At 34.2% G+C, this 57,671-nt stretch carries 54 protein-coding genes (1 of these 54 running past the window's edge); 41 read left to right on the forward strand and 13 right to left on the reverse strand.

What is annotated here, in order from left to right; translation table 11 throughout:
* Positions 1 to 436: 436 nt before the first annotated feature.
* The 11 genes from CD30_RS04355 to CD30_RS04405 all read left to right on the forward strand — a co-directional run bounded on the left by CD30_RS04355 (position 437) and on the right by CD30_RS04405 (position 11,196).
* Complete coding sequence (locus CD30_RS04355; protein WP_052126036.1) at positions 437 to 1,252, forward strand: metallophosphoesterase; 816 nt, start codon at positions 437 to 439, stop codon at positions 1,250 to 1,252.
* A gap of 83 nt (positions 1,253 to 1,335) precedes the next feature.
* Positions 1,336 to 1,935 (forward strand): hypothetical protein, encoded by a 600-nt coding sequence (locus CD30_RS04360; protein WP_036172929.1) that lies wholly within the window; start codon positions 1,336 to 1,338, stop codon positions 1,933 to 1,935.
* Between the two features lie 97 nt (positions 1,936 to 2,032).
* A complete protein-coding gene (locus tag CD30_RS04365) occupies positions 2,033 to 2,773 on the forward strand; it encodes a hypothetical protein (RefSeq protein ID WP_036172932.1) in 741 nt (246 codons plus the stop codon).
* 69 nt (positions 2,774 to 2,842) lie between these two features.
* The gene (locus tag CD30_RS04370; protein WP_036172935.1) at positions 2,843 to 4,276 is read left to right on the forward strand and encodes a hypothetical protein; all 1,434 of its coding nucleotides are present in this window, start codon (positions 2,843 to 2,845) and stop codon (positions 4,274 to 4,276) included.
* A gap of 495 nt (positions 4,277 to 4,771) precedes the next feature.
* On the forward strand, positions 4,772 to 6,370 hold the full coding sequence (locus CD30_RS04375) for a fatty acyl-CoA synthetase (RefSeq protein ID WP_052126037.1): 1,599 nt from the start codon (positions 4,772 to 4,774) through the stop codon (positions 6,368 to 6,370).
* A 527-nt stretch (positions 6,371 to 6,897) separates the two neighbouring features.
* The gene (locus CD30_RS04380) at positions 6,898 to 7,326 is read left to right on the forward strand and encodes a HEAT repeat domain-containing protein (RefSeq protein ID WP_036172938.1); all 429 of its coding nucleotides are present in this window, start codon (positions 6,898 to 6,900) and stop codon (positions 7,324 to 7,326) included.
* A gap of 209 nt (positions 7,327 to 7,535) precedes the next feature.
* The gene (locus CD30_RS04385; RefSeq protein WP_036172941.1) at positions 7,536 to 8,306 is read left to right on the forward strand and encodes a hypothetical protein; all 771 of its coding nucleotides are present in this window, start codon (positions 7,536 to 7,538) and stop codon (positions 8,304 to 8,306) included.
* Positions 8,303 to 8,668 carry a GntR family transcriptional regulator gene (locus CD30_RS04390; RefSeq protein WP_036172944.1) on the forward strand — a complete coding sequence of 122 codons (366 nt, stop codon included), beginning with the start codon at positions 8,303 to 8,305 and terminating at the stop codon, positions 8,666 to 8,668. The genes CD30_RS04385 and CD30_RS04390 overlap by 4 nt, the downstream gene beginning before the upstream one ends.
* Before the next feature lies 1 nt (position 8,669).
* Positions 8,670 to 9,368 carry an ABC transporter ATP-binding protein gene (locus tag CD30_RS04395; protein WP_036172948.1) on the forward strand — a complete coding sequence of 233 codons (699 nt, stop codon included), beginning with the start codon at positions 8,670 to 8,672 and terminating at the stop codon, positions 9,366 to 9,368.
* Positions 9,369 to 10,271: an ABC transporter ATP-binding protein gene (locus CD30_RS04400; RefSeq protein ID WP_036172950.1), complete on the forward strand. Its 903-nt coding sequence runs from the start codon at positions 9,369 to 9,371 to the stop codon at positions 10,269 to 10,271.
* Positions 10,258 to 11,196 (forward strand): ABC transporter permease, encoded by a 939-nt coding sequence (locus CD30_RS04405; protein WP_036172954.1) that lies wholly within the window; start codon positions 10,258 to 10,260, stop codon positions 11,194 to 11,196. The genes CD30_RS04400 and CD30_RS04405 overlap by 14 nt, the downstream gene beginning before the upstream one ends.
* Positions 11,197 to 11,349: 153 nt before the next feature.
* Here the strand turns inward: CD30_RS04405 and CD30_RS04410 are convergent, their stop codons facing one another.
* The 8 genes from CD30_RS04410 to CD30_RS04445 are packed head-to-tail and all read right to left on the reverse strand — an operon-like array spanning position 11,350 to position 18,971.
* Entirely contained in the window at positions 11,350 to 12,093 is a 744-nt protein-coding gene (locus CD30_RS04410; protein WP_052126038.1) for a glycerophosphodiester phosphodiesterase, read from the reverse strand.
* Between the two features lie 13 nt (positions 12,094 to 12,106).
* Positions 12,107 to 13,411, reverse strand: a complete 1,305-nt coding sequence (locus CD30_RS04415; protein WP_036172957.1) for an ABC transporter substrate-binding protein — start codon at positions 13,409 to 13,411, stop codon at positions 12,107 to 12,109.
* A 22-nt stretch (positions 13,412 to 13,433) separates the two neighbouring features.
* The gene (locus CD30_RS04420) at positions 13,434 to 14,261 is read right to left on the reverse strand and encodes a carbohydrate ABC transporter permease (RefSeq protein ID WP_052126039.1); all 828 of its coding nucleotides are present in this window, start codon (positions 14,259 to 14,261) and stop codon (positions 13,434 to 13,436) included.
* Between the two features lie 14 nt (positions 14,262 to 14,275).
* Positions 14,276 to 15,178, reverse strand: coding sequence for a carbohydrate ABC transporter permease (locus CD30_RS04425; protein ID WP_235802004.1), 903 nt, complete (start codon positions 15,176 to 15,178; stop codon positions 14,276 to 14,278).
* The gene (locus tag CD30_RS04430; protein ID WP_052126040.1) at positions 15,166 to 16,230 is read right to left on the reverse strand and encodes an ABC transporter ATP-binding protein; all 1,065 of its coding nucleotides are present in this window, start codon (positions 16,228 to 16,230) and stop codon (positions 15,166 to 15,168) included. The genes CD30_RS04425 and CD30_RS04430 overlap by 13 nt, the downstream gene beginning before the upstream one ends.
* Before the next feature lie 12 nt (positions 16,231 to 16,242).
* On the reverse strand, positions 16,243 to 17,004 hold the full coding sequence (locus CD30_RS04435) for a DeoR/GlpR family DNA-binding transcription regulator (RefSeq protein WP_036172960.1): 762 nt from the start codon (positions 17,002 to 17,004) through the stop codon (positions 16,243 to 16,245).
* Positions 16,985 to 18,190 carry a sn-glycerol-1-phosphate dehydrogenase gene (locus CD30_RS04440; RefSeq protein WP_052126041.1) on the reverse strand — a complete coding sequence of 402 codons (1,206 nt, stop codon included), beginning with the start codon at positions 18,188 to 18,190 and terminating at the stop codon, positions 16,985 to 16,987. The genes CD30_RS04435 and CD30_RS04440 overlap by 20 nt, the downstream gene beginning before the upstream one ends.
* On the reverse strand, positions 18,177 to 18,971 hold the full coding sequence (locus tag CD30_RS04445; protein ID WP_036172962.1) for an HAD-IIA family hydrolase: 795 nt from the start codon (positions 18,969 to 18,971) through the stop codon (positions 18,177 to 18,179). The genes CD30_RS04440 and CD30_RS04445 overlap by 14 nt, the downstream gene beginning before the upstream one ends.
* A 325-nt stretch (positions 18,972 to 19,296) precedes the next feature.
* Here CD30_RS04445 and CD30_RS04450 point away from each other — a divergent pair, with 325 nt between their 5' ends.
* The 10 genes from CD30_RS04450 (at position 19,297) to CD30_RS04495 (ending at position 28,664) form a co-directional block, all read left to right on the forward strand.
* Positions 19,297 to 20,157: a MurR/RpiR family transcriptional regulator gene (locus tag CD30_RS04450; protein ID WP_036172965.1), complete on the forward strand. Its 861-nt coding sequence runs from the start codon at positions 19,297 to 19,299 to the stop codon at positions 20,155 to 20,157.
* Between the two features lie 5 nt (positions 20,158 to 20,162).
* Positions 20,163 to 21,299, forward strand: coding sequence for an amidohydrolase (locus CD30_RS04455; RefSeq protein ID WP_036172968.1), 1,137 nt, complete (start codon positions 20,163 to 20,165; stop codon positions 21,297 to 21,299).
* The gene (locus CD30_RS04460) at positions 21,296 to 22,105 is read left to right on the forward strand and encodes a GCN5 family acetyltransferase (RefSeq protein ID WP_036172971.1); all 810 of its coding nucleotides are present in this window, start codon (positions 21,296 to 21,298) and stop codon (positions 22,103 to 22,105) included. Before CD30_RS04455 ends, CD30_RS04460 begins: the two co-directional genes overlap by 4 nt.
* A 1-nt stretch (position 22,106) precedes the next feature.
* On the forward strand, positions 22,107 to 23,213 hold the full coding sequence (menC, locus tag CD30_RS04465) for an o-succinylbenzoate synthase (RefSeq protein WP_036172974.1): 1,107 nt from the start codon (positions 22,107 to 22,109) through the stop codon (positions 23,211 to 23,213).
* 113 nt (positions 23,214 to 23,326) lie between these two features.
* Positions 23,327 to 24,388, forward strand: coding sequence for a YkvI family membrane protein (locus CD30_RS04470; RefSeq protein ID WP_036172977.1), 1,062 nt, complete (start codon positions 23,327 to 23,329; stop codon positions 24,386 to 24,388).
* 221 nt (positions 24,389 to 24,609) lie between these two features.
* Positions 24,610 to 24,759: a 50S ribosomal protein L33 gene (gene rpmG, locus CD30_RS04475; RefSeq protein ID WP_036172981.1), complete on the forward strand. Its 150-nt coding sequence runs from the start codon at positions 24,610 to 24,612 to the stop codon at positions 24,757 to 24,759.
* 62 nt (positions 24,760 to 24,821) lie between these two features.
* On the forward strand, positions 24,822 to 26,015 hold the full coding sequence (locus CD30_RS04480) for a GTP-binding protein (RefSeq protein WP_036172984.1): 1,194 nt from the start codon (positions 24,822 to 24,824) through the stop codon (positions 26,013 to 26,015).
* Positions 26,016 to 26,048: 33 nt separating this feature from the next.
* Positions 26,049 to 27,200, forward strand: a complete 1,152-nt coding sequence (locus tag CD30_RS04485; RefSeq protein WP_052126046.1) for a metal ABC transporter substrate-binding protein — start codon at positions 26,049 to 26,051, stop codon at positions 27,198 to 27,200.
* A 13-nt stretch (positions 27,201 to 27,213) separates the two neighbouring features.
* Positions 27,214 to 27,858, forward strand: coding sequence for a metal ABC transporter ATP-binding protein (locus tag CD30_RS04490; RefSeq protein WP_036172990.1), 645 nt, complete (start codon positions 27,214 to 27,216; stop codon positions 27,856 to 27,858).
* Positions 27,846 to 28,664, forward strand: a complete 819-nt coding sequence (locus CD30_RS04495) for a metal ABC transporter permease (RefSeq protein ID WP_235802005.1) — start codon at positions 27,846 to 27,848, stop codon at positions 28,662 to 28,664. Before CD30_RS04490 ends, CD30_RS04495 begins: the two co-directional genes overlap by 13 nt.
* A 203-nt stretch (positions 28,665 to 28,867) precedes the next feature.
* Here CD30_RS04495 and CD30_RS04500 read toward each other — a convergent pair whose 3' ends face one another.
* On the reverse strand, positions 28,868 to 29,491 hold the full coding sequence (locus CD30_RS04500) for a LexA family protein (RefSeq protein ID WP_036172994.1): 624 nt from the start codon (positions 29,489 to 29,491) through the stop codon (positions 28,868 to 28,870).
* Positions 29,492 to 29,633: 142 nt separating this feature from the next.
* Between CD30_RS04500 and CD30_RS04505 the strand changes: the two genes are divergently transcribed.
* Both CD30_RS04505 and CD30_RS04510 read left to right on the forward strand, forming a co-directional pair.
* Entirely contained in the window at positions 29,634 to 29,831 is a 198-nt protein-coding gene (locus CD30_RS04505) for a helix-turn-helix transcriptional regulator (protein WP_036172997.1), read from the forward strand.
* A gap of 292 nt (positions 29,832 to 30,123) precedes the next feature.
* Positions 30,124 to 30,717, forward strand: coding sequence for an HD-GYP domain-containing protein (locus CD30_RS04510; RefSeq protein ID WP_036173000.1), 594 nt, complete (start codon positions 30,124 to 30,126; stop codon positions 30,715 to 30,717).
* 101 nt (positions 30,718 to 30,818) lie between these two features.
* On the opposite strand, the gene CD30_RS04515 is transcribed toward CD30_RS04510, so the two are convergent.
* Complete coding sequence (locus CD30_RS04515) at positions 30,819 to 31,430, reverse strand: FadR/GntR family transcriptional regulator (protein ID WP_036173003.1); 612 nt, start codon at positions 31,428 to 31,430, stop codon at positions 30,819 to 30,821.
* Between the two features lie 101 nt (positions 31,431 to 31,531).
* Here CD30_RS04515 and CD30_RS04520 point away from each other — a divergent pair, with 101 nt between their 5' ends.
* From CD30_RS04520 to CD30_RS04545, 6 genes are all read left to right on the forward strand, one after another.
* Positions 31,532 to 32,242: a FadR/GntR family transcriptional regulator gene (locus CD30_RS04520; protein WP_036173007.1), complete on the forward strand. Its 711-nt coding sequence runs from the start codon at positions 31,532 to 31,534 to the stop codon at positions 32,240 to 32,242.
* A 199-nt stretch (positions 32,243 to 32,441) separates the two neighbouring features.
* The gene (locus CD30_RS04525) at positions 32,442 to 33,338 is read left to right on the forward strand and encodes a fumarylacetoacetate hydrolase family protein (protein WP_036173009.1); all 897 of its coding nucleotides are present in this window, start codon (positions 32,442 to 32,444) and stop codon (positions 33,336 to 33,338) included.
* Between the two features lie 824 nt (positions 33,339 to 34,162).
* Entirely contained in the window at positions 34,163 to 35,017 is an 855-nt protein-coding gene (locus CD30_RS04530; protein WP_052126042.1) for a transporter substrate-binding domain-containing protein, read from the forward strand.
* Positions 35,018 to 35,164: 147 nt separating this feature from the next.
* Positions 35,165 to 35,839 (forward strand): amino acid ABC transporter permease, encoded by a 675-nt coding sequence (locus CD30_RS04535; protein ID WP_036173012.1) that lies wholly within the window; start codon positions 35,165 to 35,167, stop codon positions 35,837 to 35,839.
* Positions 35,826 to 36,548: an amino acid ABC transporter ATP-binding protein gene (locus tag CD30_RS04540; protein ID WP_036173015.1), complete on the forward strand. Its 723-nt coding sequence runs from the start codon at positions 35,826 to 35,828 to the stop codon at positions 36,546 to 36,548. The genes CD30_RS04535 and CD30_RS04540 overlap by 14 nt, the downstream gene beginning before the upstream one ends.
* Before the next feature lie 182 nt (positions 36,549 to 36,730).
* The gene (locus tag CD30_RS04545) at positions 36,731 to 38,095 is read left to right on the forward strand and encodes an amino acid permease (protein ID WP_036173019.1); all 1,365 of its coding nucleotides are present in this window, start codon (positions 36,731 to 36,733) and stop codon (positions 38,093 to 38,095) included.
* Positions 38,096 to 38,099: 4 nt separating this feature from the next.
* On the opposite strand, the gene CD30_RS04550 is transcribed toward CD30_RS04545, so the two are convergent.
* Positions 38,100 to 38,726: a LysE family translocator gene (locus CD30_RS04550; RefSeq protein ID WP_036173023.1), complete on the reverse strand. Its 627-nt coding sequence runs from the start codon at positions 38,724 to 38,726 to the stop codon at positions 38,100 to 38,102.
* 118 nt (positions 38,727 to 38,844) lie between these two features.
* Between CD30_RS04550 and CD30_RS04555 the strand changes: the two genes are divergently transcribed.
* Positions 38,845 to 39,189 (forward strand): hypothetical protein, encoded by a 345-nt coding sequence (locus tag CD30_RS04555; RefSeq protein ID WP_036173026.1) that lies wholly within the window; start codon positions 38,845 to 38,847, stop codon positions 39,187 to 39,189.
* Between the two features lie 122 nt (positions 39,190 to 39,311).
* Here the strand turns inward: CD30_RS04555 and CD30_RS04560 are convergent, their stop codons facing one another.
* Positions 39,312 to 40,961, reverse strand: coding sequence for a M20/M25/M40 family metallo-hydrolase (locus CD30_RS04560; RefSeq protein WP_036173029.1), 1,650 nt, complete (start codon positions 40,959 to 40,961; stop codon positions 39,312 to 39,314).
* Positions 40,962 to 41,631: 670 nt separating this feature from the next.
* On the opposite strand from CD30_RS04560, the gene CD30_RS04565 reads away from it, so the two are divergent.
* The 8 genes from CD30_RS04565 to CD30_RS04600 all read left to right on the forward strand — a co-directional run bounded on the left by CD30_RS04565 (position 41,632) and on the right by CD30_RS04600 (position 50,794).
* The gene (locus CD30_RS04565; RefSeq protein ID WP_052126043.1) at positions 41,632 to 42,306 is read left to right on the forward strand and encodes a GntR family transcriptional regulator; all 675 of its coding nucleotides are present in this window, start codon (positions 41,632 to 41,634) and stop codon (positions 42,304 to 42,306) included.
* 166 nt (positions 42,307 to 42,472) lie between these two features.
* Positions 42,473 to 44,062, forward strand: a complete 1,590-nt coding sequence (locus tag CD30_RS04570; protein WP_036173032.1) for an ABC transporter substrate-binding protein — start codon at positions 42,473 to 42,475, stop codon at positions 44,060 to 44,062.
* A gap of 77 nt (positions 44,063 to 44,139) precedes the next feature.
* Positions 44,140 to 45,087, forward strand: a complete 948-nt coding sequence (locus tag CD30_RS04575) for an ABC transporter permease (RefSeq protein ID WP_036173035.1) — start codon at positions 44,140 to 44,142, stop codon at positions 45,085 to 45,087.
* A 25-nt stretch (positions 45,088 to 45,112) separates the two neighbouring features.
* Positions 45,113 to 46,012, forward strand: coding sequence for an ABC transporter permease (locus tag CD30_RS04580; protein ID WP_036173038.1), 900 nt, complete (start codon positions 45,113 to 45,115; stop codon positions 46,010 to 46,012).
* A 70-nt stretch (positions 46,013 to 46,082) separates the two neighbouring features.
* A complete protein-coding gene (locus CD30_RS04585) occupies positions 46,083 to 47,102 on the forward strand; it encodes an ABC transporter ATP-binding protein (protein WP_036173041.1) in 1,020 nt (339 codons plus the stop codon).
* A complete protein-coding gene (locus tag CD30_RS04590; RefSeq protein ID WP_036173045.1) occupies positions 47,080 to 48,063 on the forward strand; it encodes an ABC transporter ATP-binding protein in 984 nt (327 codons plus the stop codon). The genes CD30_RS04585 and CD30_RS04590 overlap by 23 nt, the downstream gene beginning before the upstream one ends.
* 55 nt (positions 48,064 to 48,118) lie before the next feature.
* Positions 48,119 to 49,480: an FAD-binding oxidoreductase gene (locus CD30_RS04595; protein WP_036173048.1), complete on the forward strand. Its 1,362-nt coding sequence runs from the start codon at positions 48,119 to 48,121 to the stop codon at positions 49,478 to 49,480.
* A 138-nt stretch (positions 49,481 to 49,618) separates the two neighbouring features.
* Positions 49,619 to 50,794 (forward strand): aminotransferase A, encoded by a 1,176-nt coding sequence (locus CD30_RS04600; protein ID WP_088350716.1) that lies wholly within the window; start codon positions 49,619 to 49,621, stop codon positions 50,792 to 50,794.
* Positions 50,795 to 50,923: 129 nt separating this feature from the next.
* Here the strand turns inward: CD30_RS04600 and CD30_RS04605 are convergent, their stop codons facing one another.
* Entirely contained in the window at positions 50,924 to 51,559 is a 636-nt protein-coding gene (locus CD30_RS04605) for a 2OG-Fe(II) oxygenase (protein ID WP_036173053.1), read from the reverse strand.
* A 250-nt stretch (positions 51,560 to 51,809) separates the two neighbouring features.
* On the opposite strand from CD30_RS04605, the gene CD30_RS19405 reads away from it, so the two are divergent.
* The 3 genes from CD30_RS19405 to CD30_RS04620 all read left to right on the forward strand — a co-directional run.
* Positions 51,810 to 53,405: an S-layer homology domain-containing protein gene (locus tag CD30_RS19405; RefSeq protein WP_052126044.1), complete on the forward strand. Its 1,596-nt coding sequence runs from the start codon at positions 51,810 to 51,812 to the stop codon at positions 53,403 to 53,405.
* 346 nt (positions 53,406 to 53,751) lie between these two features.
* Positions 53,752 to 56,937, forward strand: coding sequence for an S-layer homology domain-containing protein (locus CD30_RS04615; RefSeq protein ID WP_036173055.1), 3,186 nt, complete (start codon positions 53,752 to 53,754; stop codon positions 56,935 to 56,937).
* 250 nt (positions 56,938 to 57,187) lie between these two features.
* Positions 57,188 to 57,671, forward strand: partial view of a bifunctional diguanylate cyclase/phosphodiesterase gene (locus CD30_RS04620; protein ID WP_084077643.1) — the 5' portion only. 1,694 nt of this gene lie beyond the right edge of the window; only the first 484 of its 2,178 coding nucleotides appear in the window; it begins with the start codon at positions 57,188 to 57,190; its stop codon lies beyond the right edge, outside the window.

The raw sequence follows: 57,671 nt of genomic DNA on the forward strand, positions 1-57,671 counted from the left end.
AAATTCAGATTTATAAAGGGCTTTGAATTATTTTAATGCGACGCTAGTGAAAAATCAATTATATTTAAATCAACATACGCATAATAATACTTAAACTTAGAGGGAATCAGTGGACAATAGGAGAAAATCAATAGTTTTTTAATTGCATCTTAGTGAATCTGTGCCGTTGTACATGTGAAATTTATATCAGGGTTCACTAGTTTTAATGTTAACCATATTATCTTACAGTTTAATTTGGAAACCACTCTATAAATCCCCATAAAACCCTCTGTTAATTCTTCTATCAACAAAAGGCACCATAATCTATAAGAAAAGTATAGACTTTTGAGAAATTACAATTAGAAGACCAAGATTAGTTGGAATTTAACTAATTCTACATATTTTGCTAACATATTGGAAATTGCTATTAACCAAACACTGGAAGAAGGTCGATTAATTGGCAATAATTTACGCTATGAGTGATATACATGGGTACTATACTATCATGGAAAATAACTTCAAACTGCTTGATTTTACTGATAATCGGACAAAGTTAATTTTATGTGGTGATTATATTGATTATGGTCCTGATAGCTGTAGGGTTTTATATAAAATCAAAGAATGGATCAATAATAACCCATCGCAAGTTATGGCAATAAAAGGTAATCACGAAACTATGTTTTTAGATTTTTTATACGCGGAAGATGATGATATATGGAATATTGAATGGCTTGGAGCAGATAAAGATTTTTCTACTGTCAATACATTTATCTCAATATCTAGCAAAGAACAGATTAAACAGCTAAATTTAAAGTTGGGTTATCATGAATTTTTAATTAGTGCTGCTAAAATTATAAAAAAGGATATTTTAACTAATCATATAGAGTTAATTAAGTGGTTAAAGGGATTGCCATTATATTACGAGACTGAAACTCAAATATTTGTCCATGCAGGGATTGATGAGGAAGCAGGAGAGTATTGGAAGTACGGCACGTCAGATGACTATTTTGTAAGTAAATATCCAGCGGTATTGGGTGAATTTTACAAAGATATAATTTCAGGACATATTAGCACAAGTTCCTTAGCAAAAGATAATAATTTCCATGATGTATTTTGGGACGGCAAAAGTCACTTTTATATTGACGGCGAAACAAATATCAGTGGTATTATTCCAGTTTTGAAATATGATTCGAAAACCTGTAAATATTCATCATTTACAAAAGGGATAAATGGTTATGGTGATAGCGAGTATTTGATAAAGCGACTAACCTGAGCCATTTAAAAATAATTCGATGATTGTATTTCTAAAAAATAAGGCAATAAATAATAACTTGCACTAGATTGTAGGAGGCGCATATGAGTCTATTACTAAATTTTGATTTTATTGACAATAATCTTGTAAAAAATACAATTAACTATCTTAATGATGAAGAAAAGAGTTTTTTATTAAAAGAACCAGAACAATGGGATTTTAACGGAACAGGATTTAAAAATAAAACGAAACTTTATGATTACATGAGGGACAGAGGTTACATATATAAAAAAGAACTTATAAAAAATATTAACAGTAATTCTAGAAGAACAAATGAACAAACTGTGCAAAAAATGTACCAATTATTCAAGAAGGATACTCCACTCTTCATTGATACTGAAAGGCTATATAGAATGTTGCTGTTAAGTAGCAATCTCATTTTTACACCCAATGAAAAAATATGTTTTACGGTAATGTTTGAAAATCCATATAAACAATGGTCGGCTGAAGAAATAATAAAAGAAGCAAAAAAAAACAATTTATTAAAACTTCGTGTGGACAAAATCGAAGAAAGTTTAGATAGATATTTGGAGAAACATTGCAATAAAGATTCTCTTGTTACCTATGAAATTACCGAACTTACTAGATTTTATCGGATTCATTTCACTAACTTTATAAACTATATTAGAAAATTCGATAAATAAAAACAAAGATTTTGGTCACATTTTTTGGGATTATTGTTTACCCTATGGCTTAAGTAAAATGAGGATGTAACTCATTAATCCTTAAGGAGGAATTGCTATGAAACCTCATAAACCTATGGGTAAAGAATTTATTTTAAGTAAGAGTGCGAAGGAATTCAGACGTATTCGAAGAATTGACAACAAGGGCAACCCATGTGTTGTAAAAGCGAAAGGCTCGTGGAAAATTAGTATTGATAATAAAATATCGAATATTATTGATAGGATAGTCACGCCGCTTGAAAAGATTATCTATCTATATATTCCGACGAATTATTACAATTACATCCCCGGAACAAAAAAAGATTGCTGGAACTATATGGAGAAGAAAATCCAATCTGTATATTGTAATTTGAATTCCATGGTATTTCTTAATGCCTCTGAGTATGATCGACTGAAAAGAATAATTGAAACTGTCCATGCTTTTGTAAGGGGTTATAGTGGTGTTGATTCGATTATTGATAAACATTGGTTTGAACTGAATCCGAATTTAAACTTTTTCCGTTCCTGTTATTATTTTGGGTTTGTATCAGAAATGAAACAATGGACAGAGGACGACTTTGAAATCATGCAATCTATGAAGTTATTTGATTATTTTCCTGATGGACCAGATGATGTAATAAAACGTGATGATTATATGGAATATCTTCATTGTCATTCGAGGGTAAGAAATTTCAAATGGGATAAATTCGATAATTCGGACTGTAGTCATGAAGATTCAGAATCGATTATGCTAATGCATGAAATAGCATATACATTAAGACTTGTGTTTATCGATGTATTTCATGAACTATGTGATTAGTGCTTGTCGTCATCACACATTGTGAAATACGAATCTATTTGGAAACATTAGTAGTAGGAGTGAACTCATATGTTTAGAAACATTAACGAATTTATTAATGGCGGAAATACATTTGAAATGCTAATTAATTATGATTTCAAAAATGAATCTCCTTGGGAGTCTGTAAGAAATGAAACGGATTTTCTTCAGAAGTTCCATAACTATAAGTATCAAAATAAAAGTAATATTAAATTTGATTGCGATAACTCAAATGGAACTTGTGCATTAACCGATAGCCTTTATCAGATGTTATGGGGATGGAGTTATAAAAATCGCTACTCGGTTCCTGAATTTCTAAAAGAAAAATTTGGATTGCAATGGAATCGTTTTGGTCCAGACACAATGAATTCTTTTGCAACTACTTATAATCAAGCATTGGTGATTTATGGGAATGATGAAAATAAAGTTAAGGGAAATCCTTATTTAAACCAATTTGCAGCTTTGACACATTCCATTGGTAATTTCACCTTACTTCCTTTCAAATTAAATCCCGAGGAAGACGGAAAATCTTTTAATCAATATAGAGGGGCCAATTTTGGAAAGTACTTTGTTTATGATTATTTTGATCTATCACTAAAACTCTTAAAGGAAAGTGTTAGTGATTTAGTTTTCAAAAAATGTATTGATACATTTTTTTTGAACGATTATGTTGATGCAAATTATAACGTTAAACCGCTGTTTAAATCACATGCAGCATTTCTCAGTTCTGAAAGACTATCACTAAATAATCCAAGAAAGTTTTTGCCTCAAAATGAGTCAGAGCTAAATGAATATTTGAACAATGTTATTATTAATATTCAAGCTAGAGCAAGAAGAATTGTTGCGGAACTACAAAAGCAAATATCTTTGCCAACAGGAAACAGTGTAAACATATCGAAAACATTCCCAGATGAATCTGGTGAATTACCTGTATCGACTTCAGATAACAAGGTAATAGCTTCGGTAAATAAAATTTGGCAAAAATTCAAAAAATCAAATTTAGGAAGGCATACTCTAACTTTATTAGGAACTTTTTTATTTGTTTTTTTAATAACTTTTGTAATAACAATTTATTTAACAATCAGTCGAATAACACATGTTACTCTGCCAGAATTATTTCATACTAATGGTGTTTTAGTAGTTTTAATAAGCCTTTTAGAAATAGTTTTACCGCTATCTTTTCAATTAGCTATTTTATTAACTTTAATACTATATTTTTTCATTTGGTGGATACGTAAAAAATTGTGGTTATGCCCAGATTGCAGAAGAATATTCGGCATGAAAAAGTTACAAACTGTTTTAGAAAAAAGCGAGATTATTAATATCAAAGTAGATTTAGAAAATAGAGACTTAAATGGAAAGATTATTGGTACAAGTGAACAATATATTTCAGGCAAACGTCGTCACTATACAATACATCACCAATGTAAATTTTGTGGTTATAAAAAGAATACTTTTTCACAGAAGAATGTACCAAACACTTAAACCATAGTTTTGTAAAGATACTATAATAATTATTCACAAATGATCTATAAATATTATTGTGACAAAAGGCCAAATCATTCGGTCAAAAGGCTATATTAAGATCTTAGCTTAGATGTAATTGAAAGTGTCTAGAGATGGCTATAGAATAAACTATTGGTTTGCTGAGAGTATTATTAGTAGTGAAAATGGGGAATAGTTCCAAATTCAACTATATAGAGAGAATCTGAATTGGGAAAATATAGAAATTTGTAATTTGTGGAGAAAATTCTTTGCGCGAATTTCAATAAAATATAAAGAGTGATTGCCTTTTGAAGGCGGTCACTTTTTAATATTTGATGCAAATGTGATTATTCTGCTCTTAAAATAGAAATCAAAGTAAAGTGCCTAGCACCGAACCATGCTATGAAAATCATGTTTAACCATATTTGTGAATAAAATAAATATAGAAGATTCTAACATGAAAAACACCTATGAATATAAATCGGAGTTGATGTAATGAAGTTGGAAACTAATTTGGAAGTGGATTCCATCGTAAAAAGAGCAAGAAGAAACACACTAGGGGATCTTTTAGAACGGACGAAAGATCGATATCCCACGAAAGTAGCGATTCGATATGGAGAAAAACAATTAACTTACAAAGAATTAGATGAACAGGTGAACAAATCAGCAAATACATTTCATGAAGCTGGGGTAAAAAAAGGTGATATGATTAGTATTTTATCTAAAAATAGTTTAGATTTTATCATTGTAAACTTCGCTCTAGCGCGAATTGGAGCGGTCATGATTCCATTAAATTATATGCTCAAAGTAAAAGATATTGCATATATATTAGATCACGCTAGAGTAACAGGACTAATTACTTCCTTGGAATATGCCCCTGTAATGGATGAAGCTGCAAAAGGTCTCGATATCAAATATCGTTATTTAATGGACGTTGAGAAGAATGATCAGAAAGCGCTTTCTCATTGGAAAGTGTTAGCACAAGAAAGAGAAGCAAAGTCCAGTCGTGCATTAGATATTGATTTAGATGATGATGATTTAGCCCATGTATTGTACACAAGTGGAACGGAATCAAAACCAAAAGGTGTCATGTTAACCCATAAGAGCATCATTAGTGAATATGTCAGTACAGTAGTCGATGCAAAAATGGAAACAGATGATGTGGTCATCCATGCATTACCACTGTATCATAGTGCACAGCTTCACGTCTTTTTAGGTCCAAGTATATATGTAGGCTCTAGTGGAGTAGTATTAAGTGCGGCATCACCAGAAAGCATTCTAAAAACAATCGAAGAAGAGAAAGTAACTTCTCTTTTCTGCCCTCCGACTGTGTGGATCGGATTATTACGTCATCCAGATTTTGATAAACGTGATCTCTCCTCATTAAGAAAAGGATACTATGGTGCTGCCATTATGCCACGTGAAGTAATTAAAGAATTAAGCGAACGACTACCACATATGAAACTTTGGAATTGCTATGGGCAAACGGAAGTTGCACCACTAGTCACTGTATTACAGCCTGAAGATCAGTTAAGTAAATTAGGGTCTGCTGGTAAGCCGATTTTAAATTGTCAAACAAAAATTGTAGATGAAAATGATCAAGAAGTAGGCGCGAATGTAGTAGGTGAAATTGTCCATCGCACACCACATGCAATGAAGGGCTACCTTCATGATTCAGAAAAAACGGCAGAAGCTTTTCGCAATGGCTGGTTCCACAGCGGTGATTTAGGTGTAATGGATGAGGAAGGTTATATTACAATTGTAGACCGAAAGAAAGATATGATTAATACTGGTGGTGTAAATGTTTCGAGTAGGGAGGTAGAAGAAGTAATCTATGAAATGGAAGGCGTATCAGAAGTTGCCGTCATTGGTGTCCCTGATGACTATTGGATTGAAGCCATTACGGCGGTTGTTGTACCAAAGGCTGGTGTGACTATCACAAAATCGGCAGTAATCGATTTTTGTAAAGATAAGCTTTCGAAATTTAAAGTACCGAAGTATATCGCTATTACCAATGAATTACCAAAAAATCCAAGTGGCAAAATTTTAAAACGTGAACTACGAGATTTATATGAAAATATCGCAAATGAATAGAGGAATCAAATGATTTGGACTCTTGGAAATTGCTAATAACAACAACCCCGATTAGGCTTCGCTAATAAGCGCCCTAGTCGGGGTTAAGTTTTTGATAAAGTTTCAAATTGATATAATTCTCTACATGGAAATAATAGAATAAAATCTATATTCGTGGCGCAGATATTCTAGTTAATAATCGTACAATTGCCATCAAATGGTGCATAATGGTAACGGGTAGTATGTTTATATTTTAACATGTACTATGTTAAATGAATTTGATGTAATTAACATAATATAAGCGTATATGTTCATTGTCCATTGTGTATTACTATGATATAAATGATTTTGCGTTTTTTATGTTCAAAAAGAAAACTAAGATTACTCCAATTCTTAATGGTAAAGTTCGCAGAAAATCAGTTAAATGCTATTTTTATTCTTGCATACTTTACCAGCAATTCATCGCTTTTTACACACAGACAACGTATAATAGAGGAAGCAGAAGAAGAATTCATTTTTCCTCTAGTTAAAAAAAGAGGTGCAATTACTTGAAACAGTTTGAAACAGAATTACCTGAGCAGTACGAAGCATTAAAAAAGCAGGCCAATTATACGTCTAGTTGGCGTGAACGTTTAGCCGCAGTGAAAGAGTTATCGGCTTATCAACATGACAAAATTATCGATTTATTACAAAATCGTATGCAGAATGATACGGTTTACAACGTTCGACTAGCAGCCTATGAAGCACTTAGAGCTTTTGGGGAAGATGTAGAGAAGCCATCACCCCCACGTTTTGATATTATAAAAGGAACAGACAAGATTTTCCTACGAGTGAAAAAAAGCTTACCAAAAGACCACACTGTGGCAGATTTTGCAGATAAGCTAAAACGCATGCGCTTAGATGTTTATGATGCCTATGAAGGTGACAAAGGTGAACAATTTATGAACTGGTTAGAGGAACGTTGGGCAAAACTATAGTCATGGTTTAGCAAATGATAAAAGAAGTCATTCTCTTCGAAGGTGAGAGAATGGCTTTTTATTTTATATACTTTAAAGAATATCCCCTAAAAGACCACTCTGTAAAAAAACATGAACAAAGATTACGCTAACTTTTAATATTTGCCTATTGACACTTTTTTTAATTTTAGTGTACTATTTCACTAGTACACTATTACTGGAGGTTCGAAATGAGAAAGTTCGTTGGTTTGATTGGTCAGGAACATCGACATTACGGGTTGTTCAATTATGTAATGGCTGGGCTTGTGGGGTTAGTTGTTTTTTTAGGACCAGTTGTCATTGCACAGGTATTTCCAAATGAGAATTACTACGATGTCAATAATATACGTTTTGGTATGACGATAATTGCGGCAGTGTTTATTGGGATTCTTTCCATTGCTATGTTTACAAGTAGTTTAAACCGTGACATAAAAACAAAAGAGCTATGGCTTCATAATAATCAAACTATATATGCATTAATAGGAGCAAAGATTGTCTATCATGGCATTAGTCTTATCGTTTTAAACATCATTGCTTTTATCGGTTTTTTCTTTGTTGGTGATCTGATTGTAGGAACGATCATGCAATATTTAATATTTGGCATTGCTTGTCTAATTATTGTCACGATGACTTATCTTTTCTTTATAGTCGTGGTCTTATTTTTAACAGGACTGAAAACTCAACTGGCTCGATATATTGGTAAGTTAAGCTACGTCGTAATGTTTATTACTGTCATTTTATTATTAGAGCTGTTGAATCGTTTGCCAAACTTTACATTTTTACAAATTGGCAAAGTGCAATTATCCAGTCTTAACGCTTACTTACCGACATTTGCAGATACCAAAATGGATATATCATTATTTCATGACTTTTATTTAGTAGAAGAAATTGTTGCGAGTTTAGTATTTATTTTGATCTACATACTGTCATGTAAGTGGATTGAAAGGGTGATCACACGATGACAATGGACTTCGTAAAAGATCGACCGATTTACTTACAGCTTGTTGAAACAATATGTGGCGATGTCATAAAAGGAAAGCTCCATCCAGGTGATAAGTTACCCTCTGTACGAGAGTTTGCTCTTGAGTCAGGTGTCAATGTTAATACGGTACAGCGAGTATATAAGGAGTTGGAAATGTTGGAATTAACCGAAACGAAACGGGGACAAGGGACATTTATTACGACTGAAAATGACGTCATTTATAAGATACGTGAGCAAATGAAGGAACAAGTGGCAATGCAGTTTGTTTCCTCCATTGAATCTTTTGGTTTTACAGTAGACGAAATTATCGAAGTACTACAAAAGAAGAAAGGGGATAGCTAGGATGGAGGTACAGCAACTGTCATTCCAATATAAACGGAAAACAATTTTAGAACGGTTAACATTTTCCATTCCAAAAGGACAAATTATTGGACTAATAGGAGAGAATGGTAGTGGGAAATCGACGCTTTTGAAATTGATGGCTGGTATTTTAACTCCAACGTCAGGGCGAATCGAATTAAATGGTGAAAAAGTAACGCGACGTCACACAAATAAAATAGCTTATCTTCCCGATATCGACCTGTTCTATGAAAAGCTAACAGGTGAAGAAGTATTTGCCTTTTACGAAAGCCAGTTTGATGATTTTTCCAACGAAAAGGCAAAAGAGATTGCTTCTTTTTTACAAGTGCCGACAAACGTAAAGCTTGGTAGTTTATCGAAAGGAAATCGAGCACGGATAAAACTGGCTACATTTTTAGCGCGGGAAGTGGAATTATATTTACTGGATGAACCATTTGCTGGTCTTGACCCACTGGCGCGCGAAAGCTTAATGAAAGCCATTATTAAATTTATCGATACAGAACATTGTGCGGTTGTGATGTCAACTCATGAAGTAAACGAAGTAGAGCCAATATTAGATCAAGTCATGTTATTAAAAGACGGCCATCTTTGTGCGATGGATGTCGTAGAAGATATTCGTCATGAGCGCGGTGAGGATACAGTTAATTGGATGAAAAATCTATATGAAAAGCGGGTGCGATAAATGACAACGCCAATTGTGCAAGTCAAAAACTTAAATAAAACGATTAAAGGAAAACACATTATTAAAAGTGTTAATTTAGACTTTTATGCGGGGCAAATTACCGGTTTCTTAGGGCCAAATGGTGCAGGAAAAACAACGACAATCCGTATGATGACAGGATTAATGTATCCAACAAGTGGTGAAGTAATCATTAATGGAAAGTCACTCCAACAAAACTTCGAACAAGCAATAAGCCATGTTGGGGTGATTGTTGAAAACCCGGAAATGTATAAATATATGAGTGGCTATAAAAACTTACAGCACTTCGCTCGTATGCATAACGTTCCAAAATCTCGTATCGATGAAGTAGTGGAGCAAGTTGGATTACAAAATCGCATTCATGAAAAGGTAAAAACTTATTCCTTAGGGATGCGTCAACGACTAGGTCTTGCACAGGCAATGCTTCACCGTCCAAAATTTTTAATTTTAGATGAGCCAACAAATGGACTTGATCCGGCGGGTATTCGTGAGTTTCGCATGTATTTACGTAGGATCGCTGAGGAAGATAATGTGGCTATAGTTGTATCTAGCCATTTATTATCTGAAATTGAACTTATGGTAGATCGCATTGCTGTTATTCAAAATGGTGAAATTATTGATATTCGTGAGCTAAAGGAAGAAACAGTCAGCGAATATTACATCGAAGTTGGTCAAAAGGAACAATTTGCATCCTTTGCAGGGGAGAATGCAAAACCACAAAATGAGGGATTTGTTGTAACTATTACAAAAGAGGACGTACCAAAATTTGTGCGTAGGATGGTAGAAGCGGGTATTGACGTTTATACAATTCAACCTATTACCAAACGTTTAGAAGATCAATTTATCGAGTTGACAGGTGGAGGTGCGATCGATGCAGTACGTTAAAAATGAATGGATTAAAATTTGGGCTCAAAAAAATGCGTGGATCATGTTTGGTATTGTCCTTTTAGGAGTGGCAGCACTTTTAGGGGCAAACAAATACTTTGAAATTGACCAAAGCACACCAGAACTCCGTCAAAAAGCAAATAATGAATGGCTAGCACATTATAAAGGGCTACTAGATAGCCCAGGCATGGTAGAAGAAGATATTCAATATTTCAACGAAGAAATTTTAATGACAGAATATCGAATTGCTCATGACTTACCAGCAGTCGATGCGACTATGTTTCAAGATGTCGTAAATCAGTTGTTAAACTTTATATTAATGCTTGTTGGTATTTTTACAATGGTCATAGCTGCCTCTATTGTTTCCAATGAATTTGGAACAGGAACAATTAAAATGTTATTAACACGTCCGGCAGCACGTTGGAAAATATTATTATCAAAGCTTGTTGCTTCTTGTTTGTACGGCGCTGCGATTTTTGTTTCAAGCATTGCTGTTGGAATTTTGGTTAGCTTTTTCTTATTTAACACAGATCCCGTAGCCTTACTATCGGTTGTAGATGGGCAAGTGGTTGCGCAAACTTTAGAAACAAACTACGCGCAAACAATTCTATTAACCTCAGTATCAATGTTTATGACGATTTTATTTGCCTTCATGCTTGGTACATTATTTAGTTCAAGCACATTAGCGGTAAGTTTATCACTTATTCTTTTATTTATGGGCACAACGATAACAGTATTTTTAGCAAAATATGACTTTGCAAAATTCATTTGGTTTGCTAATGATTTAACACAATTTTTACCTGGCACAGCACCAATCATTCCAGACTTATCGTTAAATTTTGCTATCGTGGTTAATATCGTATATGCAATTATCTTTTTAGCAGTTAGCTTTACGTATTTTACACGCCGCGATGTAACGGCATAAAATTAAAAAATGTCCATTCAGCCTTTTTGAAAGAAGGAGTGAATGGACATTTTTTGTTAGTTCATATTTTTATTTACACTTTTAATCGTATACTCAATTCTACGTTTTTTACGATTTAAGAAACTTAGTTGCAACTCTAAAACGCTTATTGATCTATCGTACTTTTGCAATTTTATTAACTGGTAATACATGAGTCAATTCATTGCAGGTAATTAAGGAAATTTGATGATCGATTGCTAGTTGTACTTGTTCTTCTGTATCTGCGCAATATGCCCATACTTCTAAACCTTTTGAACGATACTTTTGTACGTTTTCTGTATTTATTTCATCCATTCGGAGTGCAACTGCATATAGTTTTTCATAAATAGAGTCATCACAGTTTTTTAATTGTTCTGTTGTAAATCCTTGTGTTTTTACTTGGTAATGATCGATAACATGATGTAACACGTTAGCATCGAAGGATGTGAAAACACATCGTTCCATTAAATCATAATTTTTTAGCATCTCTATTGCTTTATCAGCTACTTCAATTGAGCTAGATGCAGGTTTAATTTCAATGTTTAATAAGATATGTTCATATGGTGTTATAAAGAGACAGAACTCTGCAAATGTAGGGATTTTTAGCCCTTCAAATCGTACATCTAAAAAACTACCTACCTCTAGCTTCTTTAATTGCTCAACAGTAAATTCTGATAGTGGCCTATCAACCTGTGCTGTGCGTTTTAGTAATTCATCATGAAAAATGACAATTTGACCATCTGAACTCAATCGTAAATCTAGCTCTAACATGTGAGCCCCAGCTTGAATGCCTTCATAAAACGCAAGTAAAGTATTTTCTGGATAATGTGCACTATAACCACGATGCGCGGCAACCTTTAGTTCATTTGTATTTATCATCATCATGACTTCCTTAATTTAAATTTAATTCAGCAGCTTCTTTAAATGTTTCCAGTGTTGATTTTATATCTTCCCCGTCATACATAATGGCTTCGATAGCAGCAAAGAATTCGTGCATGACTGTTGGCCATTTCGTTGATTTATTCGTATCTTCTGCATATTGTAATTGTTCGAAAGCTACTTTTCGGTTTGGTTCAGCAGCCCATAATTCTTGGATTTCTGGTGATTCAGCCATTTTTGTAGTGAAAGGTAGATAGCCTGTCTCAATGACGTATTGTTGAGCCCCTCCAGCATCAGAAACGACCCATTCCATGAACTTCCATGCAGCTTCTTTATTTTGAGAACCATCTAACATTGCAAAGTTTCCACCGCCAGTTGGTGTTGAATATTGATCGTTTTGAGGTAAGAATGCTGTTACATATTCGAAGTCAACATTGTCTTGTAAATTTCCAATTGTGCCTGTAGATTGGAACATTAAACCTACTTTACCTTCAATAAACATTTGATTCGCAATACTTCCTGAATCAGTTTGTGGTGGATAATAAAGAGCTCCCGTTGATTGTAAATCTGTTAAATATTCGAATACTTCTTGTCCAATACCGTTATCTACAAAACCAACAGATGTTTTGTCATCAGTGAAGAATTGACCACCTGATTGACCAATCATTGCGATTGGATACCAAGTATCATATGGCATTGTTAAGCCATAACGTTCTATTGTATTGCCATTTTTTACTACTAATTTATTTGTTACTTCTTTTAGCTCAGCCCAATTTGTAGGTACTTCTGAGCCTACTTCTTCTAATAAGGTTTTATTTACATGTAAAATAGGAGTAGAGCGATAGATTGGCAGAGCTAATAATTGATCGTTAAAGTATGAATGGCCCATTAAACCTTCAACAAAATCTTCTTCACTAATAACAGATGAAGATTCTAAAAATCCACTTAAATCCGCTAATACTTCCGACTCAGCAAACATTTCAACATAAGCACGTTCAATTACCGCGACATCTGGAGCAGTATTTGAAGCAATAGCTTGTTGTAACTTTGTTGTTAGTTCATCGTAGCCCCCTTGATATGTAGCGACAACTTCTACTTCAGCCTGACTTGAATTGAAACGATCCACCATTTCTTGAATACGTTCACCATTTTTTCCTGTCATCGTATGCCAGAAATTTACGGTTACAGGTCCGTTATTTGAATTTTCATTGCCATTTGTTTCTTCACTAGCTCCTTCATTATTATTATTATTTGAGCAAGCAGCTAAAATACTGATTAAACTTATTAACATGAATATAGAAACCAACCATTTTTTCATCTCTAAAATCCTCCAAATATGATTATTTAATACCTGAATAAACAAATGCTCGTAGAATATATTTTGCACTGAAGATGTATACGAGTAAGATTGGTACAACGAGTATTACATTACCAGCCATTATAATATGCCAATTAGCAATGCCTTCAACTTCTCTCAGCATACTAATACCGATTGTTAAAGGTCTTACTTCTTCTGTGTTTGTCATGATCAATGGCCAGAAGTAATCATTCCAATGTGATACAAAGCTAAATAACATAATGGTAGCTAACGCTGGTTTCGCCATTGGTACAACAATTTTCCAAATGATCTTCCATTCACTACTGTTATCTAATCTCGCAGCATCTAATAATTCATCTGGAATTTGCATAATATATTGGCGCAACAAGAAAATACCAAAAGCATTTGTCATAAAGGGTAAAATCTGTGGCCATAAAGTGTAGATTAAATCCCAGTCTGCCATCATTAAATAAACAGGAATAAAAGTAACTTGACCTGGAATCATAAAAGCAATTAATACACAGCTAAATAAAAATTTCTTTCCAAAAAAATCATATTTAGCAAATGCATAAGACGCTGGTATCATAATGATTAACTGAATAAGCATTATTGAAAATGTTACAATAACTGAATTTCTAAAATAGGCTCCAAAAGGACCTGAACTCAACGCTTGTAAAAAGTTACCCCATTGTAAAGATTCGGGAATAAGTGTTGGAGGTACTTTTAATGTTTCTTCGAATGTTTGGAAAGACGTTGAAATCATCCATAAAAAGGGCACTAGAAAAATAAATAATAAGACGATTTTTAACACACCATTGATAAATGCTGTCATATAAGAATGCTTTGTCATTTTTAATGTCCTCCTTATTGATAATGGACTTTTTTAGCCAATATTTTGAAATAAATGACTGTTAAAATACCGATAATAATGACTAATAAAATTCCAATCGCAGAGGCATATCCAATATTTGTTGTACGGAAACTATAAATATAATAAACAATTGTATTCGTCGAATTATTAGGTCCACCAGCCGTCATAATACGTACAGTATCAAACACTTTAAATGAACCAATCGTCATCGTAACTAAGATAAAGAATAACTGTGGAGAAATCATTGGAACCGTAATACGTCTTAAAATACTCCATCTTGAGGCATTATCTAAGTGTGCCGCTTCATATAGAGAACCTGGAATTCCTTGAATTGCCGCAACGATAATGAGTGCGTAATAACCAATATTGCCCCACACGGATACGATAATAATTGAAAGCATCGAACTACCTGAACTTTGTAGCCATTGAGAAGTAGGGAGGTTCAATGAATTCAACACAAAATTTAGTAACCCGTGATTAGGTTCCATCAACCACATCCAAACAAGTGAAATCGATACGATTGAAATTACATGTGGAGTGAAAATCCCAGCTTGTACTATAAAGTTCAATTTGGATTGTTTTTTTAGCCAAAATGCAACGAATAGAGAAATAATAATTGTAAAGGATACGACGCCTATCGTGTAAATAAGAGTGTTTTTAAGGACGTCATAAAAATCTTCTCTAGCTAATATTTCAGCGTAATTTTGAAAACCAATAAATTCACTTTTTAATCGATTCATTAAATTAAAATCAAACAAACTAATATAGAAGAGATACACTAACGGATAAAAAACGAATAATCCGATCCCTATCATTGCAGGAGCAATCATTACATATGGTCGTATAAGATTTAAAATATGGCTCATTCTACCTTCTTCCTTGTCTATAGGTTCCATTGCTTTTCTCCTTGTTGTTTCATTAAAATTGATGAAATTTCATCATTTGTTAACGAAATAGCTGCTCCTTGAAGATCGAAAAAGATTAAATCTTCATACTTTACGGTGACATGAACTTCCATTCCAACTTTAAAATTGCGATTCGTACTTTTTACCATAAATGTTTGTTCACTATTTTTTACTTGATAGATTGTTTCTGAACCTAGCATTTCTCGAGTGATAATCACCCCCTTTAAATTCATTCCATTGCTAGTTTTTGTGGCTTCCGATAGTTGCGCAGCTTCTGGACGAAAACCCATTTTATATTGAGCCTCATTTGAAACATGTAATATATTCATAGGCGGAGTCCCCATAAACTGAGCGGTAAATAGATTTTTAGGTTCAAAGTAAATTTCTTCTGGGCTAGCTTCTTGTTGAATTTTTCCATCATTCATAAGAATAATTTGGTCCGCCATTGACATCGCTTCTATTTGATCATGAGTTACATAAACGAAAGTGGTTCCTAACTTTTTATGTAGCTCTATTAACTCTAATCGCATTTGAGCACGCAATTTTGCATCTAAATTGGAGAGGGGCTCGTCCATCAAGAAAACGGCTGGCTGTTTTACCATAGCGCGAGCCAATGCTATTCGTTGTCGTTGTCCACCTGATAAAGTGCTTGGCTTGCGGTCTAAATATGGTTTAAGGCCGACGATGGATGTTATGTTATTAATTAGTTCTTCTCTTTTTTCGCGACTAACTTTATTGTTTTTCAATCCATATTCGATGTTTCCTCGAACAGTCATCGTTGGATAGATTGCATAATTTTGAAATACCATTGCTACATCACGTTTTCCCGGAGAAGTACGTGATACATTCTTTCCATTTATAAATATTTGTCCGCTCGTTTGTAATTCAATACCAGCAATCATACGTAGTAAAGTTGTTTTACCACATCCAGAAGGGCCAACTAAAACAGTGAATTTTCCTTCTTCAATTGTTAAATTTAAGTTATCGATTACTTTTGTACTTCCATAGCTTTTTGAAATATTTTTAAATTGAATTTCCGCCAATTTATAATCCTCCTAAACTGTATATAATTTAATAGCTGCTTCTTGAAATGCCTCAATATATTCGTTTTTTACTTCTTTACCTGTAATAAGTGAAAATTTTTCATCTATTTTTGAAATTAGATGTGCAGAATAGCGGCCTATTTTAGAACTGTCTGCAACGACAAAAACCTCTTTTGCGGCTTGAATAATTTTTTGTTTGGTAGGTACTAAAATGGCTTCCATATGTGTTAACCCGTGAATGGGATGGATAGCTGGTGTACCTAAAAATGCCTTTTTGACTTGCACACTTTCTAAAAAGCTGTTTGTGTAATGCCCATTTAACATGTAACTGTGTAAATACAGCTCGCCCCCTGTAATATAAACCTTAATGCCTGAACAATCTTTTAATTCCGTTGCGATGTTGATATCATTCGTAAATACTTGTACATTTTTTAAATGCTTCATATGTTTTGCGATTTGCAACGATGTTGTACCTGAATCCAAAATGACTGTGTCTCCAGCTTCAATAAATTGTGCAGCTTTTTGGCCGATTCTACTTTTTTCGTCGATATTATGACCTTGTCTCTCGTCAAACGAAGGTTCCACCGAGACCCAATCCTCCAAAATAGCCCCACCATGTGTTCGTTTTAATTTTTCTTCTAGCTCCAATTCAACTAAATCTCGCCGAATTGTTGATTCGTGAACAGAACAAAGTGCAGAAAGCTCCGAAATAGATGCAGATTGGTTTGAAATTAAGTATTCAAGTATCTTTCTTTTACGTTCGACTGGTAACATATTGTTCGACCTCTCTTGAATGATAATCAATTAAAAAACGTAAAAACGTATAACGATTTGGCCGTATACTTGATGCTTTAAAAATGCTTTCATTGAATAGTGATGAAGAAATAGGAAGCTGCTCTAACTCAGTTTTACCTTCTACTTCTTTTAAAAAATGGATGATTTCTTCTACAGTCGGAAGAGTATCTAGCTCTTTCTTTAAATAATCCCAATCTTCATCAGTTAAGAAATTGTGTTGTTTATATACTTTTGGGAACAGTGTTTGATATAAACGAAGTATCTCTATAGTTGCAACACTTACTTTTTCTCCATGTAATAGTTGTTTTTCTTCATTGATTAAATGATGGATTTCCCAAAAATGAGATAGATGATGTTCACTTCCGGAAGCAGAGTGAGACTGTCCATATAGAGCGATACCAATACCAGATTCAATTAGAGCTTCCATTAGTCTACTTATTCCTGAAAGGTACCCTAAGCTTATTTCAGATAAGCTATTAACAGTTTTTGCAAGTGCGTGTTCTGTTAGCAATAATGTAGGTTCATAAAGCTCGCTTTTTCGCCATTTTGTCTCGAATTTCCAATCAAAGATAGAAGTATACTTTCCTAAAATATCGCCTACCCCAGCTGCTATCATCGACTTAGGGGCATTTTTTAAAATATGTAAGTCTGCAAAAATTGCCTTAGGAGCTTTAGCTGTAACTGTAACCTTCATATTTCGCAAAATTAATGGAGCTCCACTGGAATAAAACCCATCAACTGAAGGTGCTGTTGGAAACGAAACAAAAGGCTTTTTTAAAGTAAACGCTACATAACGTGCAACATCATGAATTGTTCCAGATCCAACAGCTAATATGGCATCAACATTTGTTTGTTGTGCAGCTATAAGACTTTGACAGACATTTTGTTCATCCGCTATTACATCTTGATTCTGATTAGGTAGCAAAACAGTATTGGAAAATGTGAGATGTTCATTTTGACATTGTTCAATAATGCTATTCATGAAAACTACCGTATTGTCGTCACCTATTAGTAACACGTTCGTATAGTTCTGATCTAACAAGTATTGCTGCAAAAGGGGATATATATTTTCCTGAATATAAATGTGTTCAATGTTAATATTTGATAATTTAAGCGGTTCTTTTTCTTTATTCATGCTCTTGATGACTTTTTCAATGGTATTCATGCTTTACTCCTTCCAATATGTCCTTAACAACATCAAGGATTGTATTTCCCATAAATAATGGAGTAATATTTGCCTTATGCAAATCTTCCACTGAGGCTACACCGCTTAAAACAAACGCTGTTTTCATCTCATTTATAATGCCTAATTGCATATCTGTAGATAAACCATCTCCAATGACTACACAATCTGTTGCTTCTAGCTGAAGTTGCTGTAATGCGGCATCTCGCATAAAAGGAGAGGGCTTTCCAAAGGAATATTGAACTTTTGCTCCAGTAGTAGCTGTTATTGCAGCTATTAGCCCACCTACATCTATACAAGGTCCATCTTCTCTTGGGAAAATAAGATCATGATTTGTTACGGCAATCCTTGCTCCGTTCAAAACCGCACGAAAGGCATTATTCAAATCCTCATAGGTAAGCTGCTCATGTAATGTAATCAGTAGCCAATCTGCTTGTTCGGGTTTCGATGCTAAATTTACTTGGTGATCAATGAGTTCTTCTTTTAAACCCTCATCTCCTAAAATCCAAATACTCTCTTCCTTTCTTTGCTGAAAAAAGCGAGCCGCAATAGTTGAAGCTAGAATGACATCTTCAATTCGACAGTCAATTCCAATTTGGTTTAATTTTTTAAGACAATCCTTTCTTGAAATATTGCCTCTATTACTTAAAAAAACGAAAGGGAGATTATTCTTTTTTAAAAGTTCAATGGCTTCTCTAGCACCATCTATTATTTGATAGTTTTTATATATCGTTCCATCCAAATCTATAATGAATCCTTTCATTAAATCCTCCTATTTCTTTCATATTCTTTCGTGAGTTTTGAAAGGTTATGATTGATTTTGCTCGTTTTTATAATAACGAACATTTGTTGAGCAATTATTAAGATAAAGAAAGGAAATATTTAGTTTATGTAAAAATGCTAAACCATGAATTTACATTAAATGTGCTTTCTTTTTAACTCCCTCTAAAACTAATAAAAACAAACAAATAAAAAAATTCTGAAAACTCCTTGCATCTCTTTCCTATTCATGTTAGATTACTAGATATAAATTTGAAGCTAAAACTTCAAAATGATGTTAAATAAAGGGGAGGCTTCCTCTGAACCATATGGCAACGATTAAAGATACAATTGAACAACACTATAATTCGTTATCGAAATCGCAGCAAAAGGTGGCGAATATTGTTTTAAATAATCCTACTTATGTTGGGGTTCATTCTGCGGCAGAGGTCGGGAAGCTGGCTGGAACGAGTGAGACGACTGTCATTCGGTTTTGTTATGCCCTTGGTTTAAATGGCTATGCCCAGCTGCAAAAAGAGCTGACGATGTATTTATTTGAGAATAATACGAATAGCACTTTGGGCAATTATGTTTCATCTAAAGAGGAGCTTTTTAAAGAGCAACAGCTCTGTGAAAAGGTGATGGGGCAAACGAGCACTCAAATTATCAGAATTGCGAAACAAATTAGCCCTGATCAGTTTCATGAAACGACAAAAAAAATGCATGAAGCGAAAAGCATCTACCTTGTTGGGGAAGGGGCATCCAGTTTTGCGGCCCAATGGTTTCAGTTTACATTGAATATACTTCGACCCAATGTAAAGCTTGTCCAAACGGAAACAGGTATGCTAATTCGTACCCTTCAAGAATTAGATGAATCCTCCCTTGCAATCGTCATTTCACTACACCGCTATTACAAGGAGCCTATTCAAATAACTGAGGAATTCGGTAAACGTGGTGTTTATACAGTAGCGATAACTGATTCAAATGTCGCACCGATCAATCAATTTGCGAACGAAGCCTTTGTTTTACAGCAAACAGAATTATCGACAATTGATATGATGCCTGCACTTATTGCATTTTTAAATACCTTAGTTGTTGGCATGATGTCCCATGACGTAGAGTATTATAATCAACAACGTGTAAAATATGATGATTTTCAAAATAGCTTTATTGCAAATCGATGGAGTTGATCAATATGGAAGAACAGCAATTGGCTGAACGTATGGAAAAGGTATTTGCACATTTACACGCAAATCCTGAAATCAGCTGGAAAGAAATCAATACTACAGCTTATTTAGCTAAATTTCTAAAAGAGGAAGGCTTAGTGCCACAAACATTTGAAGATATGACTGGACTGTATGTTGATATTGGCCCAGGGACACCTAAAGTAGGATTCCGTACAGATATTGACGCACTTTGGCAAGAGGTAGATGGTGAGTTTAAAGCCAATCATTCCTGTGGACATGATGGCCATATGACAATGGCAATCGGTGTGGCACTTCTATTAAAGGAACAAAAAGATTCATTGCCTGGTGCAATTCGACTAATTTTCCAGCCTGCTGAAGAAAAGGCGGGGGGCGCAAAAGCAATTACTCAAAAAGGTGTTATTGATTCATTGGAATATTTATTTGGCGTTCACGTTCGTCCTCTAGTCGAGCTCTCAGATGGCGCTCACTCTCCAGCACTCTATCACGGTGCTGCGAAGCTCATTACAGGAACGATTTCAGGAGTGGAAGCACATGGTGCACGACCTGAATATGGGGTGAATGCGATAGAAGTTGCTGCTGCGTTAGTGGATGCACTAAAACGTATTTGGATTAGTCCAGCAGATTCTGGTTCAATCAAAATGACCCAGCTTCAAGCGGGAGGTATTTCTGCAAATATCATTCCAGGCACTGCGACCTTTAGTATTGATACTCGTGCACAAACAAATGAAACGATGGCCGCGTTAACAAAAGGCTTTGAAAAGGCAGTTGCTGCCGTTAGTGCATTATACGGTGCCACAATAACTACAAATATAGGTGCTCATATTGTGGCAGCTCAGGTTGATGATGATGCAAAAGCCATTATGAGACAGGCTATTATTGAAACAGTTGGAAAAGAACATTGTGCACCAGAAGTAGTTACACCTGGTGGAGAGGATTTTCATTTCTATTCCTATTCAAGACCACATCTTAAAACGACGATGCTTGGACTTGGTTGTGGTGTAACACCGGGACTTCATCATCCGCAAATGATCTTTAACCAACAACAATTACCTGTTGGGGCACGTATTATAGCAAGGGCACTTTTAATCGCATTACAGCAAGTAGAAAGAAGTGAAGAAGTATGATCGAAATTAGAGAATTAACAACAGTCGAAGAAATGGAGCAAGTACAGCTGCTTGAAACTAAAATTTGGGGGATACATCCTCTGCCCACTCATCAAACCTTAACTGCTGTGAAAAATGGTGGCATTATGGTCGGTGCATATGATGGTGAAAGACTAGTAGGATTTAGCTACGGTTTTGCTGGATTTAAAAACGGCAAAGTGTATCTTTGTTCACATATGCTTGGAATCGACGAAAACTATCGCTCACAGCGAATCGGTGAACAGTTAAAGCATGCTCAAAGGAAAATTGCTATTAAAAAAGGCTTTGACGATATGCATTGGACGTTTGATCCGCTCGAAACTCGTAATGGCTATTTGAATCTGACAAAGCTAAATGGTATTTGCAATACATATATTGAAAATTGCTACGGTAAAATGCAAGACGGCTTCAATAAAGGCTTGCCATCTGACCGATTTGAAGTGCATTGGCATTTAAAAAGTGAATATGTCGAAAATCAAATCGAACCAACAATTGCAAACCCACACCCACTTGGCGAAATTATTTTCGATGAAGCAGGTTTACCAACTTTACAAATTACCGCACTTGAAAATCTAACGGGTGATGTATACTCACTACCAGTTCCATTGGATTTTCAAAGCTTAAAAGCAACGAGTCAGGAGCATGCGATGCATTGGCGATTAGAAACGCGTAAAGTGTTTCAAGCTGTATTTGCTGTAGGGTACGTGGCAGTTCGACTTCAAAAGAATGAGCAATGGAACGATTATATTTTTGTCAAAAAAGATACGTTAGCACTTGGAGGGGTTTAATATGAAAATTACTGAAATTACAATCCGACATTTGAAAATGAAATTAAAGGATCCATTTACAACAAGCTTCGGAACCTTTGAAGATAAGGAATTTTTACTTTTGGAAGCAAAGGATGAGGACGGGACAATCGGCTGGGGGGAATCTGTAGCATTCCATTCTCCTTGGTACAATGAGGAAACGTTAAAAACGAACTGGCACATACTAGAGGATTTTTTAATCCCTCTACTTCTAAATAAAGAGATTTCACATCCGGACGAAGTAAATAAAATTTTTGAGCCAATTCGTAAAAATAACATGGCAAAATCAACGATTGAAGGTGCGGTTTGGGACATTTACGCACAACAAACAAATCAATCGTTAGCATCTGCTCTTGGCGGTAAAAAGGACAAAATTGAAGTAGGCATCAGTATCGGTATTCAAAAAAGCATTGATGAATTAGTTACCATTGTAGATGGCTATGTAAAAGAAGGCTATAAACGAATTAAAGTAAAAATAAAGCCGGGCTGGGATGTGGATGTAATGCGCACATTACGTCAAAAATTCCCGGATGTTGCCATAATGGCAGATGCAAACTCAGCTTATCGACTTGAAGATGCAGAGCTGTTAAAGCAATTAGATGAATTTAACTTAACGATGGTGGAACAACCATTAGCATCAGATGACATTATCGATCATGCGACATTACAAAAACAAATGAAGACACCAATTTGTTTAGATGAAAGTATTCACTCCCTTGAGGATGCACGTAAAGCTGTGGAGCTTGGAGCAACGAAAATTATTAACATAAAAATCGGTCGTGTAGGTGGTTTAACAGAGGCGAAGAAAATTCATGACTACTGTGAGTCACAGGGAATTCCTGTTTGGTGTGGCGGTATGCTTGAGTCAGGAATTGGACGTGCCCATAACGTTGCATTAACAACATTATCGAACTTTATTTTACCAGGGGATACAGCAAGCTCAAGTCGTTATTGGGAGAAAGATATTATCGAGCCAGAGGTTGTAGCAGAAGACGGCTATATTCAAGTGCCACAAACAGTTGGAATTGGCTACAAAGTGAATGTAGATACGGTTGAATCCTATACAGTAGATAAAAAGATTTATAGATAATACTAATACGAAATCCTTGAGCATCGAAGAAAGATGCTTAAGGATAGATCATATTTTATTTTGTCAGAATTTTTAAAACATTTAAAAACTAAACTAACAGCAGGTGAAAATATATGAAAAAAAGTTTGCAAATCGGTGGAGCCTTCGTCGGATTAATTGTCGGTGCTGGCTTTGCATCCGGACAAGAAATTATGCAGTATTTTACGAGTTTCGGTTTAATGGGGCTTATTGGTGGTGTTATTGCAACGATTGCTTTTGCATTTTTAGGGATGACATTAGCGCAGCTTGGCTCAAATCTACAAACAACATCTCATAAAGGGGTAATTTATTATATTGGCGGTCGTTATATAGGCGCTGTATTAGATTTCCTTATTACATTCTTCTTATTTGGGGTAGCGGTAGTTATGTTTGCGGGTGCAGGCTCCACATTTAATCAAATGTTCGGTATTGATCCAATGATAGGTAGCATCATTATGGTGGTATTAACGATTGCAACGCTTTTATTAAACGTAAAAAATATCTTGAATTTAATCGCAGTTATCACACCGTATCTTATGGTCATCATTTTTATTATCTTAATCTATTCTTTATTTACGATGGATATTTCATTTACAGCGGCTAATACACTTGCTGAAAATCAAGCAAGCGCTGCTTCTAACTGGTTTATGGGGGCATTACTTTATGTTTCTTATAATATTGCAGCAGGTGCAGCTTTGTTAATCGTAATGGGCGGTACTGTGAAAGACAGTAAAGTAGCTGGTACTGGTGGTATTTTAGGTGGTATCATGCTTGGGGTATTAATCATTCTTATTAACCTTACAATGTTTGTGAAAATAGATGTTGTTGGAGGGATGGATATGCCGACACTAGAACTAGCAAAACAAATTCATCCCGCTGTAGGTGTGTTAATGGGTATTGCCTTGCTTGGTATGATGTATAATACAGCGGTAGGAATGTTCTATTCATTTACTGTTCGTTTTGTCGCACCAGATCATAAAGTTTTTAAACCGACAGTAGCTTTTGTTGGCGTATTGGGCTTTGTAGCAAGCTTAGTCGGCTTTACAACATTAGTAGGGAAAGTCTACTCAACAATGGGATACCTAGGCTTCGCATTAATCATCACAATAGTAATTGCATGGATTCGCAAAAAGAAGGAACAAGTAGCAGTTTCATAGTTTTAGAGTTTGATAGATTAAGATTTTTTTGGTCAAATTGAAAGCAACAATACAAATATTAATTAAACGGCTTAAATCCTATTAATATAAAGGGTTTAAGCCGTTTATTCATTGTTAGGAAAAAAGAAATTAAAAGAAATTTAATGAAAATTGTTGACATAATTCAATAATAGGAATAATATTTTAAATCGTAATCATTACTATTTAAAGGGAGGATAATTATGCGAGTTCAAGTTACCTTAGCATGTACTGAAACAGGAGATAAAAATTACATTACAACAAAAAACAAACGCAATACACCAGAACGTTTGGAATTGAAAAAATACTCACCACGTCTGAAAAGAGTGACTCTACACAGGGAAACAAAATAATAAGGGTTAAATTTTTTTACGCATTTTTAAAACGTAATCATTACGATTAAGGGGTTGTATAAATGACAAACAAAATTCCAGTTACCGTACTAAGTGGTTACCTTGGAGCAGGGAAAACAACCATATTAAACCATGTCCTAAAAAATGAACAAAATCTACATGTTGCAGTGATTGTAAATGATATGAGTGAAATAAATATCGATGCTTCTCTAGTAGAAAAAGGAAGTGGTATTTCAAGAACTGAAGAAAAATTTGTTGAGCTATCCAATGGCTGCATTTGCTGTACATTGCGTGAGGACTTATTAATTGAAGTAAAGAAGCTCGCCGCTCGAGGAAATATTGACTACATCGTTATTGAATCGACAGGAATTAGTGAGCCAATCCCTGTTGCACAAACTTTTTCTTATATCGATCAGGAGCTAGGAATTGATTTAACAGAATTTTGTTCGCTAGATACGATGGTAACGGTTGTCGATGCAAACCGATTTTGGTCAGATTTCCAATCTGGCGAGAGCCTACTTGATCGTAAAGAAGCTGTGGGAGAATTAGACGATCGAGATGTTGCTGATTTATTAATAGATCAAATTGAATTTTGTGATGTACTAATTTTGAATAAATGTGACTTAGTTGATATTGAACAGCTTGAACAACTTGAAAAAGTGTTACGCACGTTACAACCAGAAGCGAAGTTTATTCGTACTACATATGGCGAAATTAATCCACAGGAAATTTTAAATACTAAGCGATTTGATTTTGAACGTGTATCGCAATCAGCTGGGTGGCTTAAGGAGCTCGAATTAGGACATGCAAACCATACACCTGAAACGGAAGAGTATGGGATTAGCTCCTTTACTTACACACGTACTATACCTTTCCATCCAAAACGTTTTAAAGATTGGGCAGAAAATATGCCGATTGAGATTGTTCGTTCAAAAGGATTTATATGGAGTGCAAGACATAACGATATCGCCATTCTCTTTTCACAAGCTGGCTCATCAGTAAATATTTCTCCAATATCTTATTGGGTGGCGTCATTACCGAAAGAAGAGCAACTACAAATCTTTTATGAAAACCCAGAAGTAAGAGATAACTGGGATCCTGAATTCGGCGATCGTAAAACAGAATTAGTCATTATCGGCATCGATTTACCGAAGGAAGAAATTATTAAGGAATTAGATGCGTGCTTATTAACAGATGAAGAATTTAATGAAGATTGGCATACATTTGAAACGCCATTTGATTGGAATCTAAACTAAACAAATTTTTAATAAAAGGAGATTGAAATGAAAATGAAAAAACTATTATTTACCGCTTCATTACTTGCAACATCCTTGCTATTTGCTGGGTGCCAGTCGACAAATGATTCGGAAAATGCAGCTGAAAATGAAGCCAAGAAGGAAAAGCTTGAGATTGTCACAAGCTTTTATCCAATCTATGAATTTACGAAAGAAATTGTAGGAGATGAAGCAAACGTTTCAATGTTAATCCCCGCTTCTATTGAACCACATGACTGGGAGCCAGCTGCAAAAGACCTAGAGCTTATTCAAAATGCGGATGCACTAGTTTTCAATAATGAAAATATGGAAACATGGATTGATGAAATTCAAAATACAGTAGATACAACAAATTTAGCGATTATCGATGCATCTGAAGGCATCGAACTACTGCCGTTCTCAGAAGGAGCTCATGAGCACGATCATAGCCACGAAGGAGAGGCTCATGAACACGAGCATGACCATGAAGGAGAGGTTCATGAACATGACCATGATCACGAAGGCGAAGCCCACGAACACGAGGGAGATACACATGACCATGAAGGAGAAGCACACGAACCTGAAGCTGACGCTCATGACCATGAGGCAGAAGGTGAAGCACACGAACATGAAGGACATGACCACGACGAACATGGGCATCATCACGAATTTGATCCACATCTATGGTTAAGTCCGAAAATGGCTATAAAAGAAGTTGAAACGATTGCAACTGAATTAATGAAAATTGATCCAGAAAATAAAGAAGTATATGAAACAAACAAAAATAACTATATTCAAAAATTACAAGAGTTAGATAAAGCATATGAGGAAGCATTAGCAAATGTAACCAATAAAGAAATTATCACACAACATGCTGCCTTTGGTTATTTGGCTGATTCTTATGGATTGACGCAAGTACCAATTGCAGGCCTATCTCCAGACAATGAACCTAGTGCAAAGCAATTAAAAGAACTGAAAGAATTTGCAGAGGAACATAATATCAGTACGATTTTCTTTGAAGATAATGCTTCATCGAAGGTTGCCGAAACCCTTGCAAATGAATTAAACGCAAAAACAGCCGTATTAAATACACTAGAAGGCTTAAGTGAAGAAGATGAAAAAAATGGTGCAACCTATATTAGCATTATGGAAGAAAACTTAAAAGTGCTGAAAGATGCTTTAAAATAAAGGATGAAAAAAGATGACAGAGTCGACGATTGGTTTGAAAAATGTAACATTTGGCTATTCGCAAAAAGTGATAGTAGAGAATCTATCCTTTTCAATTGAACAAGGTCAATTTGTAGCGATTACAGGAGAAAATGGTGCTGCAAAAACGACAGCTATGAAGCTATTAGTAGGACTTTTAAAACCTTGGAAAGGACAGAGGCAATGGCCTAAACATATAAGGGCAAGTTATGTACCTCAGCAAATTGCATCCATTGAACAGGATTTCCCTAGTACAGTTACTGAATTTATCCTATCTGGTACGTGGAAGTTAAAAAAATGGTTCGAACCAATTTCAAAAGACGATATAAAAAGAGCAAAAGAGTTCATGAATCAATTTGACTTAGAAACTGTTGCAAATCAGCCAATAGGAAAGCTATCTGGAGGACAAAAACAAAAAGCGTGTATAGTAAGAGCCTTAATGGAAAATCCAGCAATCCTACTATTAGATGAACCAACTACTGGGATGGATGAAAAGATGCGCCAAATGTTTTATGAAACGCTAAAAAACATGTATCCTCAGGTGACCATTGTAATCATTACTCATCATATTCATGAATTAGAACCATATATCGACCAACTGATTCATCTTGAAAGAAGGCAAGAACATTGTTTGAATTAGCTTTTATGCAACGAGCTTTTGTAGCAGGAATGCTAATTGCTGTAATTGCACCAATAATCGGTGTGTTCCTCATTATGCGAAAACAATCGCTTATTGCAGACACATTAAGTCATATTGCCTTAGCTGGAGTAGCGATTGGGTTAGTTTCAGGTAGTCAGCCAGAATGGATGAGCGTAATTATCGTCATTTTAGGAGCACTACTTATCGAATTTTTAAGGTTACGCTTTAAAAGCTATTCTGATGTTTCCATTGCTATTTTAATGGCAGCAGGGTTATCTATTGCACTTTGCTTAATGTCGATTAGTCCAAGCGGTTCAAAAACGATGGACCAATATTTATTTGGCTCTATCGTAACGGTTACTCAGCATCAAATTAATGTATTTCTTATCGTTTCTATAGGCATTTTCATTTACTTTATTATGACGAAACGTTCACTATATACAACGATATTTAATGAAGATGTTGCAAGGGTAGCCGGCATTTCAACGAAGCTCCTGTCGTTTTCATTTAGTGCTGTAATAGGCTTATTTATTTCCATGATGATTCCCATGATTGGTATGCTACTAGTTTCGGCGATCATTATCCTGCCTGCTGCTATAGCTACTCAATTAACGTCGAGATTTCGGTATGTATTTATCATAGCAAGTATCGTTTCGATCATTTGTACATTTTTAGGGTTAGTAAGTTCATATAAAATTGGCACACCACCGGGAGCAAGCATATCCCTTTGGATGGTCGTTGGAATTCTACTCACGTTACTTTATAAAAAAATGTATGAACTGTTTGTTAGAAGAATTAGAGAGTAATAGGAATAAATTATTTTAATAAGTAAACTAAAGTCGAATTAGCTTCGAGAAATAACAAGACGTGAATTTCATACTTACGAAGAAATTAAAAGCAAGGATTGAAATTAACTATTTAATTCCTAAATATAGTTTTTACCTGAGTACTTTTATATGTACTCAGGTTTTATTTATGTACAATTTATAACTTTTATAGGAGATTAATTTTATAAATCTAATGTATACTTAATTGCTTTTCCTAGAATCGTTACTTGATCTTTCTTATTTATTATTATTGGTTCGTATTTTGGGTTATCTGGGATTAAGAATAAAACATCCCCTTGGTATTTTACTCGCTTTAGTGTAATTTCTGAATTATTGTTCATACGAACTGCCGCAATTTCCCCGTTTTGTACTTCACTTTGTTCTTTAATTAGTACAAAGCTGTTTTTTGGAATAGATGGCTCCATTGAATCTTCTGTTGCTTGAAAGTAGAATACATTTCTATTAGGCAATGAGTCGATAAGCTCATACTTATACCCATAGTAATTTTCTTCTACTAAAGTTGGTTCCCCGTTTCTAATTGTTCCTAGTATAGGTACCTTCATAACATTTGATCGATTTTCAATTCTATTTGATTGCTGCTCTTCTGTTAAATGAGACTTAGGTATATTAAAAAAGTCTGCGATCTTTTGAATTTTATCGATTCGAGGGTATTTTTCTCCTTTTATCCAGTAGGTAACAGAAGCATTACTGACACCAAGGTAATCAGCTAATACAGATTGATCAATACCTTTTTCATTCAACATTTTTAGTAAATTTTCACCAAGTATTTCTCTAGCACTTTTCAATCAATTCACCCCTATCAATTATATTATAAGACTAATAGTTAAAAAAATAAACGTTCGAATATAGAAATTGTATAATTTTTCAAATTATATTATTGATTTTTAACTTTAAGTTAAATATACTAATTTTGGAGGTGTTAAAAAGATGGAAGATGTGCAATTATCGCTTTCTACTTTAAGAAATAATGCCGGTATGACACAGCAAGATGTTGCAGACAAGATGGGGGTAAATGTGGAAACCGTGAAAAAATGGGAAAACGGTGAAGTAATTAACGGTCTTGTTATTTATGCTCTTGCAAAGTTATATCGTGTTGAAGTTGATAACATCAAGGTTCCATCCTAATTTTTACTCCAAAAGGTCGGTTTAGAGTGAGGTTAATGTGCATGCTTGATTCCTACCGAACGTACTTTTTACATATTGAAAAATCTAAATAATCAATCTATCTATCTTGTAAAAGAGAAATTTCAACCAGAACCTTCACAAAGTAAGTTAAATAAATAATAATAAGACATTAACAGAAAAGAGGGTAACGAATATATCAGAACTACAGATCGAGTTTTACAAAATAATAGGATTTTTGTGTTCGGAAACACGCTACGGAAATGTTTTTAGGAAAGAAGAAGATGTATATTATGTGGAAGATTTATTCATAGAGTATATGAAAAATCCGATTTACTATCAATATTTATTAAAATTTAAAGAGCTTGGTAAGTACACCTATTATCATATGATAGATGTTTTCACACTTTCTACCTTATTTTGTAGGAAAGAAGGTATCCCAAACATAGAAGACATCGCAATAGGCTTTTTATTTCATGACATTGGAAAACTATATACCCCAGTACACCTATTAAAAAAAGAGGGGAAACTGACAAAAAAAGAGATCCTTATTGTACAGAAGCAGTTAGAAAAAGGCTACGATCTACTCAAACAAATAGGTCTTGAAAAAGTAATATACATGGCTAAATCACAGTATGAACGTATCACTGGCTCCGGATATCGAGAGGAACTAGAGGACGAGGAATTACCAAAAGAAGTTCAAATCCTGAAAATAATTGATAGATATTCTGTCATTACATTACGTAGGTCTTATGAAGAAGTGGTTGCTGTCTCACATGCTATTGATATTTTATATAATGAATCACATCTATATAATAAAGAATTATTAAATAGTTTTATTGACTTCATTGGAATTTATCCAGAGAATTCTATCGTTTCTTTAAAATAGTCCGAGGCCATTGTAGAATTACAATTATCTTTTCTATTTATCATTTCTCGATAGAAGACTCCCACTTCAAACATCTCATCAGAGCATTAAGTGGGGTAGTCCTATAAACTGACATACTTCTGAAAAAAATGATTGAGCTCATTAGAACCTAATCTATAAGCTGAATTAAAATTACTTAAAATAGGCGTAGGTTTATTAACCAGATTGCCATTTTCCATTAACAAATGATATAGCTGTGTTAAAAGCGAAAGCAATTCTTCATTCTCTATTTCTATCTTATAATCTTGAATCCAATTGAAACAGCTACTCCAAAAATTGAGGTTGCTGTTTTCTTCAGGTGGGGCTACTTGTTTCATTTGTAAAGTTATACTTATCTTTTCAATGCACATTATAAAAATTTCAAAATAATGGTCCGAGGCTTTGTCTGATATTCGATGGTCAAAGGATCGTGCAGGGATGACAAAAGCAGGTGGATTTGCAATATACGTCCCTTCGCCTTGCTTTGACACTACATAACCTAGAAGTTCTAGACTACGAATAGCTTCACGTACAGAAGCGCGGCTGACCTTTAGCATTTCACTTATTTCTCTTTCTGTTGGAATTCGATCTCCTGCAGAAAGATTTTTTTGTTCTATATAGTCGATTATTTGACTAATAATCTGTTGATACATTTTTGGTAATTTCTTTACTATGTAACGCATGTTTTCATTCATATTCGTCACCCTTATTATTTTTAATGCTAAAAGGATAAAGTAATATTTTATAGTATACTTTTAGTAACTATAAATTACCATATATCGAAGGAGGTTTGAAAATGGATTTTAGAAATATTAAGAAAAGAAACCTTTATGAGGAAATTACGAATCATATTATTCGATTTGTTGATGAACATGGCCTACAACCTGGTGATAAATTACCAACAGAAAATGAAATGGTCAGGATTTTCGGTGTAAGTAAGACAGCGATTCGTGAAGCCTTAAGTGTATTAGCTGCAAAAGGAATAATTGAGAAAAAAGCGGGCGTTGGGAGTATTATAAAAGAACATAATTCCTCGGATTTGTTAGAGACGGTTACTCAACAGTTGAAAATGCAGAAGCAAACGTTACAAGAAGTTCTTGAGTTTCGAAGAGGAATTGAAGTAGAAGCTGTAGCCCTTGCAGCACAGCGAGCTACAGAAGAACAATTACAAGCAATAGAGAATGCTCATAGAGAACTGATTGAAACAAATAATAATGGTGGAGTAGGAATCGAAGAAGATTATAGATTTCATTACTTAATCATATTAGCAACAGGTAACTCCTTTTATGAAACCATGTTTGATGTCATTGCACCACATTACTTTGAAGCAATCAAAATTAGTAAAATTCAATCCCACCGTTTGTCTAACCACTATTTACAAGAAGCTCATACAGAACACCAGGCTATTTTGAATGCATTAAAATCAAATGATGAAGAAACAGCACGTATTGCCATGCGAAATCATCTACTTAACAACGAAACAAAAATTTGGAGTAATGATTTATAGATTGAAAATGATAAATGTTGATTTGGTTTAAGATGCCTTCCAAAATTAAATTAGAACGAAATAGATGAACATTGAATTTTCCGAAAAGTTAAAAAGTTAATTTACAGAAAAAAATGGATATGTTACTATAATTTTGATTTAATATGGTCAGACCATATTAAAATAATAATTTACTAATTTAATAGAAGGAAGGTATTACATGAAATTAGCTACTGTTCAACGTCAAGATCGGGAAATTGCAGCATTTGTTATAAATGAAAATGTATTACTAGTTGAAGATGCGAACAAACATTTTAAAACAAATTGGGAAACAAGCATTTTTGAAATGATTCAAAAAGAACAGTTGGAAGAGCTCACAGCCTGGTTTAATGAAAACGTTTTCTCTAATATTGGAGAATTAGAGAAATATTTAATTCCTATAACAAACGTTAAATTTGGTCCTCTTTATCGCCATCCACGTAAGATTTGGGGAATCGGCTTAAATTATGTTGAACATGCAGCAGATTTAAGTGAGAAAGCACCAGATACGGAGCCAGCTAGTTTCTTAAAACCTGATACGACAATCATTGGACCTGGGGATGAAATTCAAATACCTGTGCAATCCGAACGGACAACCGCTGAGGCTGAACTAGGATTGATCATTGGGAAGAAGACTAAAAATGTTTCAGAAGAAGAAGCACCTTACGTGATTGCAGGTTACACAACGATTATTGACATGACGACAGAAGATATTTTACAAAGAAATCCAAGATATTTAACTAGATCTAAAAGTTTTGATACATTTTTTAGCTTTGGTCCATGTTTAATAACACCCGACGAAGTAAGCGATGTGAACGCTCTGAGGGTAACAACAGTTATTAACGGTCTTGAACATCGCTCAAATATTGTTTCTAATATGACATTTAAGCCTTGGTATTTAGTTTCGTTCCATTCGAAGGTGATGACGCTTTTACCAGGAGATATTATTTCTACAGGAACACCTGGTGCAGTCGTGATTAGTGATGGCGACAGTGTTGAGTGTCATATTGATGGCTTCCCTATGTTAGCCAACACTGTAAAAGATTTAAAAGTGGCTACAGTTTCTAAGGGGAAATAAATCAAGTTTTGGTTTAAATAAAAAAAGCCTATTTTAGTTTCTGATATTACTACTGAAGAAGATATAAGAAAAGTAAAAAAGGAAACTATTATAGGCTTTTTCAATTACTTAAAACAGAGCTAGTAGATAGCAATATCTTATCGATCATAATTGTATTTTGTCGAATTGCAAAGGATATATTGATGGTTTTAGAGATGGAAAAGTCGGAAAAATCAGAAAAAATAGACGCGAATTTTGTTTGAAAAAACTATTTCATTAAAATGCTATGAAACACCTGATGAATTTATCAATATAATAATATTGCTAATTTAATTTGTATGGTAAGTATGATGCGGGTAGTACTATTTTAGTTTATGGTGGAATGAATAACTTTAAAAAAATCTATATGAAAATAAAAATTTTAATTGCATAAATATACAATAGAGTTTAAACTATATTTATGAATATTCTTAAGAATTGTATGTTAATACTGTAACAATGAAAGGTTATTAATTAGAAACAGCGTAAATAATCGTTTTTATTGAGTGATTTTTCATTATTGTTGTATACATATTTATTCATCGGATTTGAGCTCTGTCTTTGTAAAAATCAAAAATCTGAATTTTGTAAATAATCTGTAATTTTATACTATTATTATTTTTCTAAAAAACTAATTGTTGAAAAGTATAAACAAGAACTATTATAATAGTGATAGTTTCACTTTTTAAAATATTCTAATAAGTCTGTCATGAAAATTCTATGCGCTTCGACAGAATGAAGGATGCTAAAAAGAGAAATTTTAAATTGGTTTTATGCCAGGTTTAATATTTAGGGGGGAAAGAAAAATGAAAAAATCTTATTTTTTTAAGTTTTTACTAGTAATTGGATGTGTATTGCTTTTAGCAGCTTGTGGTTCTACTGGGAATTCCACGGAAAACACAGGGGGCTCGGCAGATTCCACATCTGGCGATTCAGAAAAATTAGTTGTACGTGTTGGTACAAGTCCAACTTATCCACCATTTGAATCAGAGGTAGATGGTGAACTAACAGGGTTTGACATTGCGTTAATTGAGAAAATTGCTGAAGTAGAAGGTTTTGATGTTGAATTTTCTGTTTTACAATTCGATGGACTAATCCCTGCGTTAAAAGCGGGACAAATTGACGTAGTAGTTGGGGCGCTTTCAATTACTAGCACACGAATGGATAGTGTAAACTTCTCAAATGCGTATTATGAATCAGGACTTTCTATTCTAGCTAATCCTGACTCTGGAATTAATAGCTTTGAAGATTTAGATGGAAAACTAATTGGTATCCAAAAAGGTACTTCATCATACAATTATATGGTAGAAAATGGTATAGATGATCAAAATATTAAGCAATATGCTGACATTGCTACTGCTTACATTGCTCTTGAAAATGGTGGCGTTGATGCAATTCTTTATGATCACCCATCAAACATTAACTATATCCAAACTCAAGAAACAAAAGCACAAATTGTTGGTGACATTTTAGCTGGTGAACATTATGGTATCGCTATCAGTAAAGAAAAAGAAGAAATTCTGCAAAAAATTAATGATGGATTGGCTAAACTCCAAGATAATGGCGAATACGAAAAATTATTTGATGAATATTTAAGTGGCGAAAAGAATGGTTTCATCGATGGTGTAGTAAAACCTGAGGATGTAGTTATTGACCGTTAATGAAGTGGGAATATTATATTTCCTAAAAAATTAAATAGTTTACGAGATTTCGATTAAAAGAAATTGACCTCTAGTCAATTTCTTTTAATCGTCTTATTAACTTCCTAGATTAGTTGTACACAATAAATAAAGAAAGAAGGGAGAACAATGAATTTTGAAGTGATTTGGGAGAACTTTCCTATGCTTATGGAAGGTCTTAAGCTAACAATCTATTATTCTATCGCGGCTATTGTCCTTGCAGTCGTTTTCGGATTAATCGCAGCTTTAATGAAACTATCAAAGTCAAAAGTATTGCGTGGCTTAGCATCCGTATATATTGAAGTTTTCAGGTCTACACCTTTACTAGTACAGTTATTCTTTATTGTTTTTGGTTTAACTGGACTTCTGCCATTAAATGAATGGTTTGGACAAAAAGCTTATCCAATTATTGCAGCAACCTTAACACTGGCATTGCATGAGGGGGCTTATATTTCAGAAATCATCCGCGCAGGAATTCTTGGAGTTGATCGAGGACAAAAAGAGGCAGCAGCAAGTATTGGAATGACGGATTTCCAAACAATGCGTTTTATTGTATTACCACAAGCATTTAAACGTATGATTCCACCTCTTGTTAACCAGTCAGCTCAAACAATTAAAGATACATCCTTACTCGCACCAATTGGAATTATTGATTTAGTGTTTAGAGGACAAATTATCATTTCGAATACATTTGAACCATTCTCCATTTGGCTCATCATAGGGGTTATTTATTTTGTTATTATTTTTGTGGTTTCACAATTCGCTGGCTATCTAGAAAGGAGGCTGCAAGTTGATAAACGTTGAAAACCTTCACAAGTCATTTGGGAACAATGAGATTTTAAAAGGTATTAGTACAAAAGTTGAAAATCAAGAAGTAGTCGTAGTTATTGGTCCTTCTGGAAGTGGCAAAAGTACTTTCTTACGTTGCTTAAATGGTCTTGAGACAGTAACGAGCGGAAAAATTGAAATCGCTGGTTTAGAATTAACGAACCCAAAAACAAATATTCATCAATTAAGACAAAATGTCGGTATGTGTTTCCAGCAATTTAATTTGTTTAAACATTTAACTATTATGGAGAACATTACGATTGGTCCTATACAGGTATTAAAGCAAAGCAAGCAAGAAAGTGAAAAAGTAGCGCGAGAATTACTGAAAAAGGTCGGACTGCAAGATAAAGAAAATAATTATCCTGATCAGCTTTCAGGAGGACAACAGCAACGTGTTGCCATTGCTCGTGCCTTAGCTATGAAGCCAAAAGTGATGTTATTTGATGAACCAACATCTGCCCTTGACCCAGAAATGGTCGGTGAGGTATTAAAAGTTATGACTGACCTTGCCCATGAAGGAATGACAATGGTTATCGTAACTCATGAAATGGGCTTTGCACGTGAAGTAGGACATCGTGTAATTTTTATGGATGGTGGCTACTTAGTTGAGGAAGGAACACCAGCTGAAATTTTTAACAACCCAAAAGAAGAACGAACAAAAAGCTTTTTGTCGAAGGTGTTATAAACTCAATAAGCTCTTTACATAATCTTTTCGAAAAATTTAAGATGGACTTGCTTTCTACATGAGGAGCTATTTAGAAAATTTTCTTTCTAAATAGCTCCTTTTACTTATCATAGAATCCTATATCTGCATAAACTTCCTTCCAAAGCTCATAATAATTAGGAATCTGAGGGAGGGAGTTTTTAATGGAGATCCCAGCACGTGTAGGAGGGAAAAATGATAAAAACAGTAATGGAAAGTTAAAGTGGTGGCAGCTCTCCCTTATTGGTGTTGGATGTACCATTGGAACAGGCTATTTTCTCGGTTCGGGAATTGGTATTTCTAAAACAGGACCTTCCATTATACTTTCATTTATACTTGCTGGACTTACAGCAATGCTTGTCTCAGAAGTACTTGGGAAAATGTTCATACAAGATCCGCAAAAAGGGTCTTTTCGATCCTATGCTAAAAAAGCATACGGACGATGGGCAGGGTTTAGTAGTGGTTGGGTGTACTGGTTTTCAGAAATGCTCATCTCAGGGAGTCAGCTAACCGCTTTATCCATTTTAACTCGCTTTTGGTTTCCGAATATACCACTCTGGATACTTGCTTCGATTTACGCAACACTTGGAATTATCGTTGTTTTAATTGGAACAAAAGGATTTGAGCGAGTAGAGAACATATTCGCAGTTATGAAAGTAGCTGCTATTTTTATGTTCATCATCCTTGCTATTCTTGTCCTTTCTGGTTCGTTTGGTGGTAGTGCAAATGATTTTACATTACCTACATCACTTAATGATTTTTTCGCAAATGGAATAATCGGTTTATGGACATCACTTATATTCGGTTTTTATGCTTTTGGTGGTATTGAAATTATGGGCATTCTATCAATGAGACTTCAAAACAAAAATGAAGTGATTAAGTCCACTACAGTAATGTTAATCATGCTAACCTCTATCTATCTAATCTCGATTTTTTTAGCTTCAGGATTTGCAGCCTTTGATCAGTTTAATGCTGAGGAAAGTCCTTTTGTCATTGCCCTTGCAAATTATCAGTTAGCCTTTTTCCCTCATGTATTTATTGGGGGGATTATTATTGCAGGCTTTTCTACAATGGCAGCATCACTATTTGCTGTAACAAGTATGCTCGTTACGATGGCAGAGGAAGGTGATGCACCAAAATTATTTGCTAAGAAAAGTAAATTAAAGGTACCGCCTTTTGCATTAGCATTAACCATTGCTGTATTAATTATTTCTATTATTATTTCGAGATTAGTGCCAGATCAAGTATATGAGTACATTACAACTGCTGCTGGATTAATGCTTATTTACAATTGGTTTTTTATTTTAATTTCATTCCCTAAATTGATAAAAGCAACTAAGTTTGATCATATAAAACGTTTTGTAGCAATGTTCCTTATTTTACTTGCGGTAAGTGGAACTGTGGTTGATGAAACGAATCGGATTGGCTTTTTTGTAAGTATTTTATTTATCGTTTTAGTGTTGATCGTTATTTTATTTATGAGAAAAAGAAATAAGAAACATAAAAGAGAATTTCCACGTGGCTTATAAAGCGCTAAAAAAATAATAATTTTATTGCTTGTACACCAAAATAAGTACCAAATCCAATTAGCGATATGCCGGATAAAATTGAAATAGCTCCAAGAACTTTGGCTTTTAGTAATTTTCTAAAACTACTTGCGATACAGGCCATCGCAATATCCCATATAAATAATCCGACAAAAATTGCGAGGCTATATAAAATAACATGATCCATATCATAAGTTGAAACTGTTTCAACAAGTACAGAACCAAAAATACCTAGCCAAAACAGAATTGATAATGGATTGGTGAGGGATAATAAAAATCCATATAGAAATGATTTTTTAAGCGTTCTTCCTTTGGAATATTTCATGTTTATTTTCTTTTTGGCACTTAAAATACTATCAACACCCGTATAAATCAGAACAAAACAACCGAAAGACCATAATAATGTTTGCATAAAGGGTGTTTCAAGAAATTGGGAAACTCCCAAGTATACAATGAACATATAGAATGCATCTGCTAGCATCGCACCTAATCCAACTAGCCAAGCATGCATAAAGCCGCCATTAATTCCTTTTGTTAGTTGTGCTGCGTTGATGGGACCAATTGGGGCAGCAAGGGAAATCCCTAAAAAAACGTAACCAAGAAAAGTATTCATTATTGTAAACTCCTTTAGTAACTGAAAACTTGTCTGTACCATCCTATTCATTGCTTGACCAAAGTAGGACAAATGTTGAAATATCATCTCAGCCAAAAAAAGTGAAGGAGTAGAGCTAATGCCTGTTTATGTCTATCAAACCTTTGAAATTAAACAAGAAAAGTTTAAAGAGGCAATCGAAAATTTACAGGATATCAAAAAGTATAGAAATGATCAGTACGATCACACGGTTGAAATATTGGTTCCTATCAGCGGTCATGATTATTCTTACGCTATTTTTGCAACATACGAGGCCCTAGCAGATATGGAAATTCAAAACAGAAAAATGTATGATGACGACGATTATTTAAAACTGCTCGGTAATCTGTTCTTAGACCATGTAGTACAAGGATCAATGCAAACACAAATATACAGAGGAATAAATAAGAAGATTGCAAATAAAAATGACAAAGAAGTTCATTAAAAAATTCAGTGAATAACTGCAAAAAAATAGCCAAACTCGAATTTCTTACTAAGAGTTTGACTACATGTCAAAGACCTGTCCTAATCAATCAAACAGGTCTTCTTTTATCCAATTTTAGTTTATTAAACAAGGGTTTCCTCATTTGAAAAATTTGAGGATTCTTCTTGTTGTTCCATCATACGCTTAATTAAACTTTTTAATATTAATGGCGTTTGAACAAAAGCGTTTTGAATATGAAGTCGTTCTGTACTTTGATGTGCATCTTTACCGAATGGCCCTATATTTAATACAGGTGCTTGAAGCTGGCTCATTTCTTTGAATGGGATGCTGTAAGTATTTCCCCAAACAGGCGTATTTTCTTCAAAGGCAGACCAACCATCAGATTCATCGTTGTAATTTACATAACTTAAATCACAAAGTCCATTGAAGTAATGGATTTGATTTACTTTCATATCAAATTCCTTTGAAGCAAGATCTTTTACATATTGTGCAATATCCTTGATTAACGGATCGTCAGAAGAATTAACAGCTGGGTAATATGGTGGTGCAAACAATATGATGATTGCTGGTGCTAATTCTTTGCAACGAATCATGAGACCATCTGCGATACGAAGGGATTTTTCTCTTTCATCCCATTGCTCATTACTTTCCACATCGCTAATTAATTTTTCGACTTGTTCTTTACCTAATTTCTTTTGGGCATAAGTAAATAAATCTTTATATCTTATCACACGAACTTCGCCAATACCTTCGACTTGTTCATGCTCACATAATGCTTTATAGGACTCGTTACATCTTCTAGCAGCCTCTTGAGCAATTTCCTCAAATAAATTCATAATGTCGCTAGCAGTTTTCTTCATTAAAAAGACATTGTAAAGAGCTACTGCACGATATGGCGTTTGTGTTGAATATTGTGTTTTCAAATCTTTTTGTTGTAAAGATACAGGCAATGGTGTTCTTTCACCACGATCTGTTTCGTTGAAAAGTGGATTCCACTCCATTAATTGAGTGAGGTAAGAAGCGATATAGTTTGCTGTCATCCCTTTTAATGGTTCACCAACATGAGTTTCTTTCCCATAGAAAAGAGCAGCAGGCATTACCTTACCAATGGATCCACTGTATATATAATAATTTTCATCACCTGGTTTTTGTGAGAAGGATGGCTCTCCATTTAAAAATAGTTTATAGGAGAGATTAAACTGATCACGTAAAGAAACTAATGCTTTAACAGCTTCACGCATTCCAGCAGAGTTTACTTCTTCATCGGGTACAGTTACTAATAATAGATTGATAGGCCAATCCTCAGATATTGCCGTTTCAATTAGAGACATATGAAGGGCTAAACCCATCTTCATATCCATAGTTCCTCGGCCAAACAAATATTCACCAGATTCTAAATCGATTCTTGCATCCTCTTTTAAATTATCTTTTCGTTTCATTAGTTCTTTTGTTAATAATTCTGGATGAAATGCAAGCTCTTCTAAATCGCCGTATTCCTCTGTTTGAACAGTATCGAAATGACTAATCAAAACAATCGTATCTTTTGCTGAGGAATGTTTGTATAAAGCTGTTACAAAATTTCGACCGTGATCAGCCAGATTTAGTGATAAATATTCAGGTTGTTTCTTGAAATAAGTTAATTCTCTTAATTTTTGTTGTAGTTTATAAGGGAAGCTTCGTTCACCTTCAGTGTGTGTCCGGCTTTCCCAGCTAACTAATTCACATAATAAAGCGCGTAATTTTTCTGGAGTATTCCATTGTAGACTATTCAATAAGATCACCTTTTCTTATAAGTTTTTCTAAACATGTGTAGCTTAAACTATTAGGTTTGAATAAGTGTTCTTTAATATTATCTACAATACGGAAAATTTTTGGAATGGAAAATTAAAAAAAGAATAACACTGAAGTTTAATAGTGTCAACAAAATTCAGAATGTTTAATAAACAGCTGAAGGTGTTCAAAATTATTATCAAAGAGATATACATAAGGACAAGAAATGGATATTCAGAAACCTAAATAATCTATAAAAGTCTATTTTTTTATAAAAAACCTTTTAGAAAACGTAATAAAATAGATTTATGTCACTTTTTATGACATTAATAAGTCGGAATTTTATACTAAAAAAATTTTTATGTGATAATTTTTAACAAAGGTATTGATTTTTGTTTTGAAAATAGGTAAATTGAATTTAACGATTTTTCAGAATATTGAAAAGGTGGTGTTGTGGAGAATCAATCAATTATCAAAATAGTTTTCAAAACTACACATTGATATTCTAATAGTTTCTTATGAGTTAATATAGCTCAAATCAGTATACAGTATACTGAAATCTATTAATCTTATTATTAGTATATTTAGTATACAGTATACAAACCTTTTTTGATGTATCTTTCATCAATACGTTTTTCACTTTTTGTATACAGTATACAAAAGGAGGTGTGAATGACGATGGTTAAAAAGGTTACTGAGAAAGAATTATTGGCAGACCAAGCAACTCGAATTTTAAGAGACGCAATTGTTACTGGTGAACTAGCACCTGGTGCAGAATTACCTGAGGAAAAAATTGCTGCTAAATTAGGAATTAGTCGAACCCCTCTTCGTGAAGCGCTTCGTCGACTTCAAAGAGAAGGTTTTCTAACTGCACAAAGAGGAAAGCCCTCAAAAGTAACTAATCTTACAGAAGAGGATTTTCTTCATACTTTAGAAGTTCGTCAATTAATCGAGACTTATAGCATCGAAAAAATAGTTGATAACATCAGTGAAAGTCTCCTAAAACAATTAAAAGAAAATATCAAACAACAAGAAAAAGCCACCTTAGATCATAATTTCAACCTCTTTCTAGAACTAGACCGTGATTTCCATTTACTATTAGCATCAGCAAACAAGAATCAACAAATAAGAGATATTATATACGAGATGAATACTGGAATATACCGTGTATTTAATTTTTTCGTTTATAAATTACCGAAAACTGGTGAGATATCTTTTAGAGAGCATTTAGAAATTTTAGAAGCAATAGAAGAGAAAAAAGCCTCGCTTGCTAAAAAGAAAATGGAAGAACATATCGGTAAAATCGCTACAAGGATGAAGGAAGTTATGGCATTAAAAAGTACATAAATCCTTTATATAGTAATTTAATTCTTTCTACTTAAAGAGAAAACCTAGATTTGCATTTTAAATAGACTGAAAACTCGTATCATTCTTTTTATTTTAAATTTTTGGAATATAGTTCTACTTTACGGAAAATTAAATGGAAAAACTAAATATTTAAGGAGAAATGAATATGAAAATAAAAAAGTTCGGATGGTTATTAGCGGTATTTTCTATTTTAATGATTGTTACTGCATGTAGTGGTGGTAGCAGTGATAGTAGCAGTGAAGGTGATAATACCTCAGAAGGTACAGATACAGCAGTTTCAACAGATGGTGAATTACATTATGCAAGTAACGTTCAACCTCCAACACTAGATCCATTAATGTCTAATGCGATTGTTACACGTGAAGTTGCTTCAGTCATTTATGAATCATTAGTTGCGTTTAATGAAAACTTCGAACCGGTACCAATGTTAGCGGAATCCGTTGATGTTAGTGAAGATGGAAAAACTTATACTTTCAATTTGAGACATGGTGTGATGTTCCACAACGGAGAAGAAATGAAAGCTGAAGACGTTGTTGCTTCAATGGAACGTTGGAAAGAAAAATCTTCATCTGCAAGAGCAGTGTTAACTGAACCACAATTTGCAGAAGTCGATGAATACACAGTAACGATGACATTAGCAGAACCTACTACTCTTGCATTAGGAGCTATTGCGAATACATCACATTTAGCTGCAATTATGCCAAAGGAAATAGTTGAATCAGCTCCAGAAGCTGGTGTAGAAGAATTCATCGGTACAGGTCCTTTCAAATTTGTTGAATGGAAACAAGATCAATACTTACATTTCACAAGATTCGATGAATATGCTGCTTTAGATACACCTGCAAGTGGTTTATCTGGTAAAAAGGAAGCTTTAGTAAAAGATGTTTACTTTGATATCGTAATTGACCCATCTACTCAACTATCAGGATTACAAACAGGTGAATATGATATTGCTGGTGGTATTATCCAAGATGATTTAGCTCAACTTGAGGCTAATCCAGATTTAGAATATATTACTCCATTTGATGCGAACTACACTCTTTTATTTAACCGTAAAGAAGGAGCGTTCCAATCAAAAGAATTAAGACAAGCAGTTGCTTATGCGTTAGATCTTGATGCTCTTGCAGCAGTAGCAGCAGTTGATAACTATGAAATTACACCTAGCCAATTACCTAAGCTAAATGCAGTTTGGGCAACGGATGCAGGTGCAGAATTCCATAACCAAAAAGATTTAGAGAAAGCAAAACAATTAGTAGAACAAAGTGGATATAATGGCGAAACGCTTAACATTTTAACAACACGTGATTATCCACAAATGTATAACGAGGCTGTTTATGTAAAAGAACAGCTTGCAAAAGTTGGTATTAACGTTGAGCTTTTAGTTTATGACTGGGCAACTGCTTTAAGTGAAGTTCGTAACTCTCCACAGGATTGGAATATCTTCACAACAAGTTTCCCATCAACACCAAGTCCAGTAGAACTTCTATATTATGCAGAAAGCTACTTTGACGGTGCAGAAACAGATACTCAAAAAGAATTGCTTACAAAAATTAAAAGTGCTCCAACAACTGAAGAAGCTAAAATGTATTGGGAAGAATTACAAACACATTCAATTGAAGATGTAAAACTTATTACAACATTTGCAGCAAATAAAATTTCGGCTTACACAACGGATGTAAAAGGCTATAAGTATTTTGAAGTACCTTTATTCTATAACGTATCTGTAAGTGAATAATTTCTTACTTCCCCACAAGTCTTTTGTGGGGAAGTAAATTCTTTCTTTTCATCATTTTAAAAGGGGAGGGAAATAAGGTGAAAACGTACTTATTAAAACGTTTAATTTCATTAATACCAACACTCTTAATTGTTTCCATAGTCGTTTATTTGATTATCTACTTAACACCTGGAGACCCGGCTGAAGTTATGTTGGGGGATTCGGCAACAGATGAACAAGTAGAGGCTTTACGAGAAGAAATGGGACTTAATGATTCCTTTGTCCAACGATATTTTACGTGGATGGGCGGAGTGCTACAAGGTGATTTAGGGACTTCTTACTTTATGAAAGAAGACGTAACCTATTCCATTGTGAGTCATTTGGGACCTACTTTATCATTAGCAATTCTCGCAGAAATATTTGCAATTGTAATTGGAATTCCAATTGGTATTTTTGCTGCAAGACGAAGAGGAACTTATGTTGATCAGTCCTTTATGGGTTTATCATACATAGGTGTTGCTATTCCTAGTTTTTTACTAGCATTATTTTTAATTTTAATATTTTCTATTACTTTAAAATGGTTCCCTGTAGCAGGATATAAAGAATTAAGTGAAGGACTGTGGGAGCACTTAAGATACATGATTTTACCTGCTCTAGCACTTGGATGTATGCATATTGCTTTAACTGCTAGAATGACCCGCTCCTCTATGCTGGATGTATTGAATTTAAACTTTATTAAAACAGCAAGAGCAAAAGGAGTAAAAGAAAGTATTGTCATTTACAGACATACACTTCGAAATGCGCTTTTACCTATCATTACAATTATTGGTCAAAATTTTGGTATTTTAATCGCTGGTGCTGCAGTAGTTGAAACGGTGTTTAATATTCCTGGTATTGGACAATTAGTTGTGAACTCCATTGAAAGACGTGACTTTCCAGTAATCCAAGGGATCATTTTATTCGTAACTTTTGTATATGTTGTCATCAATCTTATCGTCGACTTGTTATATGGTGTGATTGATCCAAGGGTTAAATTAGATAAATAAAAATCTAAGGAAGTAGGGAGAGAAAATGGAAGCCGTAGTAAAATCAGCATCTGATCTTAGTAAAAGAAGAACGGCGTTAAAGAAGGAACAACGCCGATTAGCCTATAGTAAATTTATTCATAATAAACAAGCTGTAACGGGTTTTATCATACTTGCGTTTATTGTTGCTTTGGCTCTATTAGGTCCTATTTTTATATCTTTGGACCCATATGAAATACATCCAGAAGATCGCTTGCAAGGTCCTAGTGGGAATTATCTATTTGGTACAGATAATCTAGGTCGAGATTTATTAGCTCGCGTTATATTTGGTGCTCAAATTTCTCTATTTATTGGTTTAGCTGTAGCGTTCTTTGCTGGAATATTAGGCACAATTATTGGTTTATATGCGAGTTACTATAAATTTTTAGATAATGTTTTAATGCGCATTTGTGAAGGAATCATGGCTATACCAGCCATTTTATTAGCGATTGCGTTAATGGCTGCTCTGGGCCCGAGTACAGAAAATATTATTATTGCATTAAGTATTGTATACACGCCATATGTTGCTCGTGTCGTTCGCTCATCAGCATTGGTCATACGTGAAGAGACTTATATTGAAGCGATGAAGGCAATCGGTGCAAAGTCCTTTAGAATCATTTGGGGGCACATTGCTCCTAACGTAGTTTCACCATTAATCATTCAAATCACTTCAGTATTTGCGAATGCTATTTTAATAGAAGCAACACTAAGTTTCTTAGGTGCAGGGGTTCCAGCACCAACACCAAGTTGGGGGAATATCCTATATGACGGGAAAATGGTTATTTTCAATACACCTTGGATGGTTGTGTTCCCAGGTATTTGTATTGTATTAGCGATTTTAGCTTTAAATATGTTTGGTGATGGACTCCGAGATATCCTAGATCCACATTCTAATAGTAAAAAGTAATGAAATCCTGTAACGAATCATAAAGGATTATCAGTAAGGATACTTAAATGCTGACCAAAGGAGGGTTTTCATGAGCCAACAAGCGATTTTAGAAGTGAAAGATCTAAAAACAAGCTTTCATACGGAAAGAGGTAGTGTTACCGCTTTACATGGTATTAACTTTCAATTAAAAGAAGGGGAAATATTAGGGATTGTAGGGGAGTCAGGATGCGGTAAAAGTGTAACCTCTCAATCAATTCTTCGATTATACGACGAAAAATATTTAGTAGATTATGAGGGAGAGATTAATTTCCAAGGTAAGAACCTATTAAAGCTCCCGATGGATAAAATGCAGGAAATTCGTGGGAATGATATTTCGATGATTTTCCAAGATCCATTAAGCTCGCTAAATCCTGTTTATACAATAGGTTTTCAAATTAGTGAGTCACTGATGATTCATCAAAAATTATCGAAAAAAGAAGCGACTGAAAAAGCGATAGAATTATTAAGATTAACCGGTATTTCAGCTCCTGAAAAAAGGGTAAAGCAATATCCCCATGAATTATCCGGAGGAATGAGACAACGTGTCATGATTGCAATGGCACTTGCATGTAAGCCAAAAGTTTTAATAGCTGATGAACCAACTACGGCATTAGACGTAACCATCCAAGCTCAAATTTTAGATTTAATTTTGCAGTTAAATAAGGAATATAAAATGAGCGTTATGTTCATCACCCATGACCTTGGCGTTGTAGCGGAGGTTTGTACTCGAGTAATTGTCATGTATCTTGGTCAAATTGTTGAGGAAACAGATGTAGAGACCTTATTCTCAAAACCACTGCATCCATATACAAAAGGGTTAATGAAATCCATGCCAACTTTAGAAGGAGAGCGTTCGGAAAAATTACACGTAATTGAAGGTGCCGTTCCTTCATTAAATAATATTCCAAAAGGCTGTCGATTTGCAGAAAGATGTCCATTTGCTGATGAGCTATGTAAAGAAAAGCCACCAGAATTAATGACTCACAATGACAACCATAAAGTAAGATGTTGGCATTATGAAAAAATTGAGAAAGGGGAGGTAGCATATGACAACACAATTAACGCTTGATCATGAACCCCTTCTGGAAGTATCAGGTCTAAAAAAACACTTTCCTGTTAAAAACGAAATAGGTCAAAAAAGTGCTGTTGTAAAAGCAGTTGATGATGTTTCCTTTAAGCTGTATGAAGGGAAAACTTTAGGTTTAGTTGGTGAATCTGGCTGTGGTAAAAGTACTACCGGACGAACGATTTTACGATTAACTGAACCTACAAGTGGATCTGCATTGTTTAAAGGGAAAGATATTTTTCAATTAAAAGGAGACGAGCTTCGAAAAGCTAGACAAGATTTGCAAATGGTTTTCCAAGATCCGTTCTCTTCACTTAATCCTCGAAAACGCATTGGTGAGATTTTGGAGGAACCATTAGTTATTCATAAATTAGGTACAAAGGCAGAACGTACAGAAAAAGTAATGGAAATTCTTTACAAAGTTGGTCTGAATGTAGATCACTATTATCGTTATCCCCATGAATTTTCTGGTGGACAACGACAAAGAATTGTATTGGCTCGTGCCTTAATTTTAAACCCAAAAATTATCGTTTGTGATGAGCCTGTATCAGCACTTGATGTTTCGACTCAAGCTCAAATCGTTAATTTACTTCGGGATCTTCAGGAGGATTTGAAGCTAACTTATTTATTTATCGCTCACGATATTAGTGTCGTTCGCCATATTTCTGACCAAATTGGCGTTATGTATTTGGGAAATATCGTCGAATATACAGATACAGACAATATATTTGCTGAACCATTACATCCATATACACAAGCATTATTATCAGCAGTACCGCATCCGAATCCGACGATGAAACGAGAAAGAATCATCTTAAAAGGTGAAATACCTTCTCCATTAAATCCACCTTCAGGATGTGTATTCCATCCACGATGCCCAATGGCGACTGATATATGCAAACAGGCAGTACCAGTAAATAAAGAAGCTAGACCTGGCCATTTTGTGAGATGTCACTTATATTAATACGAATTTGCCAAAAGGATTGTAAATAAATCCTATAGAAGGAGAGATAAAATCTATGAATCTGGTAGATCAATTAAAAGAAATCTTACCAGAAGATCGAGTTAGTACGAATGAAACGGTTCTTCTCAATCATAGCCAAGATGAATCGTTTCATCCTGCCAATCTTCCGGATGTAGTAGTATTTCCAATAGATAAAAAAGAAGTTGCTGAGATTGTACGTTTTGCCAATGAAAATAAAGTCCCGGTTGTGCCTTTTGGTATAGGCTCTGGTTTAGAAGGTCAAGCTATTCCAATCCATGGCGGTATTTCAATCGATTTTCAAGAAATGAACAAAATTATCGATATTAACCCCCAAGATTTATTAGTAACGGTACAGCCAGGTGTAACAAGACTTCAGTTAAATGCTGAGCTCGGAAAGCACGGATTATTTTTCCCTGTTGACCCTGGGGCGGATGCGACGATAGGTGGAATGGCTTCGACAAATGCAAGTGGTACAACCACTGTTCGTTACGGTGCCATGAAGGATAATGTCCGCAACCTAGAAGTGGTGTTGGCAGATGGTAGTATTATTCATACAGGAAGCAAAGCAAAAAAATCTTCTTCAGGCTATCGTCTAACAGAGCTTTATGTAGGATCTGAAGGGACTTTAGGTGTTTTTACTGAGATTACCCTTCAAGTGTATGGAATACCAGAAGTCATTGTTGCAGGGCGTGCGGTATTTTCGTCTTTACAGAACTCGGTTGAAGCAGCTACAACCTTGCTTCAAGTAGGAGTACCAATTGCAAGAATAGAATTGGTCGAAGCAGCATCGATTAGAAATATGAATAAAATAGCCGGAACTAATTATGCAGAAGATGTTACATTATTTTTAGAATTTCACGGTTCTAAAGTAAATGTTGATGCAGATATTGAAATAACAAAAGAATTGTTCGAAGACTTCGGTTGCTATCAATTTGATATCGAAACAGATTCAATCGGTAGGAAGAAACTTTGGGAAGCAAGACATAACAATCTAAATATTATGCTACATACGAATCCTGGCAAAAAAGTAATGAATACCGATGTTTGTGTCCCACTATCCAATCTAGCAGAAGCGGTAGAGTTTAGTCGCACATGCATTGATGAATCAGGATTGCAGGGTGGGATTATAGGTCATATTGGAGACGGCAACTTCCATGCAGGCATTGTGTTAGATCCGAATAATACAGATGAAGTAAAAAGAGCCAATCATTTAAATGAACAAATCGTCAAATTTGCTTTATCAGTTGGAGGCACATGTACTGGTGAACACGGAGTTGGATTAGGTAAAATGAAATACCAACAAGATGAACATGGAAAAGCATTAGATGTTATGAAAGCTATTAAACAAGTACTAGATCAAAACCATATTTTAAATCCGGGGAAAATTTTCGGATAAAATATTTGGTTTAATCACTTTTTGCAAAATAAATAAAGTTAAAATTCATCATCATATGAATAGAGTTGATGCCTGTTATACAGGTGGATTGTATAGACATCAACTCCTGAATAAAAAGGAGTTATGAGTATGACATATTTGAATGAATTGCTCAATAAGACATTAGTGGAAATAGAGGAATCTGGCATAAGAAAGATCGCTAATCTTGCTAATGAAATACCGGATGTAGTGAACTTAACAGTAGGGCAACCAGACTTTCCATCTCCAAGTTATATTAAAGATGCCGGTATTCGAGCGATACAAGATGAAAAACATGGTTATACGACAAACAATGGATTAAAAGAGCTTCGTGAGCTTGCTAGCGAGTATGTTCAGAACCTTTATGGCTTGTCATATAACCCTCAGGATGAAGTGATCGTAACAGTAGGTGCTAGTGAAGCTCTTGATCTTGCATTTAGAACGATTCTTTCACCAGGTACAGAAGTTATCCTACCAGCACCAAGTTATCCTGGATATGAGCCGCTCATTCGATTGTGTAATGCTGTTCCTGTTTTTGTGGATACTAGCAATACCGGATTTAAATTAACTGCTTCATTAATTGAAGAACACATTACAGAAAAAACCCGATGTATCGTATTACCATATCCATCTAATCCAACAGGAACCGTACTTTCAAAAGAAGAAATTAATGAAATCGGACAATTACTAAAAGACAAAAATATCTTTATTGTTTCAGATGAAATTTATAGCGAACTAGTATATGAAGATAAGCATTATTCTATTGCAGCCTATCCCGGATTAAAAGATAAGACGATTGTCATTAACGGTGTTTCAAAATCTCATTCTATGACTGGATGGCGCATTGGGTTTACATTTGCACCTCCGTATATTACAAAGCAAATGCATAAGCTACACTCTTTTAATGTTGTATGTGCAACATCAATCAGTCAATTTGCAGCAATCGAAGCGTTAAAGCATGGTACAAATGATGAAGAAGTATTGGCGATGAAAAATGAATACAACAAAAGAAGAGATTATGTTTACAAAAGACTTATCGATATGGGATTGCAGGTCGCCTATCCTAAGGGAGCTTTTTATATTTTCCCTTCTATAAAGAAATATGGATTAAGCTCTGAAGATTTTGCCCTTAAACTATTACGTGAAGCAAAGGTAGCAGCAACGCCAGGAAGTGCCTTTACTGAATATGGAGAAGGGTACATTAGATTATCATACGCATCGTCTATGGAAGAACTTAAAAAAGGTTTAGATCGGTTAGAATACTATTTATCTAACTTTTCTTCTATTAATATTTAAGGAATAAATTCAATCCTTAAAAATAAAAGCCTTACTGGAAAAAATCCAGTAGGGCTTCTTGTTTATGAAAATGTTATTAATCGTAATTACTTTGAAATGATTGTACGTTTAGTTTAGTTTTGATTTTAGTTAAAAACCAACTCTTATAGCCTTCCTACGCATCCACTGTGTTGCAATCCATTTTTCTCCCCGTTTAACAGGCTCACCACTATGGAGTGTTAATTCATTGAGATGTGGATTTTGATAAAAATATTCAAAATAAACCGCACTGCCTTTTTCAGGCTTCACAGCAAGATTTAGATTAGGAAAAGTGGTTTCGCCACCTTCCTCAACATCATTTAAATAAATGACTAAGGTGCTAATTCGATTGTTTTCACTTTTTGGATTGTCTTCTTTAAAGTAATCAAAATGAGGCTTGAATTGTTGTCCAATCTCATAGTGTAATACTTGTAAACCCTCCGCATTTTTCAAAGGTAAATGCATTAAGGCTGAAATGCGCTGTTCAATTTGTGCAATTAGTGGACTTTCATTTTCCTCAAAAAACATCCCACTACTTGTACGAATTGCGCTTACTTCTTGATTCGCTAATTTGGATCTTTTTAATCGATTTTTAGAGCGTTCAATTAGTGCATTGCACTCATCTTCACTTAAGACATTTTGAAATTTGACGATTAAAGGTGCTTCATTTAAAACTTCCGCAAAAATTTGATGACCATTAATAGAGTAACTTGGTTGAACAGGTAAAATGGAAACTTCTGTTAACATTTTTTAATTCCTCTCCATATATTCAATTTTTACTAACTTAGAATTAACGAATTAAATGAACAAATTTCATAACTGTGAAAGAAATTATATCACATTGTTTAGAAAAGTAAGTAATGAAATAGGATGTAAAAATCGATTTATTTTTTAGCGTTATTTTGTTGGCAGAGACGAGGTTAAAATATGAATTTCTTTGAATTTAAGTTAATATAGTCATAAGAAGGTAAGATATTATTTTTTTGGAGGATTTATTATGAAAAGTAAGAAAAGAAGTAAGGGTCTCTATACAGCAGCTCTTACAATTGCAGCAGCCTTTATGGCAGTCCCTACTATAGCAAGTGCAGCTCATTTTTCGGATATACAGGAAAACTCACATGAAAAAGCTATTATAGAATTAGTAGATATGGGTCTAATATATGGATATCCAGATGGAACATTCAAACCGAACAAAGCATTAAGCAACTCGGATGTTGTGAAGCTAGTCGGCAGATATTTAGTACAAAATGGTTTCAAAGTTCCAGCAGATTACAAAACGAATTTACGTTTTTCAGATTTATCGACAAGTTCAGAGAATGGGCTTCTTCAATATGCTGCATTACTAAAGGATAAAGGTATCTTTAATGGAGAAAATGGGAAGATGAATCCTTCTGAACAAATGACACGTGAAAATATGGCAGTCGTGCTTGTAAATACGTTATCAGCTATTCATGAATTTGATTATTTAACATATGTGTCTAATCAAGCATTTCAAAATGGCGTAGAAGATTTAAATAAAGCCGCGGTCCAAGCGCGTCCATCTATTAATGTTTTAGATTACTATGATATAACGAATGTAGCCTTCTTCAATCCTAAAGCGACAGTCACGCGCGGACAATTTGCTACCTTCTTATACACACTTACAAATATTGAAGATATAAATTTATCTATTGCACAAGTAGAAGTACTTTCAAATAATCAGCTTCTTGTAACTCTATCTGATCAATCGACACATAATGTGACGCTTTCAAAACCGTTAATTGAGAATTCACTAGAAACTGTTGCATTTAAAATTGATGGGATTCCATATACAGTGGATGTGAAATATGAAGGTAAAGTGACTGATCCTGAAAAAGAGGAACCAGCTGAGGAATCTCGTTTTAAAGTTGAAAGCGATGAATATCTATTAGGAATAACGCAAGATGGTAGAATTGTAGAAGCAGATGATGCGAATATCAAAGTATTTGGTTACATTGATGATCATAAAGTGGAATTACCTTATAGTGCATTTACAATCACGACAAATAGTGAGTATTTAAGTATTAATGGAGGAAAAGTCACTGCTAATTTTCAAGCTATACAAGCTGACGGTGTATTAAATGAGGAAGAAGATCAATTAGAGGCTGAGGTTGTTATAACAATTAACGATACAGGAGAAACGATTAAACATACATTAAAGTTAACTCGTAAAGAGGTAAAGGCAAATGATAATTTCAAGATAGTCGATAATAATTCAATACGAGGAAAAGAAATCACGAACATATATATTGATAGTTTTGATGAGGAATTGGAATTAACGGTTAGTGATTTATACAATAATATTCTTGCAGTAGGAAGTTTCGAAATTATTGATCAATATGGTAATGATTATCAATCATTTAATCCAGCTACTGGAGAAGTAACATTCTTTGACGGATCAACACGTCCTATTCAACCCATTATCTCAAATATAAATACTATTGACGATGAATTCCGTATTACATCAAATGGAACGAACAATATAAAGATTACAGGTCTTAGTAGAGGAGATTCATTCAATCTAAAATTATCTATTGATGAAGTGTCTCTATCTATTAAAGTGTATATTAGATAAATTAATATAGAAGTAGAAGGATATTGAACAAGAGTCCAACTCTTATTCAATATCTTTTTTTATATAAAAAACAAAGAATTCGAGAGATCGTATTATCTATAAGAGGAATTATTTTGAGGAAAATCCTTTTTTTATATAAAAAGCTATTGACGAAGATAACAAGTTTGCTATAATCAACTTAAATGATAATGATTATCAATATCAACTACAACCTAAAAATAAGGAAGGAGAGAAAGTGCAATGAGTAAAAAAACATTTATAAACGTGTAGTTCTTTTTTTTATCATTTTAAATGATAATGATTATCAATTTCAACATATTTCGAAAATATAGGAGGAATTATAGAAATGTTTAACCAACCGAAGAGGTATAAAAAATTTTTAGCTACTACAGCAACAGCTAGTTTAGTAGCATCTGCCATGGCACCAATAGCAGCTTCAGCTACCCCCACTGATATTACAAACAATGATCATGAACAAGCAATTTTAAATCTACTAGAGTTAGGTTACGTAACAGGAAAAGCTGACGGTACCTTCGCTCCAAATGAAAAAATTACTCGTGGACAAGTCGTATTAATGCTTGGTAAATGGGCAGAGGCTCAAGGTATTCTAGTACCGGATGATTATGCTACGAAAGAATACTTCACGGATTATCCAACATGGTTAACTGACGAAAACAAAAAATATTATGCACTTGTAAAAGCTAATGGTATTTTCGAAGGTTATGCAGATGGCTCTCTAAATCCAAATCAAACGCTTTCTCGTGTGCAACTAGCAGTTGTTTTAAACAGTGCTTACAAAGCAGTTACGGGTAAATCTTTTGAAGAACTTGCAGGTGACACTTCTGAAGTAATCATTGAAGATATTGATTCTGTTTATGAAGACTATCGCCCAGCAGTTTTAGCAATGAAGAAGCTTGGAATCACATCTGTTAATAACTTTAATCCAAGCGCTTCTGTAACACGTGGCCAATTCGCTTCTTTTTTGAATGCAACAATTACAGCTAACACACCCATAGAAGCAAACGGAATAAAATCCTTGACTGCAACAGGTGTTAGTAAATTAACGGTAGAATTTAATGCTGCTGTTAATCCAGAAAATGTACAATTTGCCGTAACTCGTGGCACAAATAGTTATACAGTTAGTAAAGTGGAATGGAATGAGGAACATACAGCTGCAGTATTAACAGTGGATACTGCATTTAATGATGCTACATACACATTAACTGTAACTGGTATTAGTGAAGAACCAACAACTGCAACAGTTACAACAACGCGTGAGCAAGTAACATCTATTGAATTCTTATCTGATTATCTTGTATTTACTGGTAGGGAAGATGATTCTTTAGAAGCAAGAAAAACGTATAAGGAAGCAGTTATTACATTTGCTGTTTACAATCAATACGGTGAAGATATCACGAAAAAAGTAAACGACAGCTATATGAAAGATCGTGATATAAAGGGGATTGATGTATATGGTGATGAAAACGATATTGAAATAAAAGACGGCAAATTTGTCGTTTGGGTTGATGAAGATGAAGATGATGACGCAACTGGTTCTGTAGAATTTACTTATGAGCAAAATGATGTCGAAATTGATGTTAAACATAACGTACAGCTTTCAGATGAAAGTGAACCAGCTAAAATTGAAATAGTTGGTCTTTACAGTCCTGGTGACGAAGAATTAACGGTTGAAAATTTAGAGAATGAGGTTGAATTTTCCATTTTGTTCAAAGTAAAAGATCAATACGGTGTTGAAATTGATCCGAAATATGCCGAAGATACGAAAAGGAATATAACAACAGGAGACACGACAATTTTAGAAGAAGTAAGAGACGGAATTTCTGTTAGTGTCACAAACGATAAAATCTTTGATGTGGAAGATCCAGATGATGGGACATCAGGGGTAAATGGATTACATGGTAAAGATGGTATTGAAGTTTTAAATGTTGATGGTGAATATTATTTCGCAATTGATATTATGGCAGATGATATAAGAGAAGTTGAAGGTGGGGACAACACTGTAACATTTAGAGCAAAAGCGACAGGTGAAGAGACATCACAAGTATTTACTGTCATTGACAGTGGTGAACCTTATAGTATTGAAATTGGATTGCCAGATGATATCGTTGCTGGTGGTGAAGATGTAAAATTACCAATACTTGCTTACGACAAACATGGTGAACTAATCACAAGCGCAAAAATATTAAACAATGATTTGAAAAATGAAAAAATAATTTTGGATTGGGATAAGGATTTAACACCTTATGATCCATCAATCACACACCAAGCAACAATCTTTACTTTCGTAGAAGAAAAAGGTCAAATTTACTTAAAATTTGAAACGAAAGATAATATTTCTGATGAAGCCGAAAAATACGATATCGATATTGAAGTTGATCAAACTGGGATTGAAAATTCGATCACTTTATCTGTTGAGCCAAATGCGTATCCAAAAAGTATTAGTTCATTGAAAGACAAAACATTTCCTCATACTTTTATAGGTGAAGTGATTGAATTTGATGCATCTGACTTTGTCATTGAAGATCAATATGGACGTAAATATATTAATCTATCAGAGGGCTCAGCTGAAGATAAAGATCACACATTTTATACTGTTAGTATCAAGTCAAATGATGGTACTAATCAAGTATTCAAAGTAACAGATACCGAAGATGGAGTTGAGGCTCTAAGAAAAGGAAATGCAACATTTGAATTTAAACTAACAGCTTTTGATCTCGAAGGCAATAAAGTTGAAGATACAATTGATGTTACATTCCGTTCCTATGAAATAAAAGATTTCGATTCATTTAAAGTAAAAAGCGACGGTATTTTATATGGTAGTGATGAATATTCAAAAATCGATAATACAAGTATTAAAGTAAATGGCGTAAAAGGTGATCTAGAAATTGAAATTCCTGCTAGTGAGTTTAATATAACGACTGATAGTAAATATTTAAATTTTAATGGGAATGTCGTTACTGCAGATACTGCAAAAATAGATGCTGATGGTTTATTAGACGATGAAGATGATACTTATGAGGTGAAAGTTTCAGTCACAGTTAATGATACTGGTGATACTATGGAGCATTCTTTAACGCTTACACGTGAAGAAGCCATCGCTACAGGTTTTAGACTTAATGATAAATTTGTCCACGGTAAAAAAGCAGTAGAAGAAATTGACTTGGAATATAGAGATGTTACGGATGATGCTACAAATGACTATGTATTAACTGTTAATGAAATGATAACTGAACTTCTTGAAGAAGGAAAATTCGATGTTAAAGATCAATATGGTAATAAACCTTCCATATCTGGAACGGGTGAAGTATCATTCTTCGATAATACTTCAGAAAATATTCGATTTATAGTCACTGATATCAATTCAGACCATGATAAAGGTGTTATTTCATCAAATGGTAGCAGTAATTTATCTCTTAAATTAGGTGAAAATGGTTTAACAGTTGGAGATTCATTCAATTTAACATTAACACTGGATGACAAATCTCAAACGATAAAAGTGTATATTAGATAAAAATTAGTATAGAAGATTTCCTCCCCTCTTAACATATAGAAAAGTACCACGTCATTTGATTGTGGTACTTTTTATTTTTAAATTCTACGTATAATTCTTACCTCCGAAAATCGAAATAGTACGTTTGTGGGAATTTGATATTTTTATTAATAAATGTAAAAAATGTTTATTTATTTACATGAAGTTGATAATATTAAATTAGGTTATTCGTGATTAATATATTTTGTGCATCAAGAGTGAGGGGATTATATTGAAACTATTAGATAAAGAAAATGTATCTTTCAAGAAAAATTTTCGTTATATTCTTAGCACTATTATTCTATTAATTCTATTAGTTTATGCAACGGTTTTTAGTGATCAATTGTATGGAATTTTTGGGGAAAGTAATTATGTTACGATACACTTAATGATTGAGCTTCTAATCATTATTGTGACGATGGGAATCTCCTTACAAGTTTGGTTAACCTCGAAGTTTTATTTAATTAATAAAGATATTTATATGGGTGCTTTATTTTTTGCTCTTGCCCTTTTTGAAATCCTTCATACTATATCCTATAAAGGTATGCCCTTCTTCATTACAGAAAGTAGTCCTTACGAAGCAACGTGGTTTTATATGGCTGTTAGATTATTTTTGCCGATAGGTTTAATCATGATCTCAATGATTAAAGTGAAAAAAGTCTCAATAAAACACCAATGGATAGCTTATTCAATCTCTCTAATTATATTTATTTCAT

It is taken from the genome of Ureibacillus massiliensis 4400831 = CIP 108448 = CCUG 49529, assembly GCF_000772965.1.
Taxonomy (GTDB): domain Bacteria; phylum Bacillota; class Bacilli; order Bacillales_A; family Planococcaceae; genus Ureibacillus; species Ureibacillus massiliensis.

Excerpts from the sequence above, each read along its gene's own strand:
- CD30_RS04360 (WP_036172929.1), top strand. The coding sequence starts at position 1,336 with ATGAGTCTATTACTAAATTTTGATTTTATTGACAATAATCTTGTAAAA.
- CD30_RS04365 (WP_036172932.1), top strand. The coding sequence starts at position 2,033 with ATGAAACCTCATAAACCTATGGGTAAAGAATTTATTTTAAGTAAGAGT.
- CD30_RS04370 (WP_036172935.1), top strand. The coding sequence starts at position 2,843 with ATGTTTAGAAACATTAACGAATTTATTAATGGCGGAAATACATTTGAA.
- CD30_RS04375 (WP_052126037.1), top strand. The coding sequence starts at position 4,772 with ATGAAGTTGGAAACTAATTTGGAAGTGGATTCCATCGTAAAAAGAGCA.
- CD30_RS04385 (WP_036172941.1), top strand. The coding sequence starts at position 7,536 with ATGAGAAAGTTCGTTGGTTTGATTGGTCAGGAACATCGACATTACGGG.
- CD30_RS04390 (WP_036172944.1), top strand. The coding sequence starts at position 8,303 with ATGACAATGGACTTCGTAAAAGATCGACCGATTTACTTACAGCTTGTT.
- CD30_RS04395 (WP_036172948.1), top strand. The coding sequence starts at position 8,670 with ATGGAGGTACAGCAACTGTCATTCCAATATAAACGGAAAACAATTTTA.
- CD30_RS04400 (WP_036172950.1), top strand. The coding sequence starts at position 9,369 with ATGACAACGCCAATTGTGCAAGTCAAAAACTTAAATAAAACGATTAAA.
- CD30_RS04405 (WP_036172954.1), top strand. The coding sequence starts at position 10,258 with ATGCAGTACGTTAAAAATGAATGGATTAAAATTTGGGCTCAAAAAAAT.
- CD30_RS04410 (WP_052126038.1), bottom strand. The coding sequence starts at position 12,093 with ATGATAAATACAAATGAACTAAAGGTTGCCGCGCATCGTGGTTATAGT.
- CD30_RS04415 (WP_036172957.1), bottom strand. The coding sequence starts at position 13,411 with ATGAAAAAATGGTTGGTTTCTATATTCATGTTAATAAGTTTAATCAGT.
- CD30_RS04420 (WP_052126039.1), bottom strand. The coding sequence starts at position 14,261 with ATGACAAAGCATTCTTATATGACAGCATTTATCAATGGTGTGTTAAAA.
- CD30_RS04425 (WP_235802004.1), bottom strand. The coding sequence starts at position 15,178 with ATGGAACCTATAGACAAGGAAGAAGGTAGAATGAGCCATATTTTAAAT.
- CD30_RS04435 (WP_036172960.1), bottom strand. The coding sequence starts at position 17,004 with ATGTTACCAGTCGAACGTAAAAGAAAGATACTTGAATACTTAATTTCA.
- CD30_RS04440 (WP_052126041.1), bottom strand. The coding sequence starts at position 18,190 with ATGAATACCATTGAAAAAGTCATCAAGAGCATGAATAAAGAAAAAGAA.
- CD30_RS04445 (WP_036172962.1), bottom strand. The coding sequence starts at position 18,971 with ATGAAAGGATTCATTATAGATTTGGATGGAACGATATATAAAAACTAT.
- CD30_RS04450 (WP_036172965.1), top strand. The coding sequence starts at position 19,297 with ATGGCAACGATTAAAGATACAATTGAACAACACTATAATTCGTTATCG.
- CD30_RS04455 (WP_036172968.1), top strand. The coding sequence starts at position 20,163 with ATGGAAGAACAGCAATTGGCTGAACGTATGGAAAAGGTATTTGCACAT.
- CD30_RS04460 (WP_036172971.1), top strand. The coding sequence starts at position 21,296 with ATGATCGAAATTAGAGAATTAACAACAGTCGAAGAAATGGAGCAAGTA.
- menC (WP_036172974.1), top strand. The coding sequence starts at position 22,107 with ATGAAAATTACTGAAATTACAATCCGACATTTGAAAATGAAATTAAAG.
- CD30_RS04470 (WP_036172977.1), top strand. The coding sequence starts at position 23,327 with ATGAAAAAAAGTTTGCAAATCGGTGGAGCCTTCGTCGGATTAATTGTC.
- rpmG (WP_036172981.1), top strand. The coding sequence starts at position 24,610 with ATGCGAGTTCAAGTTACCTTAGCATGTACTGAAACAGGAGATAAAAAT.
- CD30_RS04480 (WP_036172984.1), top strand. The coding sequence starts at position 24,822 with ATGACAAACAAAATTCCAGTTACCGTACTAAGTGGTTACCTTGGAGCA.
- CD30_RS04485 (WP_052126046.1), top strand. The coding sequence starts at position 26,049 with ATGAAAAAACTATTATTTACCGCTTCATTACTTGCAACATCCTTGCTA.
- CD30_RS04490 (WP_036172990.1), top strand. The coding sequence starts at position 27,214 with ATGACAGAGTCGACGATTGGTTTGAAAAATGTAACATTTGGCTATTCG.
- CD30_RS04505 (WP_036172997.1), top strand. The coding sequence starts at position 29,634 with ATGGAAGATGTGCAATTATCGCTTTCTACTTTAAGAAATAATGCCGGT.
- CD30_RS04515 (WP_036173003.1), bottom strand. The coding sequence starts at position 31,430 with ATGAATGAAAACATGCGTTACATAGTAAAGAAATTACCAAAAATGTAT.
- CD30_RS04520 (WP_036173007.1), top strand. The coding sequence starts at position 31,532 with ATGGATTTTAGAAATATTAAGAAAAGAAACCTTTATGAGGAAATTACG.
- CD30_RS04525 (WP_036173009.1), top strand. The coding sequence starts at position 32,442 with ATGAAATTAGCTACTGTTCAACGTCAAGATCGGGAAATTGCAGCATTT.
- CD30_RS04530 (WP_052126042.1), top strand. The coding sequence starts at position 34,163 with ATGAAAAAATCTTATTTTTTTAAGTTTTTACTAGTAATTGGATGTGTA.
- CD30_RS04535 (WP_036173012.1), top strand. The coding sequence starts at position 35,165 with ATGAATTTTGAAGTGATTTGGGAGAACTTTCCTATGCTTATGGAAGGT.
- CD30_RS04545 (WP_036173019.1), top strand. The coding sequence starts at position 36,731 with ATGGAGATCCCAGCACGTGTAGGAGGGAAAAATGATAAAAACAGTAAT.
- CD30_RS04550 (WP_036173023.1), bottom strand. The coding sequence starts at position 38,726 with ATGAATACTTTTCTTGGTTACGTTTTTTTAGGGATTTCCCTTGCTGCC.
- CD30_RS04555 (WP_036173026.1), top strand. The coding sequence starts at position 38,845 with ATGCCTGTTTATGTCTATCAAACCTTTGAAATTAAACAAGAAAAGTTT.
- CD30_RS04565 (WP_052126043.1), top strand. The coding sequence starts at position 41,632 with ATGACGATGGTTAAAAAGGTTACTGAGAAAGAATTATTGGCAGACCAA.
- CD30_RS04570 (WP_036173032.1), top strand. The coding sequence starts at position 42,473 with ATGAAAATAAAAAAGTTCGGATGGTTATTAGCGGTATTTTCTATTTTA.
- CD30_RS04580 (WP_036173038.1), top strand. The coding sequence starts at position 45,113 with ATGGAAGCCGTAGTAAAATCAGCATCTGATCTTAGTAAAAGAAGAACG.
- CD30_RS04585 (WP_036173041.1), top strand. The coding sequence starts at position 46,083 with ATGAGCCAACAAGCGATTTTAGAAGTGAAAGATCTAAAAACAAGCTTT.
- CD30_RS04590 (WP_036173045.1), top strand. The coding sequence starts at position 47,080 with ATGACAACACAATTAACGCTTGATCATGAACCCCTTCTGGAAGTATCA.
- CD30_RS04595 (WP_036173048.1), top strand. The coding sequence starts at position 48,119 with ATGAATCTGGTAGATCAATTAAAAGAAATCTTACCAGAAGATCGAGTT.
- CD30_RS04605 (WP_036173053.1), bottom strand. The coding sequence starts at position 51,559 with ATGTTAACAGAAGTTTCCATTTTACCTGTTCAACCAAGTTACTCTATT.
- CD30_RS19405 (WP_052126044.1), top strand. The coding sequence starts at position 51,810 with ATGAAAAGTAAGAAAAGAAGTAAGGGTCTCTATACAGCAGCTCTTACA.
- CD30_RS04615 (WP_036173055.1), top strand. The coding sequence starts at position 53,752 with ATGTTTAACCAACCGAAGAGGTATAAAAAATTTTTAGCTACTACAGCA.